This is a genomic window from Streptomyces sp. MMG1533 (genome assembly GCF_001279775.1).
Classification (GTDB): Bacteria; Actinomycetota; Actinomycetes; order Streptomycetales; family Streptomycetaceae; genus Streptomyces.
Window position 1 is genome coordinate 1 of sequence record NZ_LGDG01000234.1, and the last position, 55668, is coordinate 55668.

The following is a 55668-nucleotide window of genomic DNA, read 5'->3' on the forward strand; positions in this document are numbered from 1 at the left end:
CGAAAGCGGGCGACCAGGGTGCCCAACACCGTTCGGAGCACCCGGCTGAGCACGAGTCCTGGCAACAGGACCCACTCCCACTCAGTCATTAGGAACGGTGAACCCGCAGTACGAGTCGTCCTGCACTCCACCTTCAGGAGGTGCAGCCAGCACCACCCCTACAACCTGAGGCGGACTCGTCTTCGGGACCTGCGGCCGATGAGCCGGAGGTGCTCTCGCTCTTAGCGTGGAGCCATGACCACACCCGTCTGCACCAGCGCTTCGAAGGCCGCCACGCCGGCGACGCAGACCCTTCCGTACCCCTCGTTCTCGTCGTACGTGAAGGCACGCCAGCCGGTGCTGCTGCGTACCGCCCGGTCGCTGACCGCGAACCCGAGCGACGCGGAGGACCTGCTGCAGACCGCGCTCACCAAGACATACGTCGCCTGGGAACGCATCGAGGACCACCGTGCGCTGGACGGCTATGTGCGCCGGGCGCTGCTGAACACGCGGACGTCGCAGTGGCGCAAGCGCAAGGTCGACGAGTTCGCGTGCGACGAGATGCCCGAGCCGGAGCCGGTGTGCGCCGCCGACGACCCGGCCGAGCAGCAGGCGCTGCACGACGCGATGTGGCGGGCGATCATGAAGCTGCCCGCCCGGCAGCGGGCGATGGTCGTCCTCAGGTACTACGAGGATCTCAGCGAGGTTCAGACGGCCGAGGTGCTCGGGGTGTCGGTGGGCACGGTGAAGTCGGCGGTGTCCCGGGCGCTGGGGAAGCTGCGCGAGGACCCCGAGCTGGTGCTGGTCCGATAGCACCGGACCAGTACCGTCTTCACACGCCGACCGCAACGTGACCTGATCGATCACGCTTCCCTAGTGACATACCGCGCGGTATGCGCGCAGACTTTGCGCAGCCCTTACCACCGCCTAGGCAATGCCGCCCCGGGAGGACCGCCGTGCTGAGCACCATGCAGGACGTACCGCTGCTGATCTCGAGGATCCTGACCCACGGGTCGACGATCCACGGATCATCACAGGTGATCACGTGGACCGGTGAGGGTGAGCCGCACCGGCGCTCCTTCGCCGAGATCGGAGACCGAGCGGCCCAGCTGGCCCACGCGCTGCGCGAGGACCTCGGTGTCACGGGCGACGACCGCGTCGCGACTCTTGCCTGGAACAACGCCGAGCATGTCGAGGCCTACTTCGCGATCCCCTCCATGGGCGCGGTCCTGCACACCCTCAACCTCCGCCTTCCGCCCGAGCAGCTGGCGTGGATCGTGAACCACGCGGCCGACAAGGTCGTGATCGCCAACGGTTCGCTGCTGCCCCTGCTCGCCCCGCTGCTCCCGCACCTCAAGACGGTGGAGCACGTGGTGGTGTCGGGTCCGGGCGACCGTTCGCTGCTCGCGGGCACCGGCGCCGTCCAGGTGCACGAGTACGAGGAGCTCATCGCCGGGAAGCCGACCACGTACGACTGGCCGGAGCTGGACGAACGCCAGGCCGCCGCGATGTGTTACACCTCCGGCACCACGGGCGACCCCAAGGGCGTGGTGTACAGCCACCGTTCGATCTACCTGCACTCCATGCAGGTCAACATGGCCCAGTCGATGGGCCTGACGGACCAGGACACCTCGCTCGTCGTGGTCCCGCAGTTCCACGTCAACGCGTGGGGCCTGCCGCACGCGACCTTCATGACCGGCGTGAACATGCTGATGCCGGACCGCTTCCTCCAGCCGGCCCCGCTCGCCGAGATGATCGAGAGCGAGAAGCCGACGCACGCGGCCGCCGTCCCCACCATCTGGCAGGGCCTGCTCGGCGAGCTGACCGCCAAGCCGCGGGACGTCTCCTCCCTCACCCAGGTCACCATCGGCGGCTCGGCCTGCCCGCCCTCGCTGATGGAGGCGTTCGACAAGCTGGGCATGCGGGTCTGCCACGCGTGGGGCATGACGGAGACCTCCCCGCTCGGCACCATCGCCCGGCCGCCGGCCCACGTGGTCGGCACGGAAGCGGAGTTCGCGTACCGCCTGACCCAGGGCCGTTTCCCGGCGAGCGTCGAGGCCCGTCTCTCCGGCCCCGGCGGTGAACGCCTCCCCTGGGACGGCGAGTCGGCCGGCGAGCTGGAGGTGCGCGGCGCCTGGATCGCGGGCGCCTACTACAACGGCCCGGGCGCCGAACCGCTGCGCCCCGCCGACAAGTTCAGCGAGGACGGCTGGCTCAAGACCGGCGACGTCGGCACCATCAGCCCGGACGGCTTCCTCACCCTCACCGACCGCGCCAAGGACGTCATCAAGTCCGGCGGCGAGTGGATCTCCTCGGTGGAGCTGGAGAACGCGCTGATGTCCCACCCGGACGTCGCCGAGGCGGCCGTCGTAGCCGTCCCCGACGACAAGTGGGGCGAACGCCCGCTGGCCACGGTCGTCCTCAAGGAGGGCTCCACCGCCGACTTCGAGTCCCTGCGCGCCTTCCTCGCCGCCGAGGGGCACATCGCCAAGTGGCAGCTCCCGGAGCGCTGGTCGATCGTCGAGGCGGTGCCGAAGACGAGCGTCGGCAAGTTCGACAAGAAGGTGCTCCGCAGGCGTTACGCGGAGGGGGAGCTGGACGTCACCGAGCTCTAGCGCGGGATACGGCGGGCAGGGCGCCCGACAGGACCCTGCCCGCCGTACGGACACCGACTTCACCGTCGTGCGGCGAATCCGACTTCTCAGTATGCCGAGACACCGACTTCACCGCCGTGCGGCGACACCGACTTCATCGCCGTATGCCGAGACACCGACTTCATCGCCGTACGGCGGCAGTGGTTGACCGTGTGGCCGTAGTGGTCGACCGCGCGGCCGTAGTGGTCCACCCCAGCACCAGCCACGCGCCCGCCACCGCGCACACCCCGCCCCACCCGAAGTGGGTGAAGGCCGAGCCGGCCAGGGCAGAGGCGATGGCGCCGCCGGCGAAGCCGGCGACGACGTAGGCCGTGTTGGCAGTGGCCGGGGTTGAGGTGGTGGTGAGGGCGAGGGTCTGGTTGGCGACGTGGGAGGCGACCAGGGCGGCGTGGACGGCGATCGCGGCGACGAACAGCGACACCATCACGTGCCCGCCCAGCCAGAACAGCGGTACGGACGCGGCGGCGAGGAGATACGCGGACCGTACGACCTTGGCGGCGCCGAAGCGGTCGACGAGGCCGCCGGCCAGGGGCGCGACCACGCTCGCCGCCAGCCCGAAGAGACCGAAGAGGCCGGCCGTCGCGGTCGAGAGGCCGTAGCCCGTCGTGTCTTCCCCGGTGAGCAGCAGCGCGAGCGAGGTCCACAGGGCGCTCCAGGCGCCGTACATCCCGGCCTGGCGCACGCACGCGCGCCACAGGTCGGGCGAGCTGCGGACCACGGACGGCAGGGCGGCGAGGCCCGAGAACAGGCGGCCGGTGCGGCGGGCGCGGTGCTCGGTGGGCAGGGCGTAGGCCGTCAGCAGGCCCAGTACGGCCGTCAGCGCCGCAGCGCCCACGAACACCGCCCGCCAGCCGAATGCCTGCCCGGCGAGTCCGCCGAGGACGCGGGCCGCGACGATGCCGGTGAACAGGCCCGCTATGACGGCCGCGACATGGCGGGCGCGGCGGTCGGCGGGGGCGCGCCGGGCGACCAGCGGGACGAGGAGCTGCGGGACGACGGTCGCGGCGGAGGCGACGAGGACGGCCGCGGCGAGAGCGGTGGTCCCCGCGGCCGCCGCGCCCGCCACCAGCGCGGCAGCCGCGACGAGGGACAGGACGGCGACCAGTCGGCGCCGGTTCACGGTGTCGCCGAGCGGGGCGAAGACGAGCAGGCCGGCGGCGTAGCCGAACTGCGCGACCGAGGCGATCCAGGCCACGGCGGAGGGGGTCGAGCCGAAGTCGCGGGCGATGAGGGGGAGCAGTGGGGCCGCGAGGTAGATGTTGGCGGCGGTGACGGCGGTGGCCAGGGCGATCAGGGGGAGGAGGAAGCGGGCGGCGATGCCCGGCTCCCGGGTCGCAGTGCGGGCTTGCTGGGCGGTGACTGCTGTCGGCATGGCGGAAGAGCTCCTTAGAGCCAGCTCTAGCAACTAACTGGTTGGTTGGAACGGTCAACAGTCTGGACCGCACCCGAATTCCCTGTCAACCAACCGGTTGGTTACAAGGGTCGTCTCCGGCGGTACCCTGCCCCCATGGCAGTCAGAGACCCCGAGGCCACCAAGGCCCGGATCTACGAGGCGGCGGTGGCCGAGTTCGCCCGGTACGGCATCGCGGGCGCCCGCATCGACCGCATCGCCGCCGCGGCCAAGGCCAACAAACAGCTGATCTACGCCTACTTCGGCAACAAGGCGGAGCTGTTCACCAAGGTCCTCGGCACGTGCATGGTCGACCTCGCCGCCGCCGTCCCCGTCGATCCGGACGACATCGAGGGCTGGATCGACCGACTGCTCGACTACCACGCCGCCCACCCCGAACTGCTGCGCCTCCTCTTCTGGGAGGGCATCGAGTACGGCACCGACGAACTGCCCGACGAGACCGAGCGCCAGGACCACTACACGAGCAAGGTCGCCGCCATCGAGGACGGCCAGGCCCGGGGCGTCATCACCAACGGCTTCCCGCCCCGCGACCTGCTGTTCCTCCTGACGGCCCTGGCCAACTGGGCCGCCGCCGTCCCGCAGATGCGCCGCATCCTCACGGGCCCGGAGGACGCCGACCACGCCCGCCTGCGCGCCTCGATCAAGGAGGCGGCACGCAGGCTGATCGCACCCTAGGCATGGGCGGGGCGATCGCTGGTTGATCTGAGCGGCTGGGTTGGTCGGCGGATTGAGGCGGCTGGGTTGGTCGGCGGATTGAGGCGGCTGGGTTGATCGGCTGAGTTGATCGGATGGGTTCATCGGATGGGCTGATCGGCTAGTTGATCCCGATCCTGGCCAGGAGATCCACGATCCGCGCCTGCACCTCGCCGCTCGTGGAGCGCTCGGCGAGGAAGAGAACCGTCTCCCCCGACGCCAGGCGCGGCAGGTCCGCCTGGTCGACGGCGGCCGTGTAGACGACGAGGGGGGTGCGGTTGAGCTGCCCGTTCGCACGCAGCCAGTCCACGATTCCGGCCCGCCGCCGATGAACCTGCATCAGATCCATCACGACGAGGTTCGGCCTGAGCTGCCCGGCCAGCGTCACCGCATCCGCATCACTCGCGGCCCGCGCCACCTGCATCCCGCGCCGCTCCAACGTCGCGGTCAGCGCGAGCGCGATCTCCGCGTGCTCCTCGATCAGCAGCACGCGCGGCGGATGCTGCTCGGTGTCGCGCGGCGCGAGCGCCTTCAGCAGGACGGCGGGATCGGCGCCGTACGCCGCCTCACGCGACGCCTGCCCGAGCCCGGCCGTCACAAGCACCGGCACCTCGGCCGCCACCGCCGCCTGCCGCAGCGACTGCAGCGCGGTCCGCGTGATCGGGCCGGTCAGCGGGTCGACGAACAGCGCGGCCGGGAAGGCCGCGATCTGCGCGTCGACCTCCTCGCGCGAGTGCACGATGACCGGCCGGTACCCGCGGTCGCTCAGCGCCTGCTGCGTGGTGACGTCGGGCGCGGGCCATACGAGCAACCTCCGCGGGTTGTCGAGCGGCTCCGGCGGCAGCTCGTCGTCCATCGGCTGCGGCCGCGGGGTGTCCGCGATCTCGACGGCACCGCCGGGACCGTCCAACGGCTCGGGCCCCTCGGCGGCGTTCTCGTCGGGCGCCCCTATGGCGTACGACCGTCCGGTGCCCTCGGTCGCCTGCGCGAGCCGCGACTGCCCGGCGAGCGAGGGCTGGGGCACGGGCTGCGACTGCGACTGCGGTTGCGTGTTCGGCTGGGGCGGTACGGCGGGCTGCTCGGTCGGCGGGTGCGGACGCGCCGCCTGCTCAGGCGCCGCCGCCGCGGCGGGATCGGGCCGCGTACCGAGCTTCCGACGCCTGCCGGAACCGCCCGGATGGTTCGGGGGAGGCGTGGCCGACGGCAGCGGGCCGACGGCTGCCGAGGGCTGCTGCACCTGCACCGCCTGCCGATTGAACGGCACACCCTGCCCCAACGTCCGCACACTGATCGCCCGCCCCTGCGTGGAGTTCGGGTCCACGGGCGCGGAGGCGGCTTCGGCGGGCAGCGGCTGAGCGGCGCGGGCGGGCGCGGCGGGGGCTCCGGCTGCTCCGGCGGCCTCGGGCGGCAGGGGGGTGCCGGGAGCCGGGGTGCCCGGGTGGGGCTGCTGGGGCTGCTGGGGCTGCGGAGCTTGTGCGGCCTGAGCGTTCTGTGGGGTTGCCGGGTTGGGGGGTACGGGGGCGGCGGCACCGTTCGGCGGTACGGGCATACCGGCGCCCGTGCTGTCGTCGGCGGCGGGCCACGGTTGGGGGGCGGCGATCCCCTGGGGCGGGGTGCCGGGGGGCGTGCCCTGCGCCGGGGTGCCTTGGGCGGGCGTGCCCTGGGGCGGGAGACCCTGGCCGGGGGGTGCCTCGTCCGGGAGGGGCTGGCCCTGGTTGGGCACGGCGGGGGGGGACCCGCCCTGGTTGGGCACGGGGTGGCCGGGACCGGTTGCTTGCGGGGGGACGGGGGCGCCGGGCTGCGCGGGTGCGCCGGGGTGTACCGGCGTGCCGGGCTGCACGGCCTGCATCATCTGACCGGGCTGCACCTGCTGCGCTGTCGCACCGCCCTGAGGGACCGCGCCTGCCTGGGCCGCGTGGGCCTGAGGCACGCCGACCGCCGGGACCTGCGCGGCCGGGACCGGCGCTCCCTGCGCCGGAATCTCCTGTCCGGGCACTCCCTGCGCGGGAACTCCCGGAGCAGGCGCCCCGGTTGCTCCTTCGGGAACCCCGGCCGGCTCCGCCTCCGCGCGCTGGCCGACGGCCCGCCGACGACGCCCGGTCGGCGCGCTCGTGGGATGCGGCTGCGGAGGGGTGTGGTCGTCGGCCTGGCCGTGCGGGACGGCGTCGTGCCGACCGTCGTCGACGAGGGCGTCACCGGGACCACCCTGTCCGGGAACCTGAACCTGTCCGGGAACCTGAACCTGTCCGGGAACCTGCCCAGCACCCGGAGCACCCGGAGCACCCGGAACCGCCCCCGGCGCAGCCGCACCCTCGGACACCCGGTCGGCCTCCGCAGGCGGCAGGGCGAACACCGAACGGGGCCCCGCCTCCTGTGCGGCGGCCCGTTCCGACGCGGCGGCCAGCGCACGCCGGCGCCGACCGGTCGGCTGTTCAGCCGTCTCGACCGTTCCAGCACCCTCGGCAGCCGAGGCATCCGCGACATTCGGAGCAGTCGGAGCAGTCGGAGCAGTCGGAGCATTCGAGGCAGAGGCCCCCGCCCCGGCCCCCTGCGCCGCATCGCCGGAGGCCAACGCAGGCAAGGCCGCCGGCAAGGCGGGCTGTTCGCCACCGTCGCGCAGGGCAAGCCGGCCGTCGGGCGCGGGCACGCCCTGCGGCGGCACGGTTCCACCCAGCCCGGTCCCCACGGCAGCGGTTCCCGCCGCATGCTCGGCGGCCATGACCACGGCCCCTTCGGCGACACCGGCGACCGAGTCCCCGAGCGCACCCGAGCCCGGAACCGCACCCTCACCTGCGGCCGCAGCTTCCGCGGGCCGCCCCCGCCGCCGCCCCGTGCCGCCGCCGGAAACCTCCCCGGCGTCACCCGAAGCCTGGGCCGGAACCGGCGCGATCTCCTGCGCGGGAGCGCCCGCCGCCCGCCGCCTGCGTCGCCCGGTCGGCGCCGAGGCCTCCGCTTCGGAACCGTCGGCGTCGCCGGGTACCTCGCCGTCCAGGAAGGCGTCGGTGGTGGCCCGCCGGGCCCGCCGACGTCCCCCGCCGGTGGTCTGCTCGGGCAGTACGGCCTCGGCGGGGGCCGCTTCCAGCGCGGCCGGACCCGGAGCCGCAACAGCTCCCGCCCCACCGCCGAGCGGAACTTCGAGGACGTACGCGCTGCCGCTCATGCCCGGCACCTCGTGCGTCTGCAGCACGCCGCCGTGGGCGCGCACGATCCCGCGCACGATCGGCTCGTGCACCGGGTCTCCCCCGGCGTACGGTCCGCGTACCTCGATCCGTACGACCTCACCGCGCTGTGCCGCCGCGACGACGACGGTGTTGTCCATGTAACCGCCCGCCGAGACGGGCGAGTTCCCGGTGGCGTCGACACCGGCGACGTCCGCGACGAGGTGCGCGAGGGCCCTGGCGAGGAGCTGGGCGTCGACCTCGGCCTCGATGGGCGGCGCGTGCACGGCGAACTGCACACGGCCCGGCCCGATGAGCTCCACGGCCCCGTCGACACCCGCCGCGACGACGGCGTCGAGCATCACGTTCGTCCGCGTGATGCTGTCCGCCCCGGTGTCGAGCCGCTGGTACCCGAGGACGTTGTCGATGAGCGTCGTGATCCGCGAATATCCGGCCGACAGGTGATGCAGCACCTGGTTCGCCTCGGGCCACAGCTGCCCCGCGTCGTCGGCGGCCAGCGCGGCCAGCTCGCGGCGCAGCTCGTCGAGGGGCCCGCGCAGGGACCGCGCGAGCAGGGTGAGGAGTTGATCATGGCGTCCGGCGAGAGCCTCGTACCGGTCCTTCTCCCGCTCCCCGAGCGCGGCGTACCGTTCCTCGCCGGCGGCGAGCTCCTCGTCGTGCTGCTCCTGGAGCCCCTCCAGTTCGGTCACGTGCTTCTGGCGGAGCGCGGTGAGCTCGGAGGCGTGTTCCTCGGCGAGCTGCTCCAGCTCCTCCGCGTGCCGCTTCTCGGCGGTGGCCTTCTCCTCGGCGAGCGCGTCGTACGGCCGCCGGTCGGTGAAGGTCAGTACGGCGCCGACGAGCTGGTCGCCGTCGCGGACGGGCGCGGTCGTCAGGTCGACCGGGAGCTTCTCGCCCTTCTTCGACCACACCACCTGCCCGCGCACCCGGTGCTTGCGCCCGGAGCGCAGGGTGTCGGCCAGCGGGGACTCCTCGTACGGGAAGGGCGTGCCGTCGACACGGGAGTGGAGGATGAGCTCGTGCAGCTCACGCCCGCCGAGATCGCTGGCCCTGTACCCCAGTATCTGAGCGGCGGCCGGATTGACGAGGACGATCCGTCCCTCGGTGTCCGTCCCCACGACGCCCTCGGACGCGGCCCGCAGGATCATCTCGGTCTGCCGCTGCGACCGGGCCAGTTCGGCCTCGGTGTCCACGGTTCCGGTCAAGTCCCGTACGACGAGCATCAGCAGCTCGTCGCCGCCGTAGCTGTAGCTGTCGTACGCCTGCTGGCCGTTCTCCAGGTTCGCGCTGGAGACCTCGACCGGGAACTCGGTCCCGTCGGTTCGCCGGGCGATCATCCGGGTCGGCTTGGTCCGCCCGCGCGGGTCCATGTGGTCGGGCCGCCGCATGGAGCCGGGGATGAGCTTGGAGTCGAACTGCGGCAGCAGATCGAGCAGCCCTCGCCCGACCAGGGCGGTCCCCGGCGCCTCGAAGGCCTCGAGCGCGATGGTGTTCGCGTTGACGACGGTCCCATTGGCGTTGACCAGCACCAACGCATCGGGAAGCGCGTCGAGTATGGCTGCGAGGCGAGCAGCGCCTCGGGATGGCCTGCTGCTCACGAGACGCTTCCTCCCTGTTACCGCACCTTGCCGACCGCTCGGGCCATCTTGCCAACCGGCCCGCGACGTGTCACGCGAGGGAGTCTAAGGGCAGCGGTTGCGCTCGCGACGCCGGATGAGAGGGAGGTCGCACGACGAAGTGACGTAGAACGTGTGACCCCATCTGCGACGAGGTGCCTGTGCTCCCACTTCGGCTCCGCGAGACCTTCGCGGGACTTTTACGGAGCCGGGGCATCCGCCATGAAAACGCTGTGCCCCCTACGGGCCCGTCCCGCCCCCTACCGGACCCTGCCCAGCCCTACCGGCCGACCTCGGGCAGCAACGGCACGAGCCGGTCCCACCGCCCGATCTCACAGCCGTTGCTGCGGTCGAACCGCGCGTCGACGGGCCGCCCGGCCCAGGTCCCGGTGACATGCGCGGTGGCCGGCCCGCCGTACTGCATGGTGCAGACACCGTCCCCGGGCACGGGAGCGAACGCGTCCTTCCCCCATCGCGTGTTCCGCTCGACGACACCACACGCCCCACCCGCATCGGGATGACTCCCCCCGCCGGGATGACAGTCCACCTCGTACGTCCCGTCCGCGTCACCGCCCGCGTTGCGCACGGTGACGGTGAGATGGTCGCCGCCCGCGGGCGGGGGTGCGAGGGAGGAGGTGGAGACGGCGGCAGCGGGCACCGCGGACAGGGAGACGGCAGAGCCGACGCCGACGACGAGAGGGGCGAACCGCGCGAACCGGCCGAGCCGGGTGACCTGCAACATGACCTGACTAACGCCGTGGCCCCCCGGACGTTGCGCGCCGCCCCACCACCGTCGTCATGGACTTTGCCCTGCGCCCCGCCCTCCTAGTACCGTGGGAGGCGATTGGTGACACCACGCTCGACTGTGTCATCATCTGCACGCACCACTCGCGCTCGCGCGGGCGGCTGTGCTGGAGGCGTCGCCTAGTCCGGTCTATGGCGCCGCACTGCTAATGCGGTTTGGGACTTCAATCCCATCGAGGGTTCAAATCCCTCCGCCTCCGCGCCTGATCACGAAGCCCCGGCCGACACGGCCGGGGCTTCGTCGTTCCCGCACCGTTCCCGACCCTGCTCTGAGGGCCTTTTCTGCAGGTCACAAGGGGTATGGCAAACGGATTTCACATGGCGGCGGCAGTCATGTAATGTTCTTCCTGTCGCCGCGAGCGGGCCGGTAGGTCCGAAGCGGCGAGAAAACAAAACAAGCACTCGTAGCTTAACGGATAGAGCATCTGACTACGGATCAGAAGGTTGCAGGTTCGAATCCTGCCGAGTGCACAGCAGACCAGAGGCCCTGTGGAGAGATCCACAGGGCCTCTGGCTTTTGCGTTGACGGCAGTGTTTGACGGTAAGCGTTCTGGGGATCGGATCAGATGGCTATCGGGACACCGACCACACCGTCGCCATCATCCGGACCGTTGCCGTCACCCCTTAGAGCATCTCCGACACGATCGAACGCCGAGCGCTGCGAGTCGAGCCGGACGAAGGTGTAGATGTCCATGGTCACGCGGATCGAGCTGTGGCCGAGGACTTCCATGATCATGCGTGCGTCGGCGCCCTGTTCGTGGAGCAGTGACGCGCAGGTGTGCCGTAGGTCGTGGAAGCGGACCTTGCGGACGCCGGCCCGGATGGACAGCGCCTCGAAGGAGCGGTTGAGGTTGCGCGGCTCGATAGGGGTTCCGTTCCGGGTGGTGAAGACAAGGCGGCCCGCCTACGGCGGGCCGCGCGCTGGCGGCCACGGGCCGCCGCCGCTCCCTGTCTCCGCCACCGCTGCGCCGGCCCCCGGCCACTCAGCGCGCAGCACCGCCAAGGCAGACAGCCAGGCCAGGAAGCAACTCGCCCAGCCCGAGCACCAGGACCACGAACAGGACCAGGCCGAGCCCGACCAAGGACGACCCCGCCGCCCGGCTGGCCACCGTTTGGCAATCGGAAACGTGGCTGAGGCCGGTACGGGGTTGCTGGAGACATACGTGACGGGTGCTTGTTCGGCGCACTCGCCGCCGTGGCTGACTTTCGGTGGCGCAGGTCAGAACTGCGCCACCGATGACCGAACTTCAACAGTCCTCCTCTCTAACTCGTAAACGGCAAGCAGGGGTTATAGCCACACCCGAATCCGGGCACGACGACCACCCCGGTACCATCGGCACCGGGGTCCTGATCAGGGCTTCCACGACCGGACCACCCGGAATGCTGTCCAGGCTGAGGGGTGGTCCGGTCTCTTGTTGTTGACGTCCGCGCACGGGTGACGCGAGACGAGTCGGGCCTTCGGGATCAGATCAGGGCTTTGGCCACCTCGTAGATGGTGGGCCGATCCTCCGGAGCATGGCTGAGCATCGCGTCGACCAGTTCGCCCAGCTCACCCGGCACCTTCACGGGCCGACGCAGACCCTTGGCCACTGCCGCTCGCTGCACAGGGCGGGGAGCGTCGTCCGGGTACTCGACTGCCCGCCAGCCCGTGGCGGAGATGAGCAGCGAGGCCCCGAGTGCGTAGATGTCGGCTTCCTGTGTTGGCTCCGCTTCCCCGATGTCGAGCACACTGCGCGCGATCTCCGGTGCTTCGTAGTGGACAAGGCAGCCGCGGAACGGGAAGTCGTACCCCTCGGGTACCTGTCCGCCTCGGGCCAGGGCGAGGTCGATGAGGTGCGTTCGTTCCGGCCCGATGATGAAGTGGGCGGGCTGCACATCACCGTGGGCCCAGCCCCGTACGTGGAGATCAGCCAGAGCTTCGACACATCCCAGCGCCACGCTGGTGTGAGGTTCGATGGACGAGCCCTGCTTGCGGCATGGCTCCCACAGCCTGTAGAGGTCTGGCCCTTCGTGCCACGGCTGGAAGTTCCAAGTACCGCGCTCCCATTCGCCGTACGCGATCTCATTGAGTCCGAGGCGATGCAGGACGGCGCCCTCGCGTGCCGGCGCGAGAGCAGTCCAGGGCTGAGCAGGCCACTCGGCCGTGGCCTCGATCGGATACCCGAGCTTCACGACGTAGTGGCCCCGGGGGCTCTCCACCTCCCAGACCGTGGAGCCCCGGCGGTTGATGATCACGCGCTGCGAAGTGGGCATGAGCGCGTCGAGCACCACGATCGGCAGTTCAGGTGTTGGGCCGGACAAGGTCTCCTCTCCCTCCGGGCGACTGCGGCCGACCACGAGTCGAGGCCGGCCGCGTCACTGTTGTCGTGAGCTACGCCTGACCGTACGGTCGGCCGCAGTCCGAGTCGCACTGCGCGAGGTTCGTGCCGTCCACGGTCCACAGGTCGTCGAAGACCACGAACCCGGCCTCCTTCATTGCGCGAGCCGAGGCGGCGACCTTCTCCAGTTCGCGGCTTCCTCCACCGGGCATCGGGTTGTGGTGCAGGAAGCGGCCCGCGTACTGCTCGCACAGCACGGCGTATTCCTTCGTGTGCAGGATGAGCGCGTGCAGGCCTAGGTCGACGTCGTCGGACGGAACCATGGGAACGGTGGCAGTGGCCGCCGTGACCAGGAACGCGACCGCCTGGTCCGCGATCCGCTCAGCGCGCTTGGGGGACTGCCCGTTGTGGATGACCACGAAGCGGGCCAGGCTCTCGAACAGCTCTTCACCAGCCACCGCGCGACCGGTCTTCTGATCGTTCGCTGTTGCCGTCATGTGCAATCTCCTCAGGTGAGGTGGTGCGTGGCACGTACCACCCGCCCTGATCGCCGAGCTCGGCTCATAGACGATCGGGAAGCGGGCTTGGAGGCCGGCCCCGGACGGGGACGGGGAGTCGTGCGATCGACACCCGTCCGGGGCGGCCGGTCTACTGGCTGGTCCCGAGGGCCATGCCGATCACCAGACCGCACGAACCGCTGATGCAGATGATGAACAGGACCCCGGCATACCGGCCGACGGCGCGCATCACAGCGGGACCTGACTGTTGCCGTTCCGCACGGCCAGGCGCGCGCTCAGTTCCTCCCGCGCACTGGGTGCCACCACGTTGCCCGGCATGGCATCCCACTCCCTGCCGCCACGGACCGGCCGCATCTGCACGCGGCCACCGATCTCACCCATGACGACGCCGATACGTCCGGTGGCACTGTCTTTCGCCAGTTCACCGATGGCTGGTCTGGTCTGCTGATTGCTCGCCATGCCCACGAGCATCGCGATTCGGGTACCCCCGCCAAAAGGTCAGGCTGATTACCCAACTTGGGTAACATCGCGGCAAGTAGAGAATCCGCGACGTTGCGTAGCCCTCGCAGTTTGGGAGCTTGCCCAATGCCCGACGCCGACCGGCCGCAGGAACTGCCTGCCCGGCTGCTCACCGATCCCGAGATGATCAATGCCTGCCGGGTACGGGACTTCGGCAGAGTCTTCCGGCTGGTGAAGACCAGAGCGGGCATCTACCCGTCGATGGTCGCAAGGCGATGCGAGCTGACGCCGAGCCGCGTCGGCGAAGTGATCGCGGGCCGCCGCCAGTTGCTGCACATGGACGTCGTCGAGCGCATCGCCGACGGCTTGCGCATTCCAGGGCACATGCTCGGGCTTGCCCGGCGCCCATGGGAGACGCCTCAGGCTCTCGTCGTCACCGAGCGGGAGGCTCCCCAAGCGGCGGAGCCGGAACAGCTCGCCCCTGCGTCCCTATCGGGGCCCGACGTGGACAGCATCCTTGCGCTGACCACGCGGACCAACCTCAGCGCAGCAACACTTGAGGCATTCCGGTCCTCCATCGAGGACTACTGGCGACGAGACGACCAGCACGGCGGCGAGGCACTCAGGCCAGCCGTCGTCGGTCAACTTCGTTATGTGGTCGGACTCCTGAAGGAAAGTCGACCCCCGGCCATCCAGAACGGCCTGTACGGGATCGCTGCCGAACTCGCTCGCCTCACCGGCTGGACCTACTTCGACGCCCGCCAGTACAACCAGGCCCGCGCCTACTTCACCGAGGCCCTGCAACTCGCCAAGACCATCGACGACCGCCAGTTCATGGCCAACGTCCTCGCCTGTATGAGCTTGCAGGCGACCTACCAGGACAAGCCCGCAGACTCTCTGGCACTCGTGACCGCCGCCCAGGACCAGGCTCGCTCGGCCCCCGACACCACCGCACGGGTCCTGTCGATGCTGTCCATGCGGGAAGCCTTCGCCCATGCCACGCTCGGCAGCCAGACGTCCACTCACCGGGCGATCACTGAAGCGCATCGGCAGTTCGAGCAGATCCAGGTGAGCGACCCGGACCCGTCGTGGGTGGCCTACTTCGACGAGCCGAAGCTCATAGTGGATACCGGCATTGCCCACGGCCGACTGGGCGAGGCAGCGACCGCTGAACCGTTGATCGTGGATGCCTTGCGCCGGGAAGCCCGCAACAATCAGCGAGGCCGCGCGTTTCACGCCTTCTGGCTGGCTCGTACGCAGCTCGACCAAGGCAAGCTTGACCAGGCGTGCCACACCGCCACGCAAGCTCTGGAGCCCGCATCGGCGGTGGCTTCGGAGCGAGTGTCAGGCCACCTCAGAGAGTTCTACGACCAGTTGGCCCCACACAGGCAGGAGCCCGTAGCCCTGGCCTTCGAGGCGCGGCTACGGGAACTCCTCCCACCGGTCAGTGGATCGCTTCATCCATGAGCAGGTACAAGAGGCCGACGAGGGATCCGCTGCTCACGATCTCCCGGCGGTCGATCATCCCTCGCACTTCGCTGAGCGGAATCCACTCGATGCGGTCGGACTCGTTCTTCTCCGTGGGCGGACCGTCGTAACTCGCGCCGTCCGCACGGAAGACGTGGTGCTGCGAGTCCGTGATCCCGTTGGCCGGCTCGGCGTAGATCAGGGGCTTGATGGGCCCAGGCCGCCAGCCCGTCTCCTCCAGGACTTCACGGGCAGCCGCCTCCTCGGGAGACTCGCCCTCCTCGACCAGGCCCATGGGCAACTCCCAGGCCCAGGAGTCCGTGATGAAGCGGTGCCGCCACATCATCAGCACCTCCTGGCGGTCGTTGACCACGGCGGCCACGGCCAGGTGCCGCAGGCGAACGACGTGGTACTCCCACCTGCGCCCGTCAGGCTGCTGGACGTCGACCAGACACAGATTCACCCAAGGGTTGGTGTAGATCTGTCGCTCACCGTGGGTCTTCCACTCCATACCTGCGGCCCCTCTCGATCGGACTCCAGGGTCTCAGACCGATCCAGAAGAGGGCGCAAGTTCGACGCTTTTCGCGTCATGCTGACGAGATGCCCTCTGAGTGACCCGCGGGCCTTCCAGCTGGAGTGGCCCAGAGCCGGGAGAAACCAGGGAGCGGTGGCAGAGGGGGGTGTCGAACCGCAGATTGGGGAGCTGCGATCATTGGCGACCGGTTCAGGCGCTGACCTGCGTGAACGGTCGGGATGGGCCCTCACCGGGCCCGGCTGCTTTCACCATGATTCCCCGCTGTTCCCCGCTCGATCTGGTGCGTTTTTGGTGCGGTGCCCTCTGGCTGTTGTAGCGCCGCGGCCCACGCTGACCTGCTTATTGTGTAGATACACGGAAGCGGCCCAGTGCGAATGGGCCGCTTCCGTGCCGTGCTAGCAGCAGGTCCGGACTCGGGGAACCACTTCTCCCAGGGCCAGAAGACGATCCGCTGGAGGCCATCCCGGTCGAGGAGTTCCAGCGGGTCGCGGACTCCGTGACCGGGCTGGACAACCACTTTAGGAGAGAGGATGGGGGACTGTGCCGCTGAGCTGGGGCTTCGATACCTGGTCAGGCTGCCGAAAACTCGACCGCGAGTCACCCCCGTTGACCGTGGCTGCCCCCTGCATATGGCACGACAGTGGCACGAACCTCAGCCGACGACAGCCAGCCACGACAGCGGGTGCGCCGGCCGACCACGCACGCGTATGCCTCGCTGCACCCCACCGGCCTCAGCCACGCTGTCGGGTCTGTCGTCGACCAGAGTGAGGGGCCAGGGCCGCAATGTTCGCCGCCGTCCGTCGGCGGGGTCACGTAGTTAGACACTCATTGCTCCCGCATGGCACGTTCCAATCGATTACTCATAGATGACAGGTGTTCATTCCCTGGCAGCATCAATGGCTGTAGGCTATTCAGCTCGACTAGAAGTTCTGCCCGATCCCCTCGTCGAGGGTTCAAATCAAGAAAGCAAGATAGATGTTCATCAGCCCGCATCCACTGCGAGTATAGGCAATAGGTGAGAACAAGTATCCCTACGCGGGCTATTTCAGTTGGCTTATTAACTTGAGGGGAAGCGCAAATGTTCAGCGTTCTTGACGCGGATGCCTCCCATTCGGAATTGTCAAGTGCGTAAAGAGCGATGGATCTCTCGTAGTTGACCCACATACTGTCAGGATTTATTGCAATGGAAGAATTGAGGTCACTCAGGGATTCCAAGTATTGCCCCTGCACGCGTTTGATGGAACCTCGAATGCCGCGAGCGAAGGTATCTCGGGGGTTAATTTCAATAGCTTGATTGACGTCCTCTAAGGCTTCCTCAAGCCGCCCCAGGATGCGATAAATGTTGCCGCGATTAGTGAATGCGAAACCATCCTTCGAGTCAGTCTGAAGAGCGCGACTCGCATCGGCAAGCGATTCCTCGAATTGCCCCCTTCTGAGGTGAAGTTCTGAGCGGCCAATCAAGGCGAATGTATCGTTGGGGCCGATTTCGATAGCCCGGTTAAAGTCATCGAATGCGCGTTGGTGTTCCTCCATGTCTTCCAAGAGTCGACCGCGAGCTGCGAGAGTCCAGGAATAGTTGGGACGAAGCTCGACGGCGCGGTTGTAATCGGCCAGTGCTTTGTCAAACAGGCCCATATTGGCGAAAGTTTGGGCGCGATTTTCGATAGCCCATGCGTAATTCGGGGCGGTTATTATTGCACGGTTGAAGTCAATCAGCGCTTCCTCGTATCGTTTAGCAATCCTGAGCGCGTCACCGCGATGGGCGAGATTACGAGGGTCGTCGCTGATTTCAACGGCGCGGGTGAATTCTGCAATTGCCTCATCGTGCTTCCTCATGGCGAGATACGTGAGGCCACGCCCTCTTATGGCTGGGACGAAGGCTGAGTCAATTTCAAGAGCCCGATTGAAGTCAGACAATGCTTCGATGTATGCCTCCATTGCTCGGTTCGATTCAGCGCGAATGTAGTGGGCGGGCAATGTCGATTCTAGCGCAAGAGAGGCATTGCAGTCGTTCAGGGCTCGCTGATAATCAGAATTGCTGAGGTATTCTTTGGCGCGGAGAGTATAGGCAAAAGATTTTTCCGATGGAGGTAGATTTCCGCGATTCAGCAGCAGTGTGAGCGCGGCCACTTTGGGTTCGTCTTCTTCAAGCGACTTCGAGAGCTCCAGGCCCCAGCGAAGCACCTCTGTGGAACCCGCATCAGTGCCTGCCCTGGTCAGATTTTGAGCCCACCGACGCAAGATCGCGATGTGATTCTCGCTGGCATCAAGTATTTCCCGCAGCGTGTCAGGCAACTCGGCATGGTGGTCCGCGCACAGGCGATGATACGTCTCTTGGAGGCGAAAATTACGCCATCGCTCATCGTTCCACCGGTCTTTTTTCGTACTGGAGTTCTCTAGCTCAACACGCCGCCGCTCGAACTCTTCCGCTAGTCGGGTTTGGCTGTCTTTCCACCTGCGAGGCGATTGCTGCCGCTGCAGTCGAAGCATTGCCGAGCGTACGACTTCATGGTAGTGACCGCGGCCCGCGCGATTTATGAAGAACGGCATTGACTGAAGCCAATCGAACTCTCCGCGGGCTTCGGCTGAGACTATGGTCTGGTAGATGTCCTCATCGATCTCCTGCGGCAGAGCGCAGGAGAGCGCGGCTGCTCGTCGAGTCGTGTTTCTCTCCCATTTTAGGAACCGCTCAACAGCAGTGCCGCTGGGGTCATCCACATCCGCAACGCTGACTGGACGTGCTTCAGCCAGCGTTGAAACAAGTACAGGAAGTTTTCCTGAGAGTTGAAGGATAACTTCGACTACCCTTTCGTCGGATACACCTCTGGCGGCTATCAATAGGCGTGCTTCTGTCTCGCTAAAGACGTCAAGTGGGAGCACAGTTACTAGGTCGAGCCAATCCCCCCAGCAGTTGGGGTTGAGCTCTGATTGTCCAGCCAAGACAATTAGAACGTTGGCTGGCATGCGCCCATAACGCTCACTGACCAGAATGTCTCGGAGCCAGAAATCGAGCGATGGTCCGATTCGTTCATAGGTGTCAAAAAAGAGCACCAACCACGGCCTGCGCTCTGAAATTTCGGTCAATCCTCGGAGAAATGAAGGCGTTAGGACCTGTACTGGCGTTGCGACCAGTTCAACGTCCTCGTGGTTGCGCAATCGAGCGCTTAGGAGTGATTTGATTCGATCGGTACCCAATGCGACTTGGCTGGGATCAAGAATTCCAGCGAATGCACCCACTCCGGGTATCATGCCCAAACCAGCCAAGGCAAGTTGTGAACCAATCATGCTTGACGGAGTTGGATTCTGTTGATCGCCTGGTTGCCCGGCCCCTAGAGTCTCAGAGCCCATATTCGGGGTCCCCGCGGCCGAATAAACTTCGTGACGACGCTGACGATAGGTTGTCAGCATCTTCTCAAGCCCTTTTAGTTCAAATCCCTGGGATGCGAATTGGGAACTTATAGCCTCCATGACCTCGACTACATCTGTCGCCGATTCGTCGATGTAAGCGGTGATGGCATTTGTCTCGCGTGCCAGTGAGTCCATTTGCCTTACTAGGGTGGACTTACCTACGCCAGCAGGTCCGCGAATGTGGAAAAGGAATTGCGTGGCTTCGGCTGGCGATTGCCTCAACGCGTTCCTGAAGACGTTCTCCTCGTTGCGGCGGCCGATCAGCGCGGTCCGTCGCCGAAGTCGAATCAGTTCTTGCCTAGAGAGTGCTTGCCCTGCCATCCATACCCCCATCCCTGGTTTCGAGAAGATGGACCTCTGCCATGCTCTCGCGTTTGACCGGCCCGCGTCTCTCTGTTAGCTATTTCCGTCGCAGGTGCGTACCGGCTCCAACTGACGTTGCCCGCCTGTCTGTAGGTAGTCCTTCCCCACCTGAGCCACTACTCCCCCAGCTTCCATCCCGTACGCCGTCGACCCACACACCATGAACCGCGTCTGCTCGGCTCTGCCTGGGGCGATGGCGTACGGGATGGAAGCACCCCACGTACGCCCCTATAGACCCGCAGGCTGGTACGGCGCCCCTTCCATCCCGGTGCCGGCCGATCCCCCGCCGGAGGCATCGTTCTGGCCGGGGCCGCTCGTGCGGTGCTCTGCTCACGGTTCTCGGATAATCCACATGCGCGCGGCCCGGCCCCCGGCCGGGTTGGAGCGGGGCGGAGACAGGAGCGCAGGCCCGGCCGGGGCCGGGCCGCGCGCGGCACGCGGAGCGAGCCGCCTTGAATCAGCAGAGAAAGTCGTAACTCACAGGAGTGCTCCGGTCGGTTCGCCGCCTGAGGCTGGTGTAGTCGAGGCTGCTGGGGTCTTTGCCGGGGCCAGACAGGTGGGGCCCTCGACGGGGGCACCGAAGTCTAGATTTGACGGCAGTTCTGACGGCAACGGCGGCACACGGACGCGCACGTTGGCTGCCCTGGACGATCGAACTCAGAGGCCGTCAACCTCTCGCCTGGCGGCCTGCCCGATCCTACGGATCAGAAGGTTGCAGGTTCGAATCCTGCCGAGTGCACAGCATGTCAAAGGCCCCCGAGATCATCTCGGGGGCCTTTGACATGTGTGCGTGACGCCAACGTCGTCGCAGCATCCTCAGAAGCCGGAGCAGGAAGCAGCGGCTGACGGCCCCGAGGCGGTGGACGTCTTAGGGGTGTCGTGGTCCACGGTCACGGAACAGGTGGCGGTGCCTCCCGACCCGCTGAGGCTGATGAGGAGCGATCCGCCTTTCGTGAAGCCCTTCGTTTTCACGACCTTCCGCCATGGCAATGTCTTGACGGTTTCGGATCTTGTCGAGATGCCGTCGTCGTTCCAGACGGAGTACGCGATGGTCACGTCTCGTGCGTTGCCGGTGACCGCGTACTCCACCTCGACCGTCTTCGATGCTTCGTGCGAGATGCCGGCGACGATGGCCACGCACCCGCCCGCTACCAACAGGACCAGCACGAGCAGCACCCATGGCCACTTCCGTCTCTTCTTCTTCGGCGGTGCTGCCCCATAGGGTGGTCCGCCACTGGGTGGTGACTGCCATCCTCCCCCCGGCTGTCGCTGCTGCGCGCCTTGCCCCCAGGGCTGTTGAGACGGATCGGGACGGGGCGTCTGCCCGGGGGTGGGTTCGCTCATGGCCTAAGCGTCTGACAACGCCCTCGGATGCGCGACCCAGGGACCCACTCGTGGCTTCCATTTGCCTGACCAATGGAGGGGGCGCCGTCCCCGGCCGTGGGCACGTGGGTGGTGACTGGTCGTTCGTACTTGTGGTGCGCTCCGTCTGACGCCCGGAACCACGCCCGCGCTTCATGGGGTGTGGGGCGACGGTGGAGGGGATGGAAGCTCGGGGAGAGTGGTGGTGGCCGGTGGGGCACACCGGGCGTTTGACCGGAAGGACCCGACGAGCCTTGCGGATCGACCATCGGGTTTGCAGGCTTTGCTTGGGGGGCGTGCCTTGCGCGTGTGTGCGCCCTCGGGTGTTGGGCGGATGCAAGCATCAGGAGTGCCGATCATGATCCTTCCGAAGGTCCGGGACCCTCGCTTCGTGACGATCCGCCGCGGTGGGACCCTCACTGATTCGGATCACCATCTCCTGGCTCTCTGGGCGGCATCTTGCGCGGAGCACGTCCTTGACCTCTTCGAGTCGGCTCAGCCTGAGGACCCACGGCCGCGTCAAGCGATCGAGCATGCCCGCGCCTGGGTGCGTGGCGAGGTCAAGATGACCCAGGCTCGCGCGGCGGGGGGTCATGCAATGGGTGCGGCCAGAGACCTGCGTGGGGCAGCACGGCATGCCGCGTACGCCGCCGGCCAGGCCGGGGTCGTCGCACACGTCGCCGCGCACGAGCTCGGTGCGGCCGCCTATGCGATCAAGGCCGCACGTGCTGCCGCACCGGAACGCGAGGGCGAGGCCGCAGGGCGACTCGAGTGCCAGTGGCAGCGTGACCAGCTCCCGGAGGCGATTCGCGAGCTCGTACTTGACGACCAGCGGTTGCGGAACGACATCTGCTGGTCGGTGTTTGACTGCTGAGCGCACGTCGGGGCGCCGGCACCGCCCATGAACGCAGTTGAATGCCCCCGGGCGGACCCCACCAGGCGGCGAGCACAGGGCCGTACAGGCAGGGAACGTTCCTCGACAGCTGCCGTCGTGCTCGCCATGATGAGCCGATGTCCGAGAACCGTGGGCCGGGTCCCTCCCGCGCCCCAGACCCGGACGCCAGTAGTTCAGAGCTTGGCGGCAACCATCGCCGCCAAGCGGCGAATCACGGTGAGAGAGACGGCACGCCGTCTGGCACCGGAGGCTGTGTTTCAGCAGGCCAACGGTGCAGCAAAGCCCTGAGTACCCCAGCTTCCCTAGCTGATGTTCTGCAGTGTGCTCGCACGCTCTGCATGCATAGGGGCCCGGCTCCGGGTTGGTCATGTGTCGTGGTTTCGACGTGAGTCGGGGACGGAGCGGGTGATGCCGTTCTAGCCTCGTCGGGGGACGAGTACGGGGGTGTGCGGGTGAGCGTCGGGGGCGCTGTCGGCGGGGAAAGATTGTTTGTCTCGCATGCGGGTGCGGATCGTGCGTGGGCGGAGTGGGTGGCCTGGCAGTTGCAGGATGCCGGGTATGAGGTCGAGCTGGATGTGTGGCACTGGGGGGCGGGGGAGAACTTCGTCCTGCGGATGAACCAGGCCCTGGAGCAAGGTCGGATGGTGGCCCTGTTCTCCGAGGCGTATTTCGACACGGCCCGGTTCACGACCGAGGAGTGGACCGCGGTGCTGGCGGCGCGGGAGAAGTGGGTGCCGGTGCGGATCGAGGCCGTCTCCGTTCCGCCGATCGTGAAGCCGCTGCTGGCACCGGAGTTGTTCGGGCTGGAGGAGGAGCAGGCCCGGGGGGTGCTGCTGCGGGCGGTGCAGGGCCCGCCGGGTGCCCCGCACAGTCCTCCCGGTTTCCCTGGGAACGGTGGGGTGGGGCGGTTACGGCAGGTGGGGGGAACGGGGCCGCGGTTGCCGGGCAGTCTGCCGCGGGTGTGGAATCTCCCGTCCCGTAATGCCGGCTTCACCGGGCGGGACGAGCTGCTGGTCGAGGTCCGCACCCGGCTCGCCGACACGCGCCAGGTGGCGGTGCTGGCCTTGAACGGCTGGGGCGGGGTGGGCAAGACCCAGCTGGCCATCGAGTACGCCTACCGGTTCAGCGGCGAGTACGAACTGGCCTGGTGGGTGCGGGCGGAGGACACCGCCCTGATCCCCGAGCAGCTGGCCGCCCTGGCGGTGGCCACCGGCTGCGCCCGCCCGGACACCCCACAGGCGGAGGCGGTGGCGGCGCTGGGCGTGGAGCTGCGTACCCGGGCACGGTGGCTGCTGATCTTCGACAATGCCGAGGACCCCGCCGCGCTGGCCGGGTATCTCCCGGCGGCGTCCGGCCATGTGCTGATCACCTCGCGCAATCCGCGCTGGCACCGGGTCGCTGCCCCGGTCGATGTTGCTGTGCTGGCCCGAGCGGAGTCCGTCGCCCTGTTGCAAGACCGCACCCGGTCCTTGAGCGAGGGGGACGCGGACCGGCTGGCCGCCGCGCTGGATGATCTGCCCCTGGCACTGGTGCAGGCCGCCGAGACACTGACCGCCTTCACCCCGGACCAGTACCTGGCGCTGCTGGAACGCAACGCCAGCGAGGCGACCGAGGACGGAACCCCGCCCGACTATCCCCACTCGCTGGCCGCGCAGGTCAGGGTGAACATGCAACGCCTGGCCGGCCAGGACCCCTACGCGGCCGATCTGCTGCGGGCGTGCGCGCTGCTGGCACCCGAGCCTTTCCCCCTGCACGCCTGCACTCCGGCCGGAGCGGCAGGCGTTGATGGCGCCAACAGTTCCTCGATGGCGGGGATGTTGTCCGACACCCGTGCCGTGCGGCGGGTGCTGACGGTTGTGGACCGGTTCGGACTGGCGCGCGTGGTGGGCGGCACGTTCCAGTTGCACCGGCTGACTCAGGCCATCCTGCGCGACCAGCTCACCCCCGCCCAGCACGCCCGCGCCGCGGGCGACGCCAGCCTCCTCCTGGCCGCCGCCTACCCCGGCGACGCATCCGATCCCGCGACCTGGCCGCGCTGGCTCGACGTCCTGCCCCATCTCCTCGCCATTGCCCCCAGCGAACTGATCAACAGCCAAGCCCGGTACGCGGCCAGCCTGGCCTGCTGGCACCTGATGGAACGGGGCAATGCCCGCACCGTCCTGCCACGCGTGGAAGACCTCCACCGCACCTGGACCAGCCGGCTCGGCCCTGACCACCACGACAGCATGGTGGCGGCGGTCATCCTGTCCCGCGCCCTTGGCAGCACCCAGAACCACAGCCGCGCCCGCGCCTTGGACGAGGACATCCTGGCCCGGAAGCGGCGGGTCCTCGGCGATGATCACCCCGACACCCTGAACAGCGCCTCCAATCTCGCCAGTTGTCTGGCGGATCTGGGGCTGACGGAACAGGCCCGGGCCCTGGCCGAGGACACCCTTGCCCGGCAGCAGCGGGTCCTCGGCGACGATCACCCCCACACCTTGAACACCGCCAGCCACCTGGCCAGTTGTCTGGCGGAGATGGGACTGACGGAACAGGCCCGGACCGTGGCCGAGGACACCCTTGCCCGGCAGCAGCGGGTCCTCGGCGATGATCACCCCCACACCCTGATCACCGCCAGCCACCTGGCCAGTTGTCTGGCGGATCTGGGGCTGACGGAACAGGCCCGGGCCCTGGCCGAGGACACCCTGGCCCGGCAGCAGCGGGTCCTCGGCGATGATCACCCCCACACCTTGAACACCGTCAGCCACCTCGCCAACCGTCTGGCGGAGATGGGGCAGACGGAAGAGGCCCGGGCCGCGGGCGAGGAGATCCTGGCCCGGATGCGGCGGGTCCTCGGCGACGACCACCCCGACACCCTGAACACCGCCAGCAACCTCGCTATCCGTCTGGCGGAGATGGGGCAGACGGACGAGGCCCGGGCGCTGGGCGAGGAGATCCTGGCCCGGATGCGGCGGGTCCTCGGCGACGATCACCCCCACACCCTGAACACCGCCGGCCACCTCTCCAACCGACTGGTGGATCTGGGACAGACGGACGAGGCCCGGGCGCTGCGCGAGGAGATCCTGGCCCGGATGCGGCGGGTCCTCGGCGACGACCACCCCGACACCCTGCGCACCGCCGACACTCTCCGAGATGTACGGCAACCACGTACGGCAAACTGAGCAACCGCCCCCGACCACCGACCTCCTCCAGAGGCTGCAGAGCGACCAACATGACCGTCACCGCCCGATCCGCATACAGCTTCGGATCAGAAGGCCGCAGGTTCGAATCCAGCCGAGTGCACACAGGGGCGAGGCCCCGGAGGGTTCCGGCGAATTCCAGAGATCCGGCGCCTCTCGCGTTCCAAGCTGAGGACCTGAGTCGGCATTCTCAGCCGCTCAGGCCCAGTTCACCCGCGCGCACCCCCGCCTGGAACCGCGAACCCGCGTCGAGGGCGTCGAGCAGTTCGGCGACCCGGCGGCGGTAGGTGCGCAGGGACATGCCGAGTTGCCGGGCGGCTGTCTCGTCGGTGGCGCCCGAGCCCAGGGTGCGTAGGACCGTGCGGCTCTCGGCGTCGAGTTGGGGCTGCTCACCGCGGAGGAAGGCTTTGAGGTCGGTGGCGGTTTCCCAGGCGGCCTCGAAGAGCGCGTGCACTGAGCCGACCAGGGTGGGGGCGGTGGTCACCGTGTACTCGCGGCCGCCGGGGGCGTTCGCGCCGGCGAGGATGGCGAACCGGCGGTCGATGATGATCGTTTCGTGGGGGAGGGCGGTGGCGGCGATCCGCACGTGGGCGCCCATGCCGGCGAGCTCGCTCAGGTGGTCGCGGCTGCCTTCGTCGGCCAGCGCGGCCGGGCTGAGCAGCTTGCGGATCCGGTGCGTGCCGCCGGTGGGCATCCGGCCGCGGACGGCCTGCCGGGCGCCGGGGTCGGGCCAGGTGTTGAGATCGCGGGCGGCGCAGATGAACTCCTCGCGGACCGAGGAGAACAGGTGCTCGGTGCGAGCGAGGAGTTCCAGGTCGCCGCGGATCGTCACGATCTCTGCCACGTCTCCATTCTGCCCGATGGCAACAAGCTGCCACGGGTTCGCGGCCCGAACGCCCCGCCGGTCAGGCTGGGTTCATGAGCGATGACTTCCACCTCGGTGGCGACCTTCTGATCAACCGGATCGGCTTCGGCGCCATGCGCCTGCCCACGAACAGCTTCCACGGCCCGGCCCGCGACCCCGAGACGGGTCGCGCCGTCCTGCACCGTGCCGTCGAGCTCGGCATCAACCACATCGACACCGCGGCCTTCTACGCCAGCGGCGACGGCAGTGTTCGTGCCAACGCCCTGATTCGGGAGACCCTGCATCCCTATCCGGCCGGCCTGGTCATCGCCACCAAGGTCGGTCCGGTTCGCACCCCGGACGGCGGCCTGGCCGCGACCACCGATGCCGCGGCCCTGCGAGGGCTGGTCGAAGAGAACCTCGAAACCCTCGGTGTGGATCGCCTCGACCTGGTCTATCTGCGCATCGGTGGCATCGATCCGCCGCCGCAGGGCGAGTCCGTCGCCGAACGCTTCGAGGCGCTGGCCGCGATGCGTGAGGAGGGCCTGATCCGGCACCTGGGCCTGAGCAACGTCGGCTCCGGCCATCTCGCCGAGGCCCGGGCGATCGCGCCTGTCTCGGCCGTTCAGAACCACTTCCACGCCGACAAGCGCGATGACACGGAGGTCCTTGCCGCCTGCGAGGAGGCCGGCATCGCCTATGTGCCGTTCTTCCCGCTGGGCGGCGGCCTGAGCGACCTCACCGGTGACCGTATCGCCAAGGTCGCGGAACGGCATGACGCCACGGTCCCGCAGATCGCCCTGGCCTGGCTGCTTGCCTCATCCCCCGTCACCCTGGCCATCCCCGGCACCGGCTCTCTCGCGCACCTGGAGGAGAACACTGCCGTCGGGTCGATCGCCCTCACGCGAGAGGACCTCGCCGACCTCACCTGACGCGAGGGACCGCTCCTGCAGATCGGGTTGCACGAATGCCCGCCCCGAGGTGCCTGTCCGGCACGACCTGCTTAGCGTCGTCGTGCGCCGCCCGCGCAACGCGTGCCGCGTCGCGTCGCGTCGCGTCGCGCCGAGACGATGGAGAGGCACCTTCATGGCAGTCGTGATGACCTTTGTCTGGCCCGAGATCACGCCCGAGTTGTACGACGCGGTGCGCGAGAGGGTGAGCTGGGAAACGGACACTCCGGACGGGTGCGTGATGCACGTGGCGTGGTTCGCCGCCGACGGTTTCCATGTGCTCGACATCTGGGAGTCGGAGGAACACTTCGGCCGCTTCATCGCCACCAGGATCGAGCCCGTGCTCAAGGGCGAGCTGGGCGTGAAGAGCGACCCTCAGCCCCAGTTCTTCCCGCTCCACAGGCGATTTGTGGCCCCGGGCGTCAGCGGCGCTGCCTGACGTCAGCGGCGCTGCCTGACGCCCGAGGCGCTGGCTGACGTCCGCGGCCCTATCTGACGTCAGCGGCGGGCTTCAGCGTTGTGCAGGAGCCGCCTGGAGAGTTGCCCCGGCCGTCCACGTCGTACGACGTTCAGCAGCAGTCGCAGCCGGGTCGGCATCCGCACGAGTCCGGACCGTCGTCGGCGGAGGGCACCGCCGTGGTGGCGCAGCAACCCTTGCCCTGCCAGGCGTCGTTGCCTTCCTTGGCGGCGACGACGGCGATGACGAGGGCGGCGATCGGGTCGGCCCACGTCCAGCCGAAGAGGGCGTTGGCGAGCAGGCCGACGAGGAGCGCGGCGGAGAGGTACGTGCACAGGAGGGTCTGCTTGGAGTCCGCTACGGCCGAGGCGGAGCCGAGTTCGCGTCCGGCCCTGCGTTGGGCGGCGGACAGGAACGGCATGACCAGCAGGGACAGGGCGGCGATCACGATGCCGGGGGTGGAGGGGCGGGCTTCGCCGGTGCCGGTCAGTGCGCGGATGGCGTCGATGGTGACGTAGGCGGCGAGGGCGAAGAAGGAGACGGCGATGATCCGCAGGGTGGTCTTCTCGCGGGCTTCGCGGACCGTGTGGTCGGTGGCGGAGAACTGCCAGGCGACGGCGGCCGCGGAGGAGACCTCGATGACCGAGTCGAGGCCGAAGCCGATCAAAGCGGTGGAGGAGGCCAGGGTGCCGGCGGTGAGGGCGACGGCTGCCTCGATCACGTTGTAGGTGATGGTCGCCGCGACCAGCAGTCGTATGCGCTTCGCCAGTAGGTCTCGGCGGGCCGGGGACGGGCCGAGGGACAGGGCGGTCATCTCAGCAGCAGCCCTTCTCCTCGGCGTCGGGGCAGGTGCGGTCGGTCTCGACCGCGAGGACGGCGGTGCGCAGGTCGTCGAGGGCGTGGCCGAGGCGTTCGTCGGCGAGTTCGTAGCGGGTGCGGCGGCCCTCGGGGACGGTGACGACCAGGCCGCAGTCCCGCAGACAGGTCAGGTGGTTCGACAGGCGGGTGCGGGAGATGCCCAGGGCGTCGGCGAGATCGGACGGGTAGGCGGGGGCCTCGCGCAGGGCCAGCAGAAGGCGGCAGCGGATCGGGTCGGCCAGGGCGCGGCCGAAGCGGGCCAGCACCTCGATGTCGGAAGCAACAGTCAGCACCCCACGAAAGTACACGTAATCCTGGATCCAGGAAACCATGGATAATCAGGAAGGGGTGCGGGCGACTACCGGCGACTACCGGTCATTACCGGCCATTACGCTGACCTGCACACACCACCGGGAGGCGGACGCCGTGGCAGACGACGGGCAGGAGCTCGCCCGGGCCCAACGCGCCCACTGGCAGAACACCTACAGTGCCCACCCAGGCATGTACGGCGAGCAGCCCTCCTCCCCCGCGATCCACGCCGCCGCCGTCTTCCGCGCGGCCGGTGCCACGGATGTGCTGGAGCTGGGTGCCGGGCACGGCCGCGACGCCCTGTACTTCGCCCGCGAGGGCTTCACCGTCCAGGCCGCAGACTTCAGCCCGGTCGGACTGGAGCAGCTGCGTACGGTCGCCCGCGAGCAGGGCGTCGACCAGCGGGTCACGACCGCCGTCCACGACGTGCGCGAGTCTCTGCCGCTGCCCGATGCCTCCGTGGACGCGGTGTTCGCGCACATGCTGCTGTGCATGGCCCTGTCCACCGCGGAGATCCGCGCGGCGGTCGGAGAGATCCGCCGCGTCCTGCGGCCCGGCGGCACCTTCGTCTACACCGTGCGCCACACCGGCGACGCCCACTACGGCGCGGGTATCTCCCACGGTGACGACATCTACGAACACGGCGGCTTCGCCGTCCACTACTTCGATCGCGACCTGGTAGACGCCCTCGCCGACGGCTGGACCCTGGACGAGGTCCACGCCTTCGAGGAAGGCGACCTGCCGCGCCGGCTGTGGCGCATCACCCAGACCCTGCCCCGGTGACGGACCGGAGGGTTCACGCCGCGGCCCCGGCGAGGCGGTGGAACGCCTGGGTCGTGTGGGGGTGGGCGAGCTCGTCCAGCAGGTGCCGCCACTCGGGGTCGGCGACGGCGGGGTGTGCCTGGTCCCAGACGGAGAGGAGCGGGGCGAGGTCGCTCTCGTAAGGGGTCTCGGTCGGGTTGTCCATGGTGGTGCCGTGCTGGGAGGAGAGCAGCGACTTCATGGGGATTTCCTTCCGGTGAGGGCTGTGGACCCCGGGGATCCGTTGGGTTCAACAATGCCGTCGACGGGCTGCCGGAACCATGGAGTGTCCTACCGGGCGGAGGGGGCAGGTAGCTACACCCCCGGGGGTCTGCTCTTCCCCCCGGGGCGGCGTCGGGTTCGTCGGTCAGGTGCTCGTGCTGTTCCGGTGCCCGTCAGCTCGGACGGCTGAGGCGTCTTCCCCGGCTTTTGTCTTCCCCGGCTTTTGTCTTCCCCGGCGTTCTGCCACCCGGAGGGCGTCCCGGAGTGCCTCCGTTCCTTCTTCACCGAGCGGCCCGAAACCGCGGCTGCCAAGGGGTGAACGCCGAGTCGCAGAGCTGAGTACGGGTACTCACGACACGGGCGTGGCGCCGACCGACCATGGAGGCATACGACGACCGGGGGAGAAACCGATGGACACTCGCTCTGCACGCACACGCACACGCACTCTCGTACGCCTGATGTTCGCCAACCCCGCTTCGGCGGTCTACCTCGGGCTGGTCGCGGCCTCCATGGTGGTCGCCGTCGCCGATCCGCTGTTCGGGGAGAACGCGGACGCCTCGATGATCTGGGTGTGGCCCGCGCTGTTCACCTTCCCCGTGTTCGGGATCGTCGCGGGGATCGGTGAGGCCGTGTTCGGCGCGGAGACGCCTGCGTGGTTCTTCGTCGGCGGGATTGTCGTGGCCGCCTTGGCCCAGTCGCTGGCCCTCGGGGCGGTTCTGGACTCCCTGCGCCGGCGGCAGCGGCGGCGGGTTCCGCGTCCGCACGGCGGCTGATCGCTTCGCCGGTCAGGCCGGCCCGGCCTGCGAGGCGGCCGTGCCTCGACGGCAGGACCGATGACCTGTCATCCGGCGAACGCCTCGGCCCTCACGAGTGAAGGCTTCCAGTCGCTCGTCGCCCGCTTCGGCGCCGCCGCCCCGATCCTCCGGCCTGCGCCGCCCGCGAAGACGAACAGGCGCAGGACCAGGAAGCGGCCGATGCCGGCGAGGCCGGACGCGGAGAGGTAGACCGCCTGTTCCCAGAGCATGCTCGGCGAGGACTGCATCGCGTGCAGCAGGAACATCGCGGCGCAGGTCACGGCGTACGCGGCTGTCGCCGAGCCCGCCGACTGCAGGTGCTGGCGCCATCCGGGGCGCCGGCCGGTGCCGAAGGTGAAGAGGGCGTGCAACTCGGTGCAGAGGATGGTGGAGGCGACGGTGATCACCGCGTTGGCCACCGCCCAGGGCATCGTCATGGCCACCAGCGGTACGGCGAAGCTGGAGACGACTCCGATGCCGCCGCCGCACACCACGAAGCGGGCGAAGGAGGAGAGGGGGCCCGGCGCCGACTGCGGCTTCGACGGGAGCAGCGACTCCATGACGTTCCTTCCGGGCGGCGGGCTCGAACTCTTCGACCTGGTGGATCACTTGGATCAACCGTGGTCAACGATGCCGTCGCGCGCCGCCGGGAACGATGGTGTGATCTCCCGAACCGGAGGTAGGGCTGGCTACACCTCCAGGGGGTGGCCGACCGGGGTTCGAGGTCAGGGTCTGTGACGGTCCTCAGGACAGAAGCCGTACGAAACCGCCGTGCGCCGTGCGCCGTGCGCCGTGCCTGAGCCCAACGGGTGGGACCGATCGAGCACCGCGGTCAGGGACGACCGCCCTCGTCCTGGCCCGTGCTCTCGGCGTCCTGCACCCGCAACTCCTCGATATAGCCGTGCGCGAGGGTCGTCGTGCGCGTGAACCAGTCGGTGAGTACGGCGATCTCGTCGGCGGAGTAGTCGGCGAAGAGGGCGTTGAGGCGGGCGTAGTAAGGCTCGTAGAGGGCGTGGACGCGGGCGACCGCGGACGGGACGGCGGCGACGCGGACGCGGCGGCGGTCGGTCGGGTCGGCGACGCGGGTGACGAAGCCCGCGCGGACCAGGCGGTTGAGGATGCCGGTCACCGCGCCCGTGGTGACGTGGGCGTGCTCCGCGAGGTCGCCGGCCGTGAGGAGGTCCTCGCCGGCTTTGAGGACGCAGGCGAAACAGAGGAGGTCGGTGACGTTCAGGCCCAGCCGCTGGGCCATCTCCTGCTGGCCGAGCAGGTGGGCGGCGACGAGGGAGTCCATCGCCGAGAGCGCCTGGGCCGGGGTGGCGGTGGGGCGCGGCTTGGCTTGCATCCGGATACCTCCCGATTCCCTTAGTATGTAAGAGGTTTATGGAGTAAATTGCTTACGCGGTGAGGTACTTGGTTTCTTGAGTCTGTCTGATTCCGGGAGGCGGGGCACGTGAGCGCACAGTATGACGAGGGGCACACGGTCGCAGGATGGACCGGCTTCGGCATCGCGACCATCGGGACCGCGGTCCTGGGGGTGGGCGTGTGCCTGGTGTCGGCCCCGTTCCTGGCCGGCGGACTCGCGATCGTGGTGGTGAGCCTCCTCGTCACCTGGGCCCTGCACCTCGGCGGTTGGGGCAAGCCGCCGGGGCGGCGGCCCAGGGAGCAGTGGGGGATGCGGGTGCGGGACCTGTCGGCGCGCGGCGGGCATGCCCGGTGTGTCGGGTGCCGGATGGCGGGGCGCGGGGGGCGGCGTACGACCGTGGCGGATCTGCCGGTGCCGGTGCCGGTGCCGCTGCCGGTGCCGGTGCCTGGGGTCGGGGAGCCCGAGGCCGCGGCCGCCAACCCGGGCGGCTGACCCGGCTCGCCGCGACCACCCGCCGGCTGACCCGCACCCAACCGTGATTGTCAGTGCCGCCCCCTACTCTCGACAGAGATGGCACAGGCATGGAAGTGCTCGGGGCTGCGCTGGTCGGCGGACGGTCCCGTGCTGGTGTGGGACGGGGGTCGGCGCAGCGCGCTGACCTGGGGGAAGCGGGTGGCCTTCGGGGTCGCGGAGGGGGGCGTGCGGACGTGTGTGGGAGCGCGGGGGCATGCGTGTCCGGTGCGGGCGGCCGTGTCGGGGCGGAGTACGGGGGCGCGGTGCGAGGAGTGTGCGCGGCTCGACCGGGCGCACTCCGTGGCCGCCGACACCATCGCGGACGACCCGCGGCCGTACCGCGTCTATCTGGCCTGGTTCGGTCCCGGCCTGCTCAAGGTCGGGATCACCGCCGAAGAACGGGGCTCGGCCCGGCTGCTTGAGCAGGGCGCCGTCTGCTTCACCTGGCTGGGCACCGGGCCGTTGATGGCGGCGCGGCGCACAGAGGAGCTGCTGCGTGCCGCGCTCGGGGTGCCGGATCGGATTCCGTACGTCGTGAAGCGGGCGGTGCGGTCCGCATTGCCGCAGACGGAGGCCGAACGGGCGGCCGAGGTCGCGGAGTTGCACGCGCGGGCCGTGCGGCTCGGGGGCTGGCCGGAGTCGTTGGAGCGTGCGCCCTGCCAATGCCTGGACCACGTCGGGGTGTTCGGACTCGACGGCCTGCCGACCGCCGTCGGCGAGGTGAGCGAGCTCGTGGCGGGCGGTGCGGTGAGCGGTCGGCTGCTGGCGGCCGCCGGACCCGACCTGCATCTGGTGACCGGGAGCGGGGACACGGTCGTGATCGACACGCGGTTGATGAGGGGGTGGGAGCTGGTTCCGGCGGTGAGCGAGCAAGTCACCGTGCCGATACGACAGTTCAAGGCGCCGCCGGGCGTGCAGTCCGGGCTGTTCTGACGGGACCGGAAGCGGGCTCGAAACGGTAGGGAAGGAGCGGGGAAGGAGCGGGGAGGAGCGGGAAATGAGAGGGGAACGGGAGGAAGCCCTGCAAGCCCCTTCATCAGAAGGGGTGTAGGGATGTAGCGGGACGGACGTGAAGGAATGCGGCCGCTGTTGCCTACTGATCAGTCGTGTCCTAGGCATGGTGATCAAGGGCGTTCACAGGGAACGCAGAACCGAGAGGACGGCCTCCGCCTCATGAAGCCCCCCACCATCGCCGTCGTCGCTGCCGTCGGGCTCGCCGCGGTGCTCCCCCTGGCCGCGACCGCGAGTGCCACACCCTTCGGTGGTCACGCGCACCGCACCGTCACTGCCGCCGACGGCGCGACCTACGACCTGCGGCTGGCCGCCGGCCCGACCCTCCTGCCCGCCTCCGGCGGCACCGTGAAGGTCAAGGGCACCGGGTACAACCGGGATCAGGGCATCTTCCTCGCGTTCTGCGCGATTCCCGAGGGCGTCGTCGTGGGTGACCCCACGACGTACAAGACCCTGCCCGGCCCTTGTCTTCCCGGCCGGGAGACCAAGGACGGATCGTCGCGCTGGATCACCGACACCGGCACGGGTACGCCCGGGGTCACGCTCCCGTACGAGGACGGCGGCAGGTTCCGCACGACGCTGGAGAACATACGGCCCGAGATCGCGGACGGGGTCGTCTGTGACGTGACCGTGGAGTGCGCGGTCGTCACGCGTGCCGACTTCACGGCCACCGGTGAGCGGCTGTACGACCAGTACATCCCGGTCCACTTCGCGCCCGCCGCGGCGGCGGACAGATCGTAGGGGCCCTGATATACCGGGCCGTGTCGGTGGGTCTCCCAGGCGTTCCCTGAGAACCTCCTGTGCGTTTCTTAGGGAAATCACAGGTTTTCGAAAGCGTGCTCTCAGAGGCCCCCGACATGGTGTCCAGCATGACCACGACCTCGCCCCAGGGGCGCACCGAACTGCTGAGGCCGGACGGGAGCCCCGTCCGAGTGCTTGTGGTGGACGACGAGCTGTCGATCACCGAACTGCTGTCCATGGCCCTTCGCTATGAGGGATGGCAGATCCGTAGTGCCGGTGACGGCACGGGCGCGATCCAGACCGCCCGCGAGTTCCGGCCCGACGCCGTCGTCCTGGACATGATGCTTCCCGACATGGACGGGCTGGCCGTTCTGGGGCGGCTGCGGCGTGACCTGCCCGACGTACCGGTTCTCTTCCTGACGGCGAAGGATGCCGTCGAGGACCGGATCGCCGGCCTCACCGCCGGTGGCGACGACTACGTCACCAAGCCGTTCAGCCTCGAAGAGGTCGTGGCCCGGTTGCGCGGCCTCATCCGGCGCTCGGGTGCCGCCGACCGGCGGTCCGACTCCGTGCTGGTCGTCGGGGACCTCACCCTCGACGAGGACAGCCACGAGGTGTCGCGGGCCGGGGAGGGCATCCACCTCACCGCGACCGAGTTCGAGCTCCTGCGCTTCCTCATGCGCAACCCGCGCCGGGTGCTCAGCAAGGCGCAGATCCTCGACCGGGTGTGGTCGTACGACTTCGGCGGCCAGGCCAATGTGGTCGAGCTCTACATCTCGTACCTGCGCAGGAAGATCGACGCCGGTCGCGAACCGATGATCCACACCCGGCGTGGCGCCGGCTACCTGATCAAGCCCGCGGCGTCATGAGCGGGCGACGACGGACGCGTACACAGAGAAAGCAGAAGCTGAGGCTAGGACGACAGCCGCGCACGCTGCGTACGCGGCTCGTCGTCTCCGCGGTGGCGTTGATCGCGGTGGTGTGCGCCGTCATCGGGACGGTGACGACGATCGCGATGCAGTCGCGCCTGTACCAGCAGTTGGACAGCTCGCTCAGCGAGGTGGTGGGACGCGCGGCGGGCGCCGGCCCCGAGGCTCCCCCCGGTGCACAGCAGCAGCCCAAGCCCGAGGACGACGAGGACAAGAAGGTGCCCAAGGTGCCTGTTCTCTCGGAGTTCGTCACCAAGGGTCCGCAGCAGATGATCGGCACGGTCGCGGCGAAGGTCGTGAGCGGTGAGATCACCGAGGGCATGGTCAGCAAGGCCTCGACGGACGACAACGGGGTCACGGACGCCACGCCGTACAACCTGAACGAGACGCAGAAGAAAGAGCTGAACGCCGTCTCCAAGGACGGTAAAGCCCACACCGTGACCCTCACGGGGCTGGGCGAGTACCGCGTGGAGTACCGCCAGGGCGACAACGGCGCGTACTACGTGGCGCTGCCGACCACCGACGTCACCGACACCATCAACACCCTCATCCTGGTCGAGGTCAGCGTCACCGCCGCCGGCCTGGTCGCCGCCGGCATCGCCGGTTACGTCCTCGTCGGCGTCGCCACCCGCCCCCTCCGCAAGGTCGCCGCCACCGCCACCCGCGTCTCCGAACTCCCGCTCCACACCGGCGAGGTCAACCTCAGCGAACGCGTCCCCGAGTCGGAGACCGACCCGCACACCGAGGTCGGCCAGGTCGGGGCGGCACTCAACCGCATGCTCAACCACGTCCACGGCGCCCTGCACGCACGCCAGCAGAGCGAGATGCGGGTACGGCAGTTCGTCGCGGACGCCAGTCATGAGCTCAGGACCCCCCTCGCCTCCATCCGCGGGTACGCGGAGCTCACCCGGCGCGGCAGAGAGGAGGTCGGCCCCGACACCCGGCACGCCCTGGGCCGTATCGAGTCCGAGGCGGGCCGGATGACGTTCCTGGTCGAGGACCTGCTGCTGCTCGCGCGGCTCGACGCCGGGCGTCCGCTCCAGTTCGAGCAGACGGACCTCGTACCGCTCGTCGTGGACACCATCAGCGACGCGCGCGCGGCCGGACCGGAGCACAACTGGCGGCTCGACCTGCCCGACGAACCGGCACTGGTGTCGGCGGACGCCGCACGGTTGCAGCAGGTGCTCGTCAACCTGCTGGCCAACGCCCGTACGCACACGCCACCCGGTACGACCGTCACCGCGCGTGTGCAGCGGCGCGGGCCGTGGCTGTGCGTGGACGTGGAGGACGACGGGCAAGGCATCCCGCCCGAGCTGCTTCCGCGGGTCTTCGAACGGTTCGCGCGCGGCGACTCCTCGCGCTCCCGTGCCTCCGGGTCCACGGGACTGGGTCTTGCGATCGTGCAGGCCGTCGCGACCGCGCACGACGGCGCCGTGACCGTCGACAGCGTTCCCGGGCGCACGGTGTTCACCGTGCACCTGCCCGCGCTGGGCCCGGTGGTGCCCCGTCCGGCTCCCGAAACGAATTGGCAATCGCACTCACAGGCACAGCACAGCGCCGCCATATGGGTGCAACAGGGCGCTTGACCAGAGTCGTTGTCATGCGAACCGATTCTTCTCCCGGCACTCTGCCGGCGCGGGAGCACCTCCCGGCCGGAGACGCGGGTGCGCCTGTCCTGGATGTCGTGATCCCCGTCTACAACGAGGAGAAGGACCTCCAGCCGTGTGTGCTGAGACTGCACGAGCACCTCAAGCGCACGTTCCCGTACGCGTTCCGCATCACGATCGCGGACAACGCGTCGACGGACACCACCCCCCAGGTGTCCGCGCGGCTGGAGGCGGAAATCCCGGAGGTCAAGGCCTTCCGGCTGGAGCAGAAGGGCCGCGGCCGGGCGCTGCGGACCGTCTGGTCCGCCTCGGACGCCCCGATCCTCGCCTACATGGACGTGGACCTGTCCACCGACCTCAACGCACTGCTGCCGCTGGTGGCACCGCTGATCTCCGGTCACTCCGACCTCGCGATCGGCTCCCGGCTGGCCCGCAGCTCGCGGGTGGTGCGAGGCGCCAAGCGGGAGTTCATCAGCCGCTCCTACAACCTCATCCTGCGCGGCTCGCTCCAGGCCCGCTTCTCGGACGCGCAGTGCGGCTTCAAGGCCATCCGCCGGGATGTCGCCCAGGTGCTGCTGCCCCTGGTGGAGGACAGCGGCTGGTTCTTCGACACCGAGATGCTGGTGATCGCCGAGCGGGCCGGGCTGCGGATCCACGAGGTTCCCGTCGACTGGGTCGACGACCCGGACTCGACGGTCCACATCGTGAAGACGGCTACCGAAGACCTCAAGGGGGTGTGGCGAGTGGGCAAGGCCCTGGCCACCGGTTCGCTGCCGCTGGACCGGATCACCCGGCCGTTCGGCGACGACCCGCGCGACCGTGACATCCAGGACGTGCCGAAGGGCCTGGCCCGCCAGCTGGTCGGCTTCTGTGTCGTCGGCGGTCTGTCGACGCTCTTCTATCTGCTGCTCTACAGCGGCTTCCGCCAGTTCGGCGGCTCGCAGATCGCCAACGCGCTCGCTCTGCTGGTCTCGGCGGTCGCCAACACGGCGGCCAACCGGCGGCTGACCTTCGGGGTGCGCGGCAGCAGCGGCGCCGTCCGGCACCAGGCGCAGGGCCTGGTCGTCTTCGGTATCGGCCTCGCCCTGACCAGCGGCTCCCTCGCCGCCCTGAACGCGGCGTCCTCCGACCCCGCGCACTCCACCGAACTCGCGGTTCTCATCGCCGCCAACCTGGCCGCGACCGTCCTGCGCTTCCTGCTCTTCAGGGCGTGGGTGTTCCCGGACAAGCGTGAGTCGACGGTCGTGGCCTCGCACACGCCGTCCTCGCCGACCTACTTCGCGGCACCCGGGGCCGGGCAGTCGCACCCGCCGCTGCCGCAGCGCCCGACGGCGCCCCAGTACGCCACGGCGCCCCGATCGCCGTACGACACCACCCAGTTCCGCGCCGGTGAAGCCGCGGACCGCACCAGGGGGGACGCAACCATGCAGCTGCAGCCGGTGCGCCCGACCGACACCGACCCTAGGGACATCCGATGACCACCCACACCGACCACCCGACCGAACAGGGGCCCTCCGGCTGGGGGCCGCCGACAGCCGGTACCGATACGGCCGTCCAGGAGCCGGTTGTTCCCCCGGCTCCACCGGCCCCCGAGTCCGGTGAGCCCAAGCAGCCCTTCGTACGGAGACTGTGGCGGGGCCGGCCCGAGGACCCGCGCTGGGCGCGCCCCGCGTTCCTCGGCCTGCTGCTCGCGACCGCGGCGCTCTACCTCTACAACCTGAGTGCGTCCGGTTACTCCAACTCCTTCTACTCGGCGGCCGTCCAGGCGGGCAGCAAGTCCTGGAAGGCGATGTTCTTCGGCTCGCTGGACGCGAGCAACGCCATCACCGTCGACAAGCCCTCGGCCTTCCTGTGGCCGATGGAGATCGCGGTCAGGATCTTCGGCCTGAACTCGTGGGCGATCCTCACCCCCGAGGTCCTCATGGGCGTCGGCACCGTCGCGGTCGTCTACGCGTCCGTGCGCCGCCGGTTCAGCCCCGGGGCCGGTCTGATCGCGGGCGCCGTGCTCGCGCTCACCCCCGTCGCGGCGCTGATGTTCCGGTTCAACAACCCGGATGCGATGCTGGCGCTGCTGATGGCGCTGGCCTGCTACTTCGTCGTCCGCGGTCTCGAGGACGGCCGGACGAAGTGGCTGGTGTGGGCCGGTGTCGCGATCGGCTTCGCGTTCCTCGCCAAGACCCTGCAGGCCTTCCTGATCCTGCCGTCGCTGGCGATCGTGTACGCGGTCTGCGCGCCGGTGAACCTGAAGAAGCGCCTGGGACAACTGGCCCTTGCGACGGGCGCGATGGTCGTGGCCGGCGGCTGGTGGGTGGCGATCGTCGAGCTGTGGCCGGCGTCGTCCCGCCCCTACATCGGCGGCTCGCAGAACAACAGCTTCCTCGAGCTGACCTTCGGCTACAACGGTCTCGGCCGTATCAACGGCGAGGAGACCGGCAGCGTCGGCGGCGGCGGTGGCGCGGGCGGCACGGGCCAGTGGGGCGAGACCGGCTGGGACCGGATGTTCAACTCCGAGATCGGTGCCCAGATCTCCTGGCTGCTGCCCGCCGCTCTGATCCTGCTCGTCGCCGGCCTGGTGGCCACCCGCAAGCTCAAGCGGACGTCCGTGACCCGGAGTTCGTTCCTGGTGTGGGGCGGCTCGCTGCTGATCACCATGGTGGTCTTCAGCTACATGGCGGGCATCTTCCACCAGTACTACACGATCGCCCTCGCCCCCTACATCGCGGCCGTGGTCGGCATGGGCTCGGCGACCCTGTGGGAGAAGCGGTCCGAGATGTGGGCGTCCCTCACGCTCGCGGCCTCGGTCGTGGCCGGCGCCGCCTGGGGATACGTCCTGCTCAACCGCACCCCCGACTACCTGCCCTGGCTGAAGTGGCTGGTGCTGGTCGGCGGCCTGGTCGCCGCACTCGGCCTGATCTTCGTGGCCAGGCTCGGCCGGCAGCTCGCGCTCGCCGCGGCGGCCCTGGGCATCGTGGCCTCGCTGGCCGGCCCGGCGGCGTACACCCTGAGCACGGTGAACTCCGCGCACACCGGCTCCATCCCGACGGCGGGTCCGGCGGGCGCGAGCATGATGGGCGGCCGGGGCGGCGGTCCCGGCGGCGGTGGCGGCATGGGCGGCGGTATGCCCGGTGGCGGCCAGAACCAGCAGAACGGCAACGGCAACACGCAGGGCAACGGCTTCCCGGGCGGCGGTACCGGCGGCATGGGCGGCGGCATGCCGGGTGGCGGCCAGAACCAGCAGAACGGCAACGGCACCACCCAGGGCAACGGCGCTCCCGGAGGCCAGACCGGCGACGGCGGCGGCATGGGCGGCGGCGGCATGGGCGGTCTGCTCAACGGCGCCACCGTCACCGACGAGGCCAAGAAGCTGCTGGAGACCGACGCCGACCAGTACACCTGGGCCGCGGCGGCCATCGGCGCCCAGAACGCCGCGAGCTACCAACTCGCCACCGGCGAACCGGTGATGGCGATCGGCGGCTTCAACGGCACCGACCCGTCCCCGACGCTGGCCCAGTTCAAGAAGTACGTGGAGGACGGCAAGATCCACTACTTCATCTCGTCCGGCTCCTCCGGCGGCATGGGTGGCAGCAGCGACGGCACGTCCTCGCAGATCACCACCTGGATCGAGGCCAACTTCAAGAAGGTGACGGTCGGTTCGGCCACCTTCTACGACCTCACGCAGAAGGCGTAAGGGACCGGCCGGATCGGGAAGGAAGGGCGGTGGCCGCGGCCACCGCCCTTCCTCGTATCTCCGTTGTACGCCGTATGGGAGCTGCTCTACGGTGTACATCATGACAGCGTCCCCCCAGGAACAGACCCCTGCGCAGACCCAACAGACAGGCGGCCACCCCCAACGCTGGCTGATCCTCGGTGTCATCTGCCTCGCACAGCTCACCGTGCTGCTCGACAACACCGTCCTGAACGTCGCGATCCCCTCCCTCACCCGGGAGTTGGGTGCGGCCACCTCCGACATCCAGTGGATGATCAACGCGTACTCGCTGGTGCAGTCCGGCCTGCTGCTCACCGCGGGCAGTGCCGCCGACCGCTACGGCCGCAAGAAGATGCTGATCGTGGGGCTGGCCCTGTTCGGTGTGGGGTCGCTGGTGGCCGGACTGGCGGACTCCACCGCCCAGTTGATCGCGGCCCGGGCCGGCATGGGAGTCGGCGGCGCGCTGCTGATGACCACCACCCTCGCCGTGGCGATGCAGATCTTCGCTCCCGAGGAGCAGCCGAAGGCGATCGGCATCTGGGCCGCGGTGAACTCGCTGGGCTTCGCGACCGGACCGCTCATCGGCGGCTTCGTGCTGAACCACTTCTGGTGGGGAGCAATCTTCCTGATCAACCTGCCGGTCGCGGCGCTGGGCCTGGTGGCGGTCGTGGCGCTCGTCCCCGAGTCCAAGGCTGCGACCTCCCGGGGGACGACCCCCGGACTCCCGGTGCAGGGTGACCGGCCCGACCTGCTCGGCGCCGTGCTGTCCACGACAGGCATGGCCTCCCTGGTGTTCGCGATCATCTCCGGCCCGGAGCACGGCTGGACCTCCGGCCGGGTGATGACTCCGGCGGCGGTCGCGGTCGTGGTGCTGGCCGCCTTCGGGTACTGGGAGAGCCGGATCCCCCACCCCATGCTCGACATGCACTTCTTCAGGGACCGGCGGTTCACGGGAGCGGTCGCCGGCGCGGTACTGATCACCTTCGGGATGGGCGGGTCGCTCTTCCTGCTCACCCAGCACATGCAGTTCGTGCTCGGTTACGGTCCATTGGAGGCGGGCCTGCGCACGGCCCCGCTCGCCTTGGTGATCGTGGCGCTGAACTTCACCGGTCTGTCGGCGAAGTGGTCGACCAGGCTCGGGACTCCCGTCTCCATCGGACTGGGCATGGCGGTGATGGCGGGAGGCCTCGTCTCGATCGCCACGATTTCCTCCGGCGGTTACGCCGGCACACTGCTTGGCCTGCTGCTCATCGGTGCGGGGGCCGCGGTCGCCAGCCCGGCGATGGCGCACGCGATCATGAGCTCGATCCCGCCGGAGAAGGCCGGGGTCGGCGCGGGGATCAACGGCACGGTGGCGGAGTTCGGGCAGGGGCTGGGTGTCGCGGTGCTCGGGGCTGTGCTGAACGCCCGGTTCGCGGCGTTGATTTCGGTGGCCGCGGTGTCCCTGCCGGGGGCGCTGGCCGAAGCGGGGTCGGCTGAGGAGAGGGCGCGCATCACGGATGCGTTCGCCTCCGGGCTGGAGAGCAGTCAGTTGGTGGGGGCGGTCGCCGTGTTGCTCGGGGGGTTGGTCGCGGCCGCGTTGTTGCGTCGGGCCGAGCGGGCAGACTCCGCCTAGGAGCTCGGGTGGCTGGATTTGTCATGCGACTGCGGGTCGTGTGTGGTTGGTCGTGCCCACGCGGCGCAGCCGCACATGTCACAGCCCCGAGCCCCTGAAGGGGCGCTTAGCATGACCGGCAATCAGTAAGTCTAGGAAGGTGCGCCATGGCGAAGACGGCCCGGTCGGCGGCGCGGACCAGCGTATGGCTGGAGGGCAGGACGCGTCGCGGCGGGCGGGGCGGTGGGCAGCCCTCCGGGCTCGATCGCGACCGGATCACCGAGGTCACCGTCCGGCTCCTGGACGCCGACGGGCTGGCCAGGTTCTCCATGCGCCGACTGGCCGCCGAGCTGAACGTCACCGCGATGTCCGTCTACTGGTACGTCGACACCAAGGACGACCTCCTCGAACTCGCCCTGGACGCCGTCATGAGGGAGATGGAGCTGCCCGATCCGGTGGCCGACGAGGACTGGCGCGGCCAGCTGCGCACGCTGGCCCAGGGCTACCGGGCCATGCTGGTCCGCCACCCATGGCTGTCGCCGCTGGCCGGACGCTTCCTCAACATCGGCCCGAACAACCTGGCCTTCTCCCGGGTCGTCCAGCAGGTCATCCGCAAGACCGGCCTGCCCGTGCACCGGCTGACCGGGGCCATCTCGGCCGTCTTCCAGTTCGTCTACGGCTACGGCACGCTTGAGGGCCATTTCTACAGCCGCGTGACGGACACCGGCATGACCCCGGACGAGTACTTCCAGACCGCCGTCAACGAGGTCACGGAGTTTCCGGGCGCCGCCGAGGTCGTCCAGGAGTCCGCGGAGATCATGGAGGCCCGCGGCGGCGACACGGTCCAGGAGATGATGGAACGGGACTTCCAGTTCGCCCTGGACCTGCTGGTGGCAGGGATCGAGACGATGGTGGCAAGGGCCGACTAGGGCAGGCCCCAGACCCACCCAGGGGCGCGGGGCGGTGACATGTGCGGCTCCGCCGCGCGGGCGCGACCGGCCACGACGAGCCCGCAGCCGCCCGACGACGCCCCTCCGAGCTCCTAGGCGCCGTCCCCCGTGGCAAGCCGCGCCGGGAACCCGCCCGTGGCGACCGGCCCCCACCGCTCCGGCGTGACCCGGATGATCGACTTCCCCTGCTTCACCATGGCCGCCCGGTACTCGTCCCAGTCCGGGTGCTCACCGGCGATGTTCCGGTAGTACTCCACTAGCGGCTCGACGGACTCCGGCGTGTCGAGGACCTCGGCCGTGCCGTCGATCTGTACCCACGGCCCGTTCCAGTCGTCGCTGAGCACGATGAGGCTGACCCGCGCATCCCGCTTGGCGTTGCGGGTCTTGGCGCGCTCGGGGTAGGTCGACACGACGATCCGCCCCGAGTCGTCGACCCCGCAGGTCAACGGCGACCCCTGGGGGCTGCCGTCGGACCGGCGGGTCAGCAGGATGGCGTGGTGACGGGGGCGTACGAAGTCCAGCAGGTCGTCCAGTGATACGGCCGTGTTGGTCGCGATGTTCGGTGCCATGGGCCCAGCCTAGGACGCCCGGCCACCACTCCTGGGATCCCGGCCCACGACTCCTGCGGCTCCTGCGGCTCCACCGGACTCCCGCGGTTCCTACGACTCCAGCGCCTCGGCGAGGTTGTCGTACACGGGAACGTCCCGCCGTACCCCGCTCAGCTCCAGGACGCGACAGGCCACCCCGTCGGGCATCGCCACCACCCGTATTCGCGCGCGGGGCCAAAGGCCGCGGCGTACGTCCTCGACGAGCCGTACGCCCTGGGAGTCCATGAAGTGGGTCCCGGTGAGGTCAAGGACCAGCAGCCGCAGCCGGTCGGCGCGGTCGTCCACGGCGGACATGATGCGGTGGTACAGGCCCGCCGCGTTGCAGAGGTCGATTTCGGGGGGCAGTTCGATCACGGTGCAGCCGGGCAGATCGCGCAGATCACGCAGCTCGCACGGATTCGGGAAGAAGGTCACGGCACTCACCTGGCAGACGTTCGTCCGGATTCCGGGGAGGCCACTTCCTGACCTGTCGGCCCCCATTCCACCATGCCGACGAGCGCGCCCGAAAGTGCCCGCGGCCAGGCTTCAGCCGGACGTCACTTCGATGCAACAGAGCAGATAAAGTGCTGTCCGTCCTGTGCTCGCAGTCGGGAATGTGCTGCGGAGCTCTCCTGCGCACGGCCGTTGGTCGTGCATGCCGAAGAGGTTCGTGGTGGCTGCGTCCGAGTTTCCTGATTTGCCCCGTTTTCCTGCCGGTTTCGAGCTGGCGGAAGCCCTGACGGTGGCAGCTCAGCAACTGCACGACACAGTCACCCCGCACAGCACGATGCGTGCGGCGGTCCGGCTGGCCGTCCACATCCTGCCCGGCGCCGATCACGCGGGCATCTCCGTCATCGAGCGACTCCAGCACCGCCGTACGGTCGCCTGGACCGACGAGGTCGTGCGCTCGGCCGAGTCCACGCACCCGGGACGCGAGCAGGACCCGTACTGGGAGGGCCTGTGGACCGCGCCCGTCGTACGGGTCGAGGACAGCGAGGCCGACGACGGCGGGACCGTGCTGTCGGAGCTGGGCCTGCGCTCGGCGCTGTCGCTCAGGCTGCGCGCCGACCGCCGCCGCCTGACCGTGCTCACGGCGTACGCCCGCAAGCCGCGCGCCTTCGACGAGGCCGGCGTCCGCATCGGCCGGCTGTTCACCGCGCACGTCAGCCTCGCCCTCGACTCCGCGACCGAACGCGAGCAGCTGACCGAGGCCATGCGCACCCGGGACCTGATCGGACAGGCCACCGGGATCCTGATGGAGCGGATGGACATGGACGCCGCGGAGGCCTTCGAGTCCCTGGTGAAGGCCTCGCAGCGGGAGAACGTCAAGCTGCGCGACCTCGCCCGCCGCATCGTCGATGCGAACAACGCCACATGACCGGGGAGGAGCGCCAAGGCGTTAACGGGCGTTGACGGGATATCCGTACGTCCATGAGCCCTGACATGCCCGACACGCTGGAAATGGCCATCGTGCGCAGCAGCGGCCTCGACACGCTGCTGCGCGATCTGACCGACCGTGCCGTCGAGGCGGTGCCCGGTGCCTCCGCATGCAGCATCACCGTGCGCCGCGCCGACCGTCTGCTGACCCTGGCGGGCAGCCGCGGCCTGCCCAGCGGCCTCGACCAGCGCCAGTACGAGAACGGCTCCGGGCCCTGTGTGGAGGCCGCCGAGACCAACGCCGAGCAGTACGCCCCCGACCTGGAGGCGGAGACCCGCTGGCCCACCTACACGTCGTACGCCCTCTCGGCCGGCGTGCGCTGCGTGCTGGCGCTGCCGATCGACGTCGAGGGCGAGAGAGGCGCCGCCCTCAACCTCTACGGTGTCGAGACGGCGTCGCTGGGCCGGGGGCGGGACGCGGCCCGCGCGTTCGCCGCCCGGGTGGGGGACGCGATCAACGTCGCCCTGCGCGTCGAACGCCGCCGCGAGTCGACCGCCGACGTGCGCACCGCCCTGCTCTCCCGCAGCGTCATCGACCAGGCGATCGGCATCCTCATGGCCCAGGAGCGGATCGACGCCGGCATCGCCCTGGAACGCCTGCGCCGCGTCTCCATGGACCACAACGTCAAACTCCGGGACCTGTGCACCGACCTGGTGGCGCGGGTGAGCGGCGACGGGCGGACCGCACGTGGCCGGAAGTGAGCGGCGAGAGGGTTCCGGTCCGCCGGGAGGCAGGGCGGGCCGGTTCCACTTCGCCCGGACGGCTGCGGGCCACCGCCCCGACGCCCTAGCGTGACCGCATGAGCGCGGAAGACCTCAGCCCCGAGGACCAGTGGCCGCTGCCACCCGCCTGGATGTGGGACTGCGCCGAGTGCATCCGCCGGTACGAGGCGATGAAGCACGCGCAGGCCGTCATCGCCGGACTGACCGCGGAGGACCCCGGCGTCGACTGGGACGTCACCGACAGCATCGTCGGCACCCAGATCGACCTCGGCCGGCACCTCGCCGACGCGCACCGCGGGTCCCTGCCGGACCGGGACCCCGAGTGCCGCACCTGCGCCGACCACCAGGCCTCCGTGGAGCGGATGGAGGAGCGCGCGCCGGACCTGCTGCCGGGGGCCGTCATGGCCGCCGAGGAACACCGGGCCCGCCATCTGTTCGCGCCGCCCCGGATCGTCGGCCTCATGTAGGCGCGCCGGACTCATGTAGGCCCGCCGGACATCAGGCCTGCGGGAGCGAATCCCCCTGCACCGCCTGGATGTCCAGCTCCACCTTGAGCGTCGTGCCGATGGCCGCGATGCCCGCCTGGACGACCTGGTTGTAGTCCATGGCGAAGTCCTCGCGCCGCAGTTGGGCCGTGGCGCGGAAGGCCGCCCGGGTGCCGCCCCAGGGGTCCGAGCCGGTGCCGAGGTAGGCCAGGTCCAGGTCCACCGGTCGTACGACTCCGTGCAACTCCAGCTCCCCGTGGACCGTCCAGCGGTCCGAACCCGCCGCCGTCAGCCCCGCCGAACGGTAGGTGATCTCCGGGAAGCGCTCCACGTCCAGGAAGTCCGCGGACCTCAGGTGGGTGTCCCGCATGCCGTTGCCGGTGTCGATGGACGCGGCCCGGACGACCGCCTCCACCCGGGACTTGGACACGTCGTCGGGGGCGACCTCGATCGAGGCCGCGAAGTCGGTGAACCGTCCGTGCATGCTGGAGATCCCCAGGTGCTGGGCCACCGCGGCCACACTGGAGTGCGCCGGGTCGACGGTCCACGGCCCCGGCGGCGGCAGCTCGGTGCCGCCCTGCCGGGCCAGCGTCACCGTGCCGACCTCGGCCCGCCCGCTCGCGGTGACGAGGGCGCTCGCGGCGGCGGGCGCGTACCCGACCGCCGTGACGATGACGGTGTACGCCCCCGGCGCGAGCCCGGTCGCGTCCCGCACGACCCCGTCCCCGTCGGCCTCGGCGCGCAGCACCTGCGAGCCGGTCATGTCGGTCACCGTGACGACCGCGTGCGACACGGCCCATCCGTCCCGCGTACGGATCTTCGCGGTCAGTCCCATCTCACGTAACTCCTCGACTGAGACCGGCCCGTGGCGGTGCGCACCTCCGCTCGGAGTGCACACGCCGCCACGGGCCGGGGTCCGAACTACTCGCCGGGGTGGGCGAGTTCGATGTCGTGGTCGTCGACTCCGCGACCGTTCACGGTCAGAGCCGTGGCGAGCGGCGGGTACCCCGTCGCGATGACGGTGTAGTCGCCGCCGTCCAGGTCGGTGAAGGCGTAGGCCCCGTCCGTCCCGGTGGTGGCCGTGCCGACCACGTTGCCCGCCGCGTCCACGAGCGTGACCCGCGCGTCCGCCAGCGGACCGTGCGGCGCCCGTACGACACCCTGGAGTTGCGCTCCGGCATCGAGGTCCACCTCGATCCGGGTGACCCCGGTCCCGCCGACCTCGACGGGCAGGGCACGCGGCCGGAACCCGGCGGCGTTCACGGCGACGGTCACCGTCCCCGGCACCAGCTCGGTGAAGGAGAACTCGCCCTGCTCGCCGGTGGCGGCGGTGGCCAGCAGGTCACCGCGCACGTCCGTCACGATCACCATGGCGTCCTTGACGGGCAGCGCGCCCTGCGCGGCCCGCACCACACCGCCGAGCCCGCTGGTGCCGCTGAGCAGGATGTCGTACGGCACCGGCTCGTCGCCGACGACCACGGTGGACGCCTGCGGCTGGAACCCGTCGGCGGAGGCGATCAGGACGTACGACCCGGTGCCCGGCGCGTCCACCGCGTAGGAACCGTCGGCCTGCGCGACCGACCGGCCGAGCTGCCGTCCCGACAGCGAGATCAGCGTGACGGCGGCCTGCGGGACGGGCGCGCTCTCGGCACCGCGGACGTGGCCGCGTACCGGAATTCCACCGGACACCGGTGCGGTCTCCCTTTCGGCGGTGGCGACGGCCGCGAGCTTCTGCGTGCCCTGCGGACCGGCTTCGGGACCGGCTTCAGGACCGGCTTCGGCGCTCGTCTCGGCGACGGCCCAGCTCGGGACCCTCTCCTCGGCGACCGAAGCGATGCCGGCGGGGGCCTCGCCGGCGGGCGTCTTCGCGTTCGCCGCGGCGGCCTGCGCCAGCCCGCCCGAGGTCCGCAGCGGGACCTCCTTGATGAACAGCGTGACGAGGAAGGCGACCAGCGCGAGCGGCGCGGCGATCAGGAAGACGTCCGCGATGCCGTGGCCGTACGCGCTCTCCATCACGGTGCGCAGCGGACCGGGCAGGCCGTCCATGTCCGGGATGCTGCTGCCGGAGCTCGAACCGGCAGCGGCGGCCGCGTACTTGGGGTCGAGGGTGGCGAGGCCGTCCTTGGCGTAGTCGGTGATCCGGTTGGCCATGACGGCGCCCAGCGCCGAGACGCCGACCGCACCGCCGAGGGACCGGAAGAACGTCACCGTGGAGCTGGCCGCGCCCAGGTCGGACGGGGCCACCTGGTTCTGCGTGCACAGCACCAGGTTCTGCATCATCATGCCGACGCCGAGGCCGAGCAGCGCCATGAAGATCGCGATGTGCCAGTACTCGGTGTCGTAGCGGATCGTGCCGAGCAGCCCCAGACCCGCGGTCACCAGCACACCGCCGGCCAGCAGCCAGGCCTTCCAGCGGCCGGTCTTGGTGATGACCTGCCCGGAGACCGTCGACGAGATGAACAGCCCGCCGATCATCGGGATGGTCATCACGCCCGACATCGTCGGGGACTTGTCGCGAGCCAGCTGGAAGTACTGGCTGAAGAAGACCGTGCCGGTGAACATCGCGACGCCCACGAAGAGCGAGGCGATGGAGGACAGGGTGATGGTGCGGTTGCGGAACAGGCGCAGCGGAATGATCGGTTCGCTCGCCTTGGACTCGACGAGCACGAACAGCAGCCCGAGCACGACCGAGCCACCGACCATCGCGTACGTCTGCCACGACAGCCACTCGTACTTGTCACCGGCGAAGGTGACCCAGAGCAGCAGCAGCGAGACCGCGGCGGAGATGAGGAACGCGCCGCCCCAGTCGACCTTCACGTCCCGCTTCACGACGGGCAGGTGCAGGGTCTTCTGCAGCACGATCAGCGCGATGATCGCGAACGGCACACCGACGTAGAAGCACCAGCGCCAGCCGAGCCAGCTCGTGTCGGTGATGACACCGCCGAGCAGCGGACCGCCGACGGTGGCGACGGCGAAGGTCGCGCCGAGGTAGCCGGAGTAACGCCCGCGCTCACGCGGGGAGATCATCGCGGCCATCACGATCTGCGCGAGGGCGGAGAGCCCGCCGACGCCGATGCCCTGGACGACACGGCAGGCGATCAGCATGCCGGGGTTCTGCGAGAGTCCGGCGGCGGCCGAGCCCAGCACATAGATGATCAGGGCAATCTGTACGAGCGCCTTCTTGCTGTACAGGTCGGAGAGCTTGCCCCACAGGGGCGTGGCCGCGGTCATGGAGAGCAGCGCGGCGGTGACGACCCAGGTGTAGGCGGACTGGCCGCCGCCCAGGTCGCCGATGATCTCGGGCAGGGCGTTGGTGACGATCGTCGACGACAGGATCGCGACGAACATGCCGAGCAACAGCCCGGACAGCGCCTCCATGATCTGCCGGTGCGTCATCGGAGCGGCGTCGGAGGACCCACCTCCGTGCTTGGCGTGGGCCCGCACACCGGCTGGTGTGGTCGTTGCCATGGGCTTCCTTCTCTTACTTGGTGATCGCGGGTGTACGGGGGGACTGCTCGACCACGGGAGTGGTGGGAGGGCGGGGCTCCGTGTCGGAGGGGAGCGCGGTGTGCGAGGCGTTGTGCGAGCCGTGCGGGACGCGGCAGTCGTCGAAGCTCGCCCTGAGCCGCGTCATCAGCGTGGTCAGCTGGGACACCTCGTCGTCGCTCCAGTCGCTCAGCCGCTCCGCGAGCATCCGGCAGGTCAGCCGGGACATCTCCGCCAGCCGCGCCCGGCCCGCGGGCGTGAGGTGCAGGATGCGGGAGCGCTTGTCCGCCGGGTCGGGGGAGCGGTCGATCCAGCCGCGCTCGGCCACATGGGCCACATGCCTGCTGGTCACCGACATGTCCACGGCGAGCAGCTCCGCGAGCTTGCTCATGCGCATGTCCCCGTGACGGCCGAGCAGCGTCAGCACGGCGGCGGAACCGCCCGGGCAGTCGGACGGCATGATCCGCCCCAACTCCCTCTTCACGGCGCCGAAGGCACTGAACTGACGGATCAGCTCCTCGTACTGCGCCTGCTCGGCCATCACACCTCCCGTGTTCGTTGCTTAGGGCAACCATAGAAGCGGTTGGTTGCTGCAGGCAAATAAAGTGGGGGTGATCGCGGTCAAAAACTTGGCAAAGGCAAGTATTGCGACCGTAAACACACAGGTAAGGGGATGCGGTGCGGACCCGGAGCCCCCACTTGGGCCACACCCCCGGATTCGCTAGGGTCTCGGTGCATGGCTAACACCCAGGGCCCCCAGGGCAACCACGACCCCGCCGGCAGCACCCAGATGTTCCGCGCGTTCGTCGACGAGGCCCCTCAGGGCCGGCGGCAGCAGGCGGCTCCCTCTTCCTCGGGCGGTCCCCGCCTCGGCCTGATCATCGGCATCGTCGCCGCGGTGGCGATCGTTGCGGCGGTGGCCTGGCTGGCGCTCAAGTAACGCCGGTTGCCCTTACTTCCACTGGACGGACACGTCCTGCGTCTCCACGTGCATGCCCCACGGCACGCGCCATACGTCGACGCACACCGTCCAGCTCTTCTCCGTCCGCGCGCCGGCCCCGATCGGCGCCGGGAGCTTTTCGGCGGACTCGACCGTCGCCCAGTCGACACCGAGTGCGCCGATGACGTGCGTCCCGAAGGTCACGGTGCCCGAACGCACCGCGGTTCCCCCGGTGTTGTGGAAGGCGAGGGTGACGTCCTCGCACCACCGCTTGTCGGTGGCCTCGCGCACGGGCTCGCCGACTCTCAGGGCGGCGGCGCCACCGGGTGCCGAGGGCCCGCCGCCGGGCGTCGGCGGTACCGCCGGACTCGCCGGACTCGCCGTCGTACGACCCGACTCGGCGTCCTCGGCCGAAGGCGCAGGCGCAGGCGGGCCGCCGCTCCCCGGGCGGGGCTGAGGTGTTGCGCCGACGCTCTCGGAAGGGGTGCGCGCGACAGGCGAGTTGCGGCCGGACGGCGTCTCGTCGAGCGGCACCAGCGTGACCTCCCCGGTGGGTGCCACCGCCGTACCCGAGACCTGGGGCGGGCCGCCCGCCGCGCCCGTGGCGACGTGTCCGCCGTCGCCGTCGCCCCCGCAGGCGGCCGCCATCCCGCCCAGGCAGACGACGGCCGCCGACGCGCCCAGCAGGGCGCCCCGACGGCCATGTGTCCATCCGGAACGTGTCGCTCGAAGCATCGCGCCATGGTGGCTGACACTCCGTCAAAGAGGAAGCCTCACGCGTGACCTCCGTCAGTCGGAGATCAGGCCTTCCCGCAGCTGCGCCAGAGTCCGGGTCAGCAGCCGGGAGACGTGCATCTGGGAGATGCCGACCTCCTCGCCGATCTGCGACTGGGTCATGTTGGCGAAGAAGCGCAGCATGATGATCTGGCGCTCGCGCGGCGGGAGCTTGGCCAGCAGCGGCTTGAGCGACTCCCGGTACTCCACGCCCTCCAGGGCCGTGTCCTCGTAGCCGAGGCGGTCCGCGAGGGAGCCCTCGCCGCCGTCGTCCTCGGGGGCCGGGGAGTCGAGCGAGGAGGCGGTGTACGCGTTGCCGACCGCGAGGCCGTCGACGACGTCCTCCTCGGACACGCCCAGGACCGCGGCGAGTTCGGGGACGGTCGGGGAGCGGTCCAGCTTCTGGGCGAGCTCGTCGCTGGCCTTGGTGAGGGCCAGCCGCAGCTCCTGGAGGCGGCGCGGGACGCGGACCGACCAGGACGTGTCGCGGAAGAAGCGCTTGATCTCACCGACGACCGTCGGCATCGCGAACGTAGGGAACTCGACGCCCCGCTCGCAGTCGAAGCGGTCGATCGCCTTGATCAGGCCGATCGTGCCGACCTGGACGATGTCCTCCATCGGCTCGTTGCGGGAGCGGAAGCGGGCGGCCGCGTAGCGCACCAGCGGGAGGTTGAGCTCGATGAGGGTGTCCCGCACGTACGCGCGCTCGGGGCTGTTCTCGTCGAGTGCGGCGAGCCGCAGGAAGAGGGAGCGGGACAGGGTGCGGGTGTCGAGAGCTCCCGAGGTCGGGAGGGCCGGGGCCGGGGCCGGCGCGGCCTCGACGGCCGTTACGTCGTCGAGCGCTGGCGCAGGCTCGCTCTTCGTGAGCGTGAGCACCTTCGAGCTGCCCTGGTCTGCGGACATGCCACCCCCTTTGGGTCGCGGGACGGTACGGCGAACGCTCCGTCGAGGAACATCAGCCTTCACCTGAATACCGGAGCCGAAGCCACGGCAAACGCGCTTCCGGCAGAATGTCACATGTCGGCAACACGCTGTAGTGACATGTCGACATGCGAGACGCGAATACGCCCTGGAAGAAGGGGGTCTGACGGTATTTCGGAGCAGAAAACACGGGATCCGCGCTGGTGAGCGATTCAGTCCTGCCGGTGACGACTCGATCCTTTACGCGATTAGGCGTCGATCCGGTTCGCGGAACGCAGTCGCTGGAAGCTACGCGCGAGTAGCCGCGAGACGTGCATCTGGGAGACGCCGAGTTCCGCGCTGATCTGTGACTGGGTGAGATTGCTGTAGTAGCGCAGCAGCAGAATTCGCTGTTCCCGCTCCGGCAACTGCACCAGCAGATGCCGTACGAGATCCCGGTGCTCCACGCCGTCCAGGGCGGGGTCCTCGTAGCCGAGCCGGTCCAGCAGCCCCGGCATCCCGTCGCCCTCCTGGGCGGCCTCCAGCGAGGTGGCGTGGTAGGACCGCCCGGCCTCGATGCAGGACAGCACCTCGTCCTCGGTGATGCGCAGCCGCTCGGCGATCTCGGAGGTCGTCGGGGTGCGCCCGAAGGCGGTGGTGAGGTCCTCGGTCGCGCTGTTGACCTGCACCCACATCTCGTGCAGCCGGCGCGGTACGTGGACCGTGCGGACGTTGTCCCGGAAGTACCGCTTGATCTCGCCGACGACGGTCGGCATCGCGAAGGTCGGGAACTGCACGCCCCGGTCCGGGTCGAAGCGGTCGATGGCGTTGATGAGTCCGATGGTGCCGACCTGGACGACGTCCTCCATCGGCTCGTTGCGGGAGCGGAAGCGGGCGGCCGCGTAGCGCACGAGCGGGAGGTTGGCCTCGATGAGCGCGCCCCGTACCCGGTTGTGCTCCGGCGTGCCCGGCTGCAACCCCTTGAGCTGGGCGAAGAGCACCTGTGTGAGCGCCCGGGTGTCGGCGCCTCGGCTCCGCTGCGGGGTGGCTGCCGGCGCCGGGGTCTGCGGGACCTGGGCGGGAGCCTCTTCCTGGGGCGGCGCAGTACTGGCCGACACGGTCAACGCCACCTCTTCATCGGTCTTCATCGGACTTCATCGGTCAACTCATCCGTCAAAAGCGGTCATAGCATCACAAGACATGTGCACTGTGTGCAAGCACCGCATAACGCCGTGTTGAGGGAAGAGTTGGGGTGCAAGACGCGGGAAAGCCCTCCGCCGTACCGGCGGAGGGCTCCCTGGAGGTCGGGCTCAGTACTCGTAGTCGGCGATCACCCACGTGGCGAACTCGTGCCACAGGGTCACGCCCGCCTGGTGGTCCGGGTGCTCGACGTACCGGCGCAGCGCGGCCACGTCGTCGAAGCCGGAGTTGATGGCGAAGTCATGGGCGATGGGGCGGTCGCTGAGGTTCCAGCCGAGCTCCCAGAAGCGGATCTCGGGGATCCTGCCGTCGAGCGCGCGGAAGGCCTCGACGCCCTTCACGACCCGCGGGTCGTCGCGTTCGACGCCCTCGTTGAGCTTGAAGAGGACCAGGTGGCGGATCATGTGCGCTCCTACTACTCAGCCCCGTCGGCGAGCCATGTGAAGAAGTCGCCGATGGATTTGGCGGCGTCCGATATGCCCTCGAAGGCTATCTGGACGTAGTCGGCGGCCTTGGCCGGGTCCGTGATGATCACGTACAGCACGAAGACCACAAGCACGTAGACGGCGATCTTCTTCGAGTTCACCGCCATCGCGGCCTCCCCTGTCTCTCCTGTCACTGATACGCCCAACGAGCGCACATGATCGCACGAAGGGCCCCGTCTTACGACGGGGCCCTTCTGAAGCGGTAGCGGAGGGATTTGAACCCTCGGTGACTTGCGCCACACTCGCTTTCGAGGCGAGCTCCTTCGGCCGCTCGGACACGCTACCGAGGGAGACCTTACAGCAAGGTGCGGCGTGGTTTGAAATCCGTTTGCCGGGCCAACGCGAGGCCCGTCAGCGGGAACGGAAGAAGTCGGTGAGGAGCCCGGCGCACTCCTCGGCGAGCACGCCTTCGATCACCTCGGGGCGGTGGTTGAGCCGCCGGTCGCGGACGACGTCCCAGAGGGAGCCGGCCGCGCCCGCCTTCTCGTCGCGGGCGCCGTAGACCACCCGGTCCACGCGGGACTGCACGAGCGCGCCCGCGCACATCGTGCAGGGCTCCAGCGTCACGACGAGCGTGCAGCCGGTCAGCCGCCACTGCCCGAGCTCGGCGGCCGCCCGGCGGATCGCCAGGACCTCCGCGTGCGCGGTCGGATCGCCGGTGGCCTCGCGTTCGTTGTGCCCGGCCGCGAGCACGGTCGTACCGTCGTCGGACAGCACGACCGCGCCGACGGGGACGTCACCGCCCCGGCCGGCCCGCCCGGCCTCGTCCAGGGCGAGCCGCATCGCGGCTCGCCAGCGGTCGCGTACCGGGTCGGGTGTCGTGCCCGCGGTCGGTGAGGTCAGCGGACGGCCTCCAGGACCTCCGAGGCGCCGAGGGCCTCGGCGATCGCGGTGACCGCGTCCGCCGACAGCGACTTCAGCTCCTTCTCGCTGACGCCGAGGTCGTCGAGGACGAGGGTGTCGCCGACCGGGCCGTGCGGCACGAGCTCGCCAGAGCCGCCGTCCTCGGCCTCGTCGTCGTCATCCCCGTCCTCCCCGTCCTCGGTGCCGTCGAGGTCGAGGGCGTCGAGGTCGGGCTCGTCGTCGTCGGGATCCCGTCCGAGCAGTTCGTCGGTGAGCAGGATCTCCCCGTACGAACTGCGGGCTGCGGCGGAGGCGTCCGAGACGTAGATGCGCGGGTCCTCCTCGCCGTCGAGGCGGACGACGCCGAACCAGGCGTCCTCCTGCTCGATCAGCACGAGCACCGTGTCCTCGTCGGGAGAGGCTTCCCGGGCCAGGTCGGCCAGATCCGACAGGGTCTCCACATCGTCGAGCTCCGTGTCGCTCGCTTCCCACCCGTCTTCGGTGCGCGCGAGCAGTGCGGCGAAGTACACCGTGACTCTCCCACTGGTCCTAGGCGTGCCGGTTGGGGGTCCCCCCGGCGGAGGTTGCGGGCGGGGAGAGCTGTGCTCCGAGCCCACCCACTCGGAATCGTGGCAGAAACATGGCGCTCAGGGGACGTCTTCGGCTCCCTGTGTGTCCGGCTGCCGCCGATCTCGTGGCAGCGGAGGGCCCGTCGAGGTCTCACCAGCGCACTCGTTGCCGCCAACAGCGGATCGTACGCGGCCTTCTTGGGTGCCCACGCACGACCACCCGCACAACGCCCGACGGCCCACGAATCTTCCAACTCGGTGGCTGCGTCGGCGTGTCCCGCCCATGGCGGGCTCCTTACCAGCGGAACGTCCGCATGCGCATCGCGTGCCGCAGGCGGGCCGTCTTGGCGCGGCGGGGCTGGACGCGGTCCCGCAGTTCGCGGGCCTCCGCGAGATCGCGCAGGAACTGGGCGCGGCGCCGTCGGCGCTCGGCGTCCGTCTCCGGCGTGTCCGATGCGTCCGCCCTGCGCGTCGAGTACGGCATGTCCGGCCCGTCCGGCCTGCGCGTCGTATGCGCCGTCCCCGGCTGCTCGCGCGGCGACGGATTCTTGCGGGTTTCCCGGTCAGGCATAGGCTCACCACCCCAGTCCGTCCCTCCCACTTTCCCCCGGATGGGCGGTTTGACGCCAGCACGGACATAAGGGGCGAGGGCGAAGCCCTCTCGGGTAGGGCGCTCCGCCGAACAGGCGCGGGGGACGTCGGGCACACCCCGCCCGGCTACTGTTGTGGACATGCGTCTCCACGTCGTCG

52 protein-coding genes, 3 tRNA genes and 1 pseudogene (1 of these 56 only partly in view) are annotated in these 55668 nt (G+C 69.4%); 26 read left to right on the forward strand and 30 right to left on the reverse strand.

The window, feature by feature from the left end:
* The first annotated feature begins 234 nt into the window (after positions 1-234).
* Together ADK57_RS29680 and ADK57_RS29685 are read left to right on the forward strand one after the other, a co-directional pair.
* Positions 235-792, forward strand: a complete 558-nt coding sequence (locus ADK57_RS29680) for a SigE family RNA polymerase sigma factor (RefSeq protein WP_053752693.1) — start codon at positions 235-237, stop codon at positions 790-792.
* A gap of 143 nt (positions 793-935) precedes the next feature.
* The gene (locus ADK57_RS29685) at positions 936-2594 is read left to right on the forward strand and encodes a long-chain fatty acid--CoA ligase (RefSeq protein ID WP_420711913.1); all 1659 of its coding nucleotides are present in this window, start codon (positions 936-938) and stop codon (positions 2592-2594) included.
* Positions 2595-2754: 160 nt separating this feature from the next.
* Here the strand turns inward: ADK57_RS29685 and ADK57_RS29690 are convergent, their stop codons facing one another.
* Positions 2755-4005: an MFS transporter gene (locus tag ADK57_RS29690; protein WP_053752694.1), complete on the reverse strand. Its 1251-nt coding sequence runs from the start codon at positions 4003-4005 to the stop codon at positions 2755-2757.
* Positions 4006-4140: 135 nt separating this feature from the next.
* Between ADK57_RS29690 and ADK57_RS29695 the strand changes: the two genes are divergently transcribed.
* Complete coding sequence (locus ADK57_RS29695; protein ID WP_053752695.1) at positions 4141-4719, forward strand: TetR family transcriptional regulator; 579 nt, start codon at positions 4141-4143, stop codon at positions 4717-4719.
* 139 nt (positions 4720-4858) lie between these two features.
* On the opposite strand, the gene ADK57_RS29700 is transcribed toward ADK57_RS29695, so the two are convergent.
* Both ADK57_RS29700 and ADK57_RS29705 read right to left on the reverse strand, forming a co-directional pair.
* Positions 4859-9511 (reverse strand): PAS domain-containing protein, encoded by a 4653-nt coding sequence (locus ADK57_RS29700; protein WP_078973414.1) that lies wholly within the window; start codon positions 9509-9511, stop codon positions 4859-4861.
* Positions 9512-9809: 298 nt separating this feature from the next.
* Positions 9810-10271 carry an SSI family serine proteinase inhibitor gene (locus tag ADK57_RS29705; protein WP_053752697.1) on the reverse strand — a complete coding sequence of 154 codons (462 nt, stop codon included), beginning with the start codon at positions 10269-10271 and terminating at the stop codon, positions 9810-9812.
* Positions 10272-10442: 171 nt separating this feature from the next.
* Here ADK57_RS29705 and ADK57_RS29710 point away from each other — a divergent pair.
* Together ADK57_RS29710 and ADK57_RS29715 are read left to right on the forward strand one after the other, a co-directional pair.
* A tRNA-Ser gene (locus ADK57_RS29710) sits at positions 10443-10533 on the forward strand.
* 198 nt (positions 10534-10731) lie between these two features.
* A tRNA-Arg gene (locus ADK57_RS29715) sits at positions 10732-10804 on the forward strand.
* Between the two features lie 91 nt (positions 10805-10895).
* Here ADK57_RS29715 and ADK57_RS52050 read toward each other — a convergent pair.
* The 4 genes and pseudogenes from ADK57_RS52050 to ADK57_RS29730 all read right to left on the reverse strand — a co-directional run.
* Positions 10896-11216 (reverse strand): annotated as a pseudogene (locus ADK57_RS52050) (tyrosine-type recombinase/integrase); the annotation flags it as partial.
* A gap of 581 nt (positions 11217-11797) precedes the next feature.
* Positions 11798-12634, reverse strand: a complete 837-nt coding sequence (locus tag ADK57_RS29720) for a protein kinase domain-containing protein (protein ID WP_053752698.1) — start codon at positions 12632-12634, stop codon at positions 11798-11800.
* A gap of 70 nt (positions 12635-12704) precedes the next feature.
* The gene (locus tag ADK57_RS29725; protein WP_053752699.1) at positions 12705-13148 is read right to left on the reverse strand and encodes a glycine-rich domain-containing protein; all 444 of its coding nucleotides are present in this window, start codon (positions 13146-13148) and stop codon (positions 12705-12707) included.
* 249 nt (positions 13149-13397) lie between these two features.
* Entirely contained in the window at positions 13398-13640 is a 243-nt protein-coding gene (locus tag ADK57_RS29730; protein WP_053752700.1) for a hypothetical protein, read from the reverse strand.
* Positions 13641-13754: 114 nt separating this feature from the next.
* Between ADK57_RS29730 and ADK57_RS29735 the strand changes: the two genes are divergently transcribed.
* Positions 13755-15095 (forward strand): helix-turn-helix domain-containing protein, encoded by a 1341-nt coding sequence (locus tag ADK57_RS29735; RefSeq protein ID WP_053752701.1) that lies wholly within the window; start codon positions 13755-13757, stop codon positions 15093-15095.
* On the opposite strand, the gene ADK57_RS29740 is transcribed toward ADK57_RS29735, so the two are convergent.
* From ADK57_RS29740 to ADK57_RS50120, 3 genes are all read right to left on the reverse strand, one after another.
* Positions 15073-15606 (reverse strand): NUDIX hydrolase, encoded by a 534-nt coding sequence (locus tag ADK57_RS29740; protein ID WP_053752702.1) that lies wholly within the window; start codon positions 15604-15606, stop codon positions 15073-15075. The genes ADK57_RS29735 and ADK57_RS29740 overlap by 23 nt on opposite strands.
* Before the next feature lie 849 nt (positions 15607-16455).
* A complete protein-coding gene (locus tag ADK57_RS50115; protein WP_159050172.1) occupies positions 16456-19173 on the reverse strand; it encodes a tetratricopeptide repeat protein in 2718 nt (905 codons plus the stop codon).
* 1044 nt (positions 19174-20217) lie between these two features.
* On the reverse strand, positions 20218-20577 hold the full coding sequence (locus ADK57_RS50120; protein ID WP_159050173.1) for a hypothetical protein: 360 nt from the start codon (positions 20575-20577) through the stop codon (positions 20218-20220).
* 544 nt (positions 20578-21121) lie between these two features.
* Here ADK57_RS50120 and ADK57_RS29750 point away from each other — a divergent pair.
* On the forward strand, positions 21122-21637 hold the full coding sequence (locus ADK57_RS29750) for a putative immunity protein (RefSeq protein ID WP_053752704.1): 516 nt from the start codon (positions 21122-21124) through the stop codon (positions 21635-21637).
* 473 nt (positions 21638-22110) lie between these two features.
* A complete protein-coding gene (gene fxsT / locus ADK57_RS29755) occupies positions 22111-24819 on the forward strand; it encodes an FxSxx-COOH system tetratricopeptide repeat protein (RefSeq protein WP_267890785.1) in 2709 nt (902 codons plus the stop codon).
* A gap of 208 nt (positions 24820-25027) precedes the next feature.
* On the opposite strand, the gene ADK57_RS29760 is transcribed toward fxsT, so the two are convergent.
* The gene (locus tag ADK57_RS29760; RefSeq protein ID WP_053752706.1) at positions 25028-25681 is read right to left on the reverse strand and encodes a response regulator transcription factor; all 654 of its coding nucleotides are present in this window, start codon (positions 25679-25681) and stop codon (positions 25028-25030) included.
* 74 nt (positions 25682-25755) lie between these two features.
* Here ADK57_RS29760 and ADK57_RS29765 point away from each other — a divergent pair, with 74 nt between their 5' ends.
* Both ADK57_RS29765 and ADK57_RS29770 read left to right on the forward strand, forming a co-directional pair.
* Positions 25756-26613: an aldo/keto reductase gene (locus ADK57_RS29765; RefSeq protein ID WP_053752707.1), complete on the forward strand. Its 858-nt coding sequence runs from the start codon at positions 25756-25758 to the stop codon at positions 26611-26613.
* 154 nt (positions 26614-26767) lie between these two features.
* Complete coding sequence (locus ADK57_RS29770; RefSeq protein ID WP_053752708.1) at positions 26768-27070, forward strand: hypothetical protein; 303 nt, start codon at positions 26768-26770, stop codon at positions 27068-27070.
* 130 nt (positions 27071-27200) lie between these two features.
* Here ADK57_RS29770 and ADK57_RS29775 read toward each other — a convergent pair whose 3' ends face one another.
* Together ADK57_RS29775 and ADK57_RS29780 are read right to left on the reverse strand one after the other, a co-directional pair.
* Positions 27201-27902, reverse strand: coding sequence for a cation transporter (locus ADK57_RS29775; protein ID WP_053752709.1), 702 nt, complete (start codon positions 27900-27902; stop codon positions 27201-27203).
* 1 nt (position 27903) lies between these two features.
* Positions 27904-28239: an ArsR/SmtB family transcription factor gene (locus ADK57_RS29780; protein WP_053752710.1), complete on the reverse strand. Its 336-nt coding sequence runs from the start codon at positions 28237-28239 to the stop codon at positions 27904-27906.
* A gap of 133 nt (positions 28240-28372) precedes the next feature.
* Here ADK57_RS29780 and ADK57_RS29785 point away from each other — a divergent pair, with 133 nt between their 5' ends.
* The gene (locus tag ADK57_RS29785; protein WP_053752711.1) at positions 28373-29038 is read left to right on the forward strand and encodes a class I SAM-dependent methyltransferase; all 666 of its coding nucleotides are present in this window, start codon (positions 28373-28375) and stop codon (positions 29036-29038) included.
* A gap of 13 nt (positions 29039-29051) precedes the next feature.
* Here ADK57_RS29785 and ADK57_RS29790 read toward each other — a convergent pair whose 3' ends face one another.
* On the reverse strand, positions 29052-29258 hold the full coding sequence (locus ADK57_RS29790) for a hypothetical protein (RefSeq protein WP_053752712.1): 207 nt from the start codon (positions 29256-29258) through the stop codon (positions 29052-29054).
* 430 nt (positions 29259-29688) lie between these two features.
* Here ADK57_RS29790 and ADK57_RS29795 point away from each other — a divergent pair, with 430 nt between their 5' ends.
* On the forward strand, positions 29689-30051 hold the full coding sequence (locus tag ADK57_RS29795) for an SCO4225 family membrane protein (RefSeq protein ID WP_053752713.1): 363 nt from the start codon (positions 29689-29691) through the stop codon (positions 30049-30051).
* A 68-nt stretch (positions 30052-30119) separates the two neighbouring features.
* Here ADK57_RS29795 and ADK57_RS29800 read toward each other — a convergent pair whose 3' ends face one another.
* A complete protein-coding gene (locus ADK57_RS29800) occupies positions 30120-30632 on the reverse strand; it encodes a GtrA family protein (RefSeq protein WP_053752714.1) in 513 nt (170 codons plus the stop codon).
* 272 nt (positions 30633-30904) lie between these two features.
* Entirely contained in the window at positions 30905-31417 is a 513-nt protein-coding gene (locus ADK57_RS29805; protein ID WP_053752715.1) for a MarR family winged helix-turn-helix transcriptional regulator, read from the reverse strand.
* Between the two features lie 108 nt (positions 31418-31525).
* Here ADK57_RS29805 and ADK57_RS29810 point away from each other — a divergent pair, with 108 nt between their 5' ends.
* The 9 genes from ADK57_RS29810 (at position 31526) to ADK57_RS29850 (ending at position 42468) form a co-directional block, all read left to right on the forward strand.
* The gene (locus ADK57_RS29810) at positions 31526-31930 is read left to right on the forward strand and encodes an HGxxPAAW family protein (RefSeq protein WP_053752716.1); all 405 of its coding nucleotides are present in this window, start codon (positions 31526-31528) and stop codon (positions 31928-31930) included.
* A gap of 78 nt (positions 31931-32008) precedes the next feature.
* Positions 32009-32884 carry a DUF2797 domain-containing protein gene (locus ADK57_RS29815; RefSeq protein WP_078973417.1) on the forward strand — a complete coding sequence of 292 codons (876 nt, stop codon included), beginning with the start codon at positions 32009-32011 and terminating at the stop codon, positions 32882-32884.
* A gap of 240 nt (positions 32885-33124) precedes the next feature.
* Complete coding sequence (locus ADK57_RS29820) at positions 33125-33703, forward strand: hypothetical protein (RefSeq protein ID WP_053752718.1); 579 nt, start codon at positions 33125-33127, stop codon at positions 33701-33703.
* A 128-nt stretch (positions 33704-33831) separates the two neighbouring features.
* Positions 33832-34572 carry a response regulator transcription factor gene (locus ADK57_RS29825; protein ID WP_199830715.1) on the forward strand — a complete coding sequence of 247 codons (741 nt, stop codon included), beginning with the start codon at positions 33832-33834 and terminating at the stop codon, positions 34570-34572.
* On the forward strand, positions 34569-36218 hold the full coding sequence (locus tag ADK57_RS29830) for a sensor histidine kinase (RefSeq protein ID WP_078973419.1): 1650 nt from the start codon (positions 34569-34571) through the stop codon (positions 36216-36218). Before ADK57_RS29825 ends, ADK57_RS29830 begins: the two co-directional genes overlap by 4 nt.
* Positions 36219-36232: 14 nt before the next feature.
* The gene (locus tag ADK57_RS29835; RefSeq protein WP_053752721.1) at positions 36233-37717 is read left to right on the forward strand and encodes a bifunctional glycosyltransferase family 2/GtrA family protein; all 1485 of its coding nucleotides are present in this window, start codon (positions 36233-36235) and stop codon (positions 37715-37717) included.
* Positions 37714-39927, forward strand: coding sequence for a glycosyltransferase family 39 protein (locus tag ADK57_RS29840; RefSeq protein ID WP_053752722.1), 2214 nt, complete (start codon positions 37714-37716; stop codon positions 39925-39927). Before ADK57_RS29835 ends, ADK57_RS29840 begins: the two co-directional genes overlap by 4 nt.
* 100 nt (positions 39928-40027) lie before the next feature.
* Positions 40028-41560 carry an MFS transporter gene (locus ADK57_RS29845; RefSeq protein ID WP_053752756.1) on the forward strand — a complete coding sequence of 511 codons (1533 nt, stop codon included), beginning with the start codon at positions 40028-40030 and terminating at the stop codon, positions 41558-41560.
* Between the two features lie 146 nt (positions 41561-41706).
* Positions 41707-42468, forward strand: coding sequence for a TetR/AcrR family transcriptional regulator (locus ADK57_RS29850; RefSeq protein ID WP_053752723.1), 762 nt, complete (start codon positions 41707-41709; stop codon positions 42466-42468).
* Between the two features lie 113 nt (positions 42469-42581).
* Here ADK57_RS29850 and ADK57_RS29855 read toward each other — a convergent pair whose 3' ends face one another.
* The gene (locus tag ADK57_RS29855) at positions 42582-43058 is read right to left on the reverse strand and encodes a PPOX class F420-dependent oxidoreductase (protein ID WP_053752724.1); all 477 of its coding nucleotides are present in this window, start codon (positions 43056-43058) and stop codon (positions 42582-42584) included.
* 90 nt (positions 43059-43148) lie between these two features.
* Positions 43149-43520, reverse strand: a complete 372-nt coding sequence (locus ADK57_RS29860) for an STAS domain-containing protein (RefSeq protein WP_324612214.1) — start codon at positions 43518-43520, stop codon at positions 43149-43151.
* A gap of 211 nt (positions 43521-43731) precedes the next feature.
* Here ADK57_RS29860 and ADK57_RS29865 point away from each other — a divergent pair, with 211 nt between their 5' ends.
* The 3 genes from ADK57_RS29865 (at position 43732) to ADK57_RS29875 (ending at position 45703) form a co-directional block, all read left to right on the forward strand.
* The gene (locus ADK57_RS29865) at positions 43732-44454 is read left to right on the forward strand and encodes an ANTAR domain-containing protein (protein WP_053752726.1); all 723 of its coding nucleotides are present in this window, start codon (positions 43732-43734) and stop codon (positions 44452-44454) included.
* A 53-nt stretch (positions 44455-44507) separates the two neighbouring features.
* On the forward strand, positions 44508-45215 hold the full coding sequence (locus ADK57_RS29870; RefSeq protein WP_053752727.1) for a GAF and ANTAR domain-containing protein: 708 nt from the start codon (positions 44508-44510) through the stop codon (positions 45213-45215).
* A 98-nt stretch (positions 45216-45313) separates the two neighbouring features.
* Positions 45314-45703 carry a hypothetical protein gene (locus tag ADK57_RS29875; RefSeq protein WP_053752728.1) on the forward strand — a complete coding sequence of 130 codons (390 nt, stop codon included), beginning with the start codon at positions 45314-45316 and terminating at the stop codon, positions 45701-45703.
* Positions 45704-45734: 31 nt separating this feature from the next.
* On the opposite strand, the gene ADK57_RS29880 is transcribed toward ADK57_RS29875, so the two are convergent.
* From ADK57_RS29880 to ADK57_RS29890, 3 genes are all read right to left on the reverse strand, one after another.
* Entirely contained in the window at positions 45735-46556 is an 822-nt protein-coding gene (locus ADK57_RS29880) for a YceI family protein (RefSeq protein ID WP_053752729.1), read from the reverse strand.
* Positions 46557-46642: 86 nt separating this feature from the next.
* A complete protein-coding gene (locus tag ADK57_RS29885) occupies positions 46643-49189 on the reverse strand; it encodes an MFS transporter (RefSeq protein WP_053752730.1) in 2547 nt (848 codons plus the stop codon).
* A gap of 13 nt (positions 49190-49202) precedes the next feature.
* Positions 49203-49748: a MarR family winged helix-turn-helix transcriptional regulator gene (locus ADK57_RS29890; protein WP_053752731.1), complete on the reverse strand. Its 546-nt coding sequence runs from the start codon at positions 49746-49748 to the stop codon at positions 49203-49205.
* A gap of 195 nt (positions 49749-49943) precedes the next feature.
* Between ADK57_RS29890 and ADK57_RS29895 the strand changes: the two genes are divergently transcribed.
* On the forward strand, positions 49944-50147 hold the full coding sequence (locus tag ADK57_RS29895; RefSeq protein ID WP_053752732.1) for a hypothetical protein: 204 nt from the start codon (positions 49944-49946) through the stop codon (positions 50145-50147).
* A gap of 12 nt (positions 50148-50159) precedes the next feature.
* Here the strand turns inward: ADK57_RS29895 and ADK57_RS29900 are convergent, their stop codons facing one another.
* The 9 genes from ADK57_RS29900 to ADK57_RS29935 all read right to left on the reverse strand — a co-directional run bounded on the left by ADK57_RS29900 (position 50160) and on the right by ADK57_RS29935 (position 55489).
* A complete protein-coding gene (locus tag ADK57_RS29900) occupies positions 50160-50882 on the reverse strand; it encodes a hypothetical protein (protein WP_053752733.1) in 723 nt (240 codons plus the stop codon).
* A 54-nt stretch (positions 50883-50936) separates the two neighbouring features.
* On the reverse strand, positions 50937-51824 hold the full coding sequence (locus ADK57_RS29905; protein WP_053752734.1) for an RNA polymerase sigma factor SigF: 888 nt from the start codon (positions 51822-51824) through the stop codon (positions 50937-50939).
* Positions 51825-52090: 266 nt separating this feature from the next.
* Complete coding sequence (locus ADK57_RS29910) at positions 52091-52969, reverse strand: RNA polymerase sigma factor SigF (protein ID WP_053752735.1); 879 nt, start codon at positions 52967-52969, stop codon at positions 52091-52093.
* 162 nt (positions 52970-53131) lie between these two features.
* Positions 53132-53425 (reverse strand): Dabb family protein, encoded by a 294-nt coding sequence (locus tag ADK57_RS29915; RefSeq protein ID WP_053752736.1) that lies wholly within the window; start codon positions 53423-53425, stop codon positions 53132-53134.
* Between the two features lie 11 nt (positions 53426-53436).
* Complete coding sequence (locus ADK57_RS50635) at positions 53437-53613, reverse strand: hypothetical protein (RefSeq protein WP_199830716.1); 177 nt, start codon at positions 53611-53613, stop codon at positions 53437-53439.
* A 93-nt stretch (positions 53614-53706) separates the two neighbouring features.
* Positions 53707-53791: transfer RNA gene (locus ADK57_RS29920), tRNA-Ser, on the reverse strand.
* A gap of 66 nt (positions 53792-53857) precedes the next feature.
* Positions 53858-54289, reverse strand: coding sequence for a tRNA adenosine(34) deaminase TadA (gene tadA, locus ADK57_RS29925; RefSeq protein ID WP_053752737.1), 432 nt, complete (start codon positions 54287-54289; stop codon positions 53858-53860).
* Between the two features lie 56 nt (positions 54290-54345).
* Positions 54346-54879 carry a hypothetical protein gene (locus tag ADK57_RS29930; protein WP_053752738.1) on the reverse strand — a complete coding sequence of 178 codons (534 nt, stop codon included), beginning with the start codon at positions 54877-54879 and terminating at the stop codon, positions 54346-54348.
* A 334-nt stretch (positions 54880-55213) separates the two neighbouring features.
* The gene (locus ADK57_RS29935) at positions 55214-55489 is read right to left on the reverse strand and encodes a hypothetical protein (protein ID WP_078973420.1); all 276 of its coding nucleotides are present in this window, start codon (positions 55487-55489) and stop codon (positions 55214-55216) included.
* 160 nt (positions 55490-55649) lie between these two features.
* On the opposite strand from ADK57_RS29935, the gene upp reads away from it, so the two are divergent.
* A protein-coding gene (upp, locus tag ADK57_RS29940; protein ID WP_053752757.1) for a uracil phosphoribosyltransferase crosses the window boundary here: on the forward strand, positions 55650-55668 show its 5' end (the start). Its footprint extends 617 nt past the window's final position; only the first 19 of its 636 coding nucleotides appear in the window; it begins with the start codon at positions 55650-55652; its stop codon lies off the right edge, out of view.

Excerpts from the sequence above, each read along its gene's own strand:
- tadA (WP_053752737.1), bottom strand. The coding sequence starts at position 54,289 with ATGCGGCTCGCCCTGGACGAGGCCGGGCGGGCCGGCCGGGGCGGTGAC.
- ADK57_RS29805 (WP_053752715.1), bottom strand. The coding sequence starts at position 31,417 with ATGCAAGCCAAGCCGCGCCCCACCGCCACCCCGGCCCAGGCGCTCTCG.
- ADK57_RS29830 (WP_078973419.1), top strand. The coding sequence starts at position 34,569 with ATGAGCGGGCGACGACGGACGCGTACACAGAGAAAGCAGAAGCTGAGG.
- ADK57_RS29750 (WP_053752704.1), top strand. The coding sequence starts at position 21,122 with ATGATCCTTCCGAAGGTCCGGGACCCTCGCTTCGTGACGATCCGCCGC.
- ADK57_RS29735 (WP_053752701.1), top strand. The coding sequence starts at position 13,755 with ATGCCCGACGCCGACCGGCCGCAGGAACTGCCTGCCCGGCTGCTCACC.
- ADK57_RS29895 (WP_053752732.1), top strand. The coding sequence starts at position 49,944 with ATGGCTAACACCCAGGGCCCCCAGGGCAACCACGACCCCGCCGGCAGC.
- ADK57_RS29875 (WP_053752728.1), top strand. The coding sequence starts at position 45,314 with ATGAGCGCGGAAGACCTCAGCCCCGAGGACCAGTGGCCGCTGCCACCC.
- ADK57_RS50115 (WP_159050172.1), bottom strand. The coding sequence starts at position 19,173 with ATGGACTCACTGGCACGCGAGACAAATGCCATCACCGCTTACATCGAC.
- ADK57_RS29730 (WP_053752700.1), bottom strand. The coding sequence starts at position 13,640 with ATGCTCGTGGGCATGGCGAGCAATCAGCAGACCAGACCAGCCATCGGT.
- ADK57_RS29865 (WP_053752726.1), top strand. The coding sequence starts at position 43,732 with ATGCCGAAGAGGTTCGTGGTGGCTGCGTCCGAGTTTCCTGATTTGCCC.
- ADK57_RS29790 (WP_053752712.1), bottom strand. The coding sequence starts at position 29,258 with ATGAAGTCGCTGCTCTCCTCCCAGCACGGCACCACCATGGACAACCCG.
- ADK57_RS29775 (WP_053752709.1), bottom strand. The coding sequence starts at position 27,902 with ATGACCGCCCTGTCCCTCGGCCCGTCCCCGGCCCGCCGAGACCTACTG.
- ADK57_RS29935 (WP_078973420.1), bottom strand. The coding sequence starts at position 55,489 with ATGCCTGACCGGGAAACCCGCAAGAATCCGTCGCCGCGCGAGCAGCCG.
- ADK57_RS29885 (WP_053752730.1), bottom strand. The coding sequence starts at position 49,189 with ATGGCAACGACCACACCAGCCGGTGTGCGGGCCCACGCCAAGCACGGA.
- ADK57_RS29890 (WP_053752731.1), bottom strand. The coding sequence starts at position 49,748 with ATGGCCGAGCAGGCGCAGTACGAGGAGCTGATCCGTCAGTTCAGTGCC.
- ADK57_RS29835 (WP_053752721.1), top strand. The coding sequence starts at position 36,233 with ATGCGAACCGATTCTTCTCCCGGCACTCTGCCGGCGCGGGAGCACCTC.
- ADK57_RS29770 (WP_053752708.1), top strand. The coding sequence starts at position 26,768 with ATGGCAGTCGTGATGACCTTTGTCTGGCCCGAGATCACGCCCGAGTTG.
- ADK57_RS29765 (WP_053752707.1), top strand. The coding sequence starts at position 25,756 with ATGAGCGATGACTTCCACCTCGGTGGCGACCTTCTGATCAACCGGATC.
- ADK57_RS29840 (WP_053752722.1), top strand. The coding sequence starts at position 37,714 with ATGACCACCCACACCGACCACCCGACCGAACAGGGGCCCTCCGGCTGG.
- ADK57_RS50635 (WP_199830716.1), bottom strand. The coding sequence starts at position 53,613 with ATGGCGGTGAACTCGAAGAAGATCGCCGTCTACGTGCTTGTGGTCTTC.
- ADK57_RS29795 (WP_053752713.1), top strand. The coding sequence starts at position 29,689 with ATGGACACTCGCTCTGCACGCACACGCACACGCACTCTCGTACGCCTG.
- ADK57_RS29690 (WP_053752694.1), bottom strand. The coding sequence starts at position 4,005 with ATGCCGACAGCAGTCACCGCCCAGCAAGCCCGCACTGCGACCCGGGAG.
- ADK57_RS29910 (WP_053752735.1), bottom strand. The coding sequence starts at position 52,969 with ATGAAGACCGATGAAGAGGTGGCGTTGACCGTGTCGGCCAGTACTGCG.
- ADK57_RS29695 (WP_053752695.1), top strand. The coding sequence starts at position 4,141 with ATGGCAGTCAGAGACCCCGAGGCCACCAAGGCCCGGATCTACGAGGCG.
- ADK57_RS29845 (WP_053752756.1), top strand. The coding sequence starts at position 40,028 with ATGACAGCGTCCCCCCAGGAACAGACCCCTGCGCAGACCCAACAGACA.
- ADK57_RS29880 (WP_053752729.1), bottom strand. The coding sequence starts at position 46,556 with ATGGGACTGACCGCGAAGATCCGTACGCGGGACGGATGGGCCGTGTCG.
- ADK57_RS29705 (WP_053752697.1), bottom strand. The coding sequence starts at position 10,271 with ATGTTGCAGGTCACCCGGCTCGGCCGGTTCGCGCGGTTCGCCCCTCTC.
- ADK57_RS29740 (WP_053752702.1), bottom strand. The coding sequence starts at position 15,606 with ATGGAGTGGAAGACCCACGGTGAGCGACAGATCTACACCAACCCTTGG.
- ADK57_RS29680 (WP_053752693.1), top strand. The coding sequence starts at position 235 with ATGACCACACCCGTCTGCACCAGCGCTTCGAAGGCCGCCACGCCGGCG.
- ADK57_RS29815 (WP_078973417.1), top strand. The coding sequence starts at position 32,009 with ATGGCACAGGCATGGAAGTGCTCGGGGCTGCGCTGGTCGGCGGACGGT.
- ADK57_RS29825 (WP_199830715.1), top strand. The coding sequence starts at position 33,832 with ATGACCACGACCTCGCCCCAGGGGCGCACCGAACTGCTGAGGCCGGAC.
- ADK57_RS29905 (WP_053752734.1), bottom strand. The coding sequence starts at position 51,824 with ATGTCCGCAGACCAGGGCAGCTCGAAGGTGCTCACGCTCACGAAGAGC.
- ADK57_RS29800 (WP_053752714.1), bottom strand. The coding sequence starts at position 30,632 with ATGGAGTCGCTGCTCCCGTCGAAGCCGCAGTCGGCGCCGGGCCCCCTC.
- ADK57_RS29855 (WP_053752724.1), bottom strand. The coding sequence starts at position 43,058 with ATGGCACCGAACATCGCGACCAACACGGCCGTATCACTGGACGACCTG.
- ADK57_RS29900 (WP_053752733.1), bottom strand. The coding sequence starts at position 50,882 with ATGCTTCGAGCGACACGTTCCGGATGGACACATGGCCGTCGGGGCGCC.
- ADK57_RS29820 (WP_053752718.1), top strand. The coding sequence starts at position 33,125 with ATGAAGCCCCCCACCATCGCCGTCGTCGCTGCCGTCGGGCTCGCCGCG.
- ADK57_RS29725 (WP_053752699.1), bottom strand. The coding sequence starts at position 13,148 with ATGACGGCAACAGCGAACGATCAGAAGACCGGTCGCGCGGTGGCTGGT.
- ADK57_RS29850 (WP_053752723.1), top strand. The coding sequence starts at position 41,707 with ATGGCGAAGACGGCCCGGTCGGCGGCGCGGACCAGCGTATGGCTGGAG.
- ADK57_RS29915 (WP_053752736.1), bottom strand. The coding sequence starts at position 53,425 with ATGATCCGCCACCTGGTCCTCTTCAAGCTCAACGAGGGCGTCGAACGC.
- ADK57_RS29870 (WP_053752727.1), top strand. The coding sequence starts at position 44,508 with ATGAGCCCTGACATGCCCGACACGCTGGAAATGGCCATCGTGCGCAGC.